The 57671-nt window shown below is 48.1% G+C and carries 61 protein-coding genes, 1 tRNA gene, 1 pseudogene and 1 riboswitch (2 of these 64 running past the window's edge); of the genes and pseudogenes, 3 read left to right on the top strand and 60 right to left on the bottom strand.

The features are described 5' to 3' along the window. The 34 genes from ACFO8Q_RS16415 to mtrB all read right to left on the bottom strand — a co-directional run. Positions 1-130, bottom strand: the 5' end (the start) of a protein-coding gene (locus ACFO8Q_RS16415; RefSeq protein WP_380026902.1) for a DUF2487 family protein. 332 nt of this gene lie to the left of the window's left edge; 130 of the gene's 462 nt are visible here — the first part of the coding sequence; the start codon lies at positions 128-130; its stop codon lies beyond the left edge, outside the window. A 68-nt stretch (positions 131-198) separates the two neighbouring features. After that, on the bottom strand, positions 199-744 hold the full coding sequence (locus ACFO8Q_RS16410) for a ReoY family proteolytic degradation factor (RefSeq protein WP_380026901.1): 546 nt from the start codon (positions 742-744) through the stop codon (positions 199-201). 309 nt (positions 745-1053) lie between these two features. After that, positions 1054-2451: a helicase-associated domain-containing protein gene (locus tag ACFO8Q_RS16405; RefSeq protein ID WP_380026900.1), complete on the bottom strand. Its 1398-nt coding sequence runs from the start codon at positions 2449-2451 to the stop codon at positions 1054-1056. 15 nt (positions 2452-2466) lie between these two features. Beyond that, the gene (locus ACFO8Q_RS16400; RefSeq protein ID WP_380026899.1) at positions 2467-4125 is read right to left on the bottom strand and encodes a DNA repair helicase XPB; all 1659 of its coding nucleotides are present in this window, start codon (positions 4123-4125) and stop codon (positions 2467-2469) included. Between the two features lie 117 nt (positions 4126-4242). Further along, entirely contained in the window at positions 4243-4755 is a 513-nt protein-coding gene (locus tag ACFO8Q_RS16395) for a hypothetical protein (RefSeq protein WP_380026898.1), read from the bottom strand. 295 nt (positions 4756-5050) lie between these two features. After that, the gene (aroA, locus tag ACFO8Q_RS16390; protein ID WP_380026897.1) at positions 5051-6349 is read right to left on the bottom strand and encodes a 3-phosphoshikimate 1-carboxyvinyltransferase; all 1299 of its coding nucleotides are present in this window, start codon (positions 6347-6349) and stop codon (positions 5051-5053) included. Positions 6350-6377: 28 nt separating this feature from the next. Further along, the gene (locus ACFO8Q_RS16385) at positions 6378-7487 is read right to left on the bottom strand and encodes a prephenate dehydrogenase (protein WP_380026896.1); all 1110 of its coding nucleotides are present in this window, start codon (positions 7485-7487) and stop codon (positions 6378-6380) included. Then, positions 7484-8308, bottom strand: a complete 825-nt coding sequence (gene trpA / locus ACFO8Q_RS16380; protein WP_380026895.1) for a tryptophan synthase subunit alpha — start codon at positions 8306-8308, stop codon at positions 7484-7486. Before trpA ends, ACFO8Q_RS16385 begins: the two co-directional genes overlap by 4 nt. Then, the gene (gene trpB / locus ACFO8Q_RS16375) at positions 8305-9489 is read right to left on the bottom strand and encodes a tryptophan synthase subunit beta (protein WP_380026893.1); all 1185 of its coding nucleotides are present in this window, start codon (positions 9487-9489) and stop codon (positions 8305-8307) included. Before trpB ends, trpA begins: the two co-directional genes overlap by 4 nt. Continuing rightward, the gene (locus tag ACFO8Q_RS16370; protein ID WP_380026892.1) at positions 9489-10121 is read right to left on the bottom strand and encodes a phosphoribosylanthranilate isomerase; all 633 of its coding nucleotides are present in this window, start codon (positions 10119-10121) and stop codon (positions 9489-9491) included. The genes trpB and ACFO8Q_RS16370 overlap by 1 nt, the downstream gene beginning before the upstream one ends. After that, complete coding sequence (trpC, locus tag ACFO8Q_RS16365; protein WP_380026891.1) at positions 10118-10909, bottom strand: indole-3-glycerol phosphate synthase TrpC; 792 nt, start codon at positions 10907-10909, stop codon at positions 10118-10120. Before trpC ends, ACFO8Q_RS16370 begins: the two co-directional genes overlap by 4 nt. Further along, the gene (gene trpD / locus ACFO8Q_RS16360; RefSeq protein WP_380026889.1) at positions 10910-11935 is read right to left on the bottom strand and encodes an anthranilate phosphoribosyltransferase; all 1026 of its coding nucleotides are present in this window, start codon (positions 11933-11935) and stop codon (positions 10910-10912) included. A gap of 272 nt (positions 11936-12207) precedes the next feature. Then, the gene (gene aroH / locus ACFO8Q_RS16355) at positions 12208-12576 is read right to left on the bottom strand and encodes a chorismate mutase (RefSeq protein ID WP_380026888.1); all 369 of its coding nucleotides are present in this window, start codon (positions 12574-12576) and stop codon (positions 12208-12210) included. Beyond that, positions 12573-13688: a 3-dehydroquinate synthase gene (gene aroB / locus ACFO8Q_RS16350; RefSeq protein WP_380026886.1), complete on the bottom strand. Its 1116-nt coding sequence runs from the start codon at positions 13686-13688 to the stop codon at positions 12573-12575. Before aroB ends, aroH begins: the two co-directional genes overlap by 4 nt. Continuing rightward, positions 13685-14845, bottom strand: coding sequence for a chorismate synthase (gene aroC, locus ACFO8Q_RS16345; protein WP_380026885.1), 1161 nt, complete (start codon positions 14843-14845; stop codon positions 13685-13687). The genes aroB and aroC overlap by 4 nt, the downstream gene beginning before the upstream one ends. Before the next feature lie 157 nt (positions 14846-15002). Continuing rightward, the gene (locus ACFO8Q_RS16340; protein WP_380026884.1) at positions 15003-15998 is read right to left on the bottom strand and encodes a zinc-binding metallopeptidase family protein; all 996 of its coding nucleotides are present in this window, start codon (positions 15996-15998) and stop codon (positions 15003-15005) included. Then, positions 15995-17023, bottom strand: coding sequence for a M42 family metallopeptidase (locus ACFO8Q_RS16335; RefSeq protein ID WP_380026883.1), 1029 nt, complete (start codon positions 17021-17023; stop codon positions 15995-15997). Before ACFO8Q_RS16335 ends, ACFO8Q_RS16340 begins: the two co-directional genes overlap by 4 nt. Next, complete coding sequence (locus ACFO8Q_RS16330) at positions 17005-18081, bottom strand: M42 family metallopeptidase (RefSeq protein ID WP_380026882.1); 1077 nt, start codon at positions 18079-18081, stop codon at positions 17005-17007. Before ACFO8Q_RS16330 ends, ACFO8Q_RS16335 begins: the two co-directional genes overlap by 19 nt. Further along, positions 18074-18400 carry a hypothetical protein gene (locus ACFO8Q_RS16325; RefSeq protein ID WP_380026881.1) on the bottom strand — a complete coding sequence of 109 codons (327 nt, stop codon included), beginning with the start codon at positions 18398-18400 and terminating at the stop codon, positions 18074-18076. The genes ACFO8Q_RS16330 and ACFO8Q_RS16325 overlap by 8 nt, the downstream gene beginning before the upstream one ends. Before the next feature lie 104 nt (positions 18401-18504). Then, the gene (locus ACFO8Q_RS16320) at positions 18505-19425 is read right to left on the bottom strand and encodes an RluA family pseudouridine synthase (RefSeq protein WP_380026880.1); all 921 of its coding nucleotides are present in this window, start codon (positions 19423-19425) and stop codon (positions 18505-18507) included. Between the two features lie 153 nt (positions 19426-19578). Then, on the bottom strand, positions 19579-20037 hold the full coding sequence (locus tag ACFO8Q_RS16315; RefSeq protein WP_380026879.1) for an OsmC family protein: 459 nt from the start codon (positions 20035-20037) through the stop codon (positions 19579-19581). Continuing rightward, positions 20034-20393, bottom strand: a complete 360-nt coding sequence (locus tag ACFO8Q_RS16310; protein WP_380027042.1) for a hypothetical protein — start codon at positions 20391-20393, stop codon at positions 20034-20036. The genes ACFO8Q_RS16315 and ACFO8Q_RS16310 overlap by 4 nt, the downstream gene beginning before the upstream one ends. A gap of 148 nt (positions 20394-20541) precedes the next feature. Beyond that, positions 20542-23271: a phosphoenolpyruvate carboxylase gene (gene ppc, locus ACFO8Q_RS16305; protein ID WP_380026878.1), complete on the bottom strand. Its 2730-nt coding sequence runs from the start codon at positions 23269-23271 to the stop codon at positions 20542-20544. 120 nt (positions 23272-23391) lie between these two features. Further along, positions 23392-24171 carry a CheR family methyltransferase gene (locus ACFO8Q_RS16300; RefSeq protein ID WP_380026877.1) on the bottom strand — a complete coding sequence of 260 codons (780 nt, stop codon included), beginning with the start codon at positions 24169-24171 and terminating at the stop codon, positions 23392-23394. 152 nt (positions 24172-24323) lie between these two features. Beyond that, entirely contained in the window at positions 24324-24764 is a 441-nt protein-coding gene (gene ndk, locus ACFO8Q_RS16295; protein ID WP_380026876.1) for a nucleoside-diphosphate kinase, read from the bottom strand. A 135-nt stretch (positions 24765-24899) separates the two neighbouring features. Further along, entirely contained in the window at positions 24900-25865 is a 966-nt protein-coding gene (locus ACFO8Q_RS16290; RefSeq protein WP_380026875.1) for a polyprenyl synthetase family protein, read from the bottom strand. A 28-nt stretch (positions 25866-25893) separates the two neighbouring features. Next, entirely contained in the window at positions 25894-26985 is a 1092-nt protein-coding gene (gene mqnC / locus ACFO8Q_RS16285) for a cyclic dehypoxanthinyl futalosine synthase (protein WP_380026873.1), read from the bottom strand. After that, on the bottom strand, positions 26982-27818 hold the full coding sequence (locus ACFO8Q_RS16280; RefSeq protein ID WP_380026872.1) for a menaquinone biosynthetic enzyme MqnA/MqnD family protein: 837 nt from the start codon (positions 27816-27818) through the stop codon (positions 26982-26984). Before ACFO8Q_RS16280 ends, mqnC begins: the two co-directional genes overlap by 4 nt. Beyond that, on the bottom strand, positions 27815-28930 hold the full coding sequence (gene mqnE / locus ACFO8Q_RS16275; RefSeq protein WP_380026870.1) for an aminofutalosine synthase MqnE: 1116 nt from the start codon (positions 28928-28930) through the stop codon (positions 27815-27817). The genes ACFO8Q_RS16280 and mqnE overlap by 4 nt, the downstream gene beginning before the upstream one ends. Before the next feature lie 25 nt (positions 28931-28955). Then, positions 28956-29549: a UbiX family flavin prenyltransferase gene (locus ACFO8Q_RS16270; protein ID WP_380026868.1), complete on the bottom strand. Its 594-nt coding sequence runs from the start codon at positions 29547-29549 to the stop codon at positions 28956-28958. 33 nt (positions 29550-29582) lie between these two features. After that, entirely contained in the window at positions 29583-31040 is a 1458-nt protein-coding gene (locus ACFO8Q_RS16265) for a menaquinone biosynthesis decarboxylase (RefSeq protein WP_380026867.1), read from the bottom strand. 12 nt (positions 31041-31052) lie between these two features. After that, a complete protein-coding gene (locus ACFO8Q_RS16260) occupies positions 31053-31769 on the bottom strand; it encodes a demethylmenaquinone methyltransferase (protein WP_380026866.1) in 717 nt (238 codons plus the stop codon). A 5-nt stretch (positions 31770-31774) separates the two neighbouring features. Then, the gene (locus ACFO8Q_RS16255) at positions 31775-32662 is read right to left on the bottom strand and encodes a heptaprenyl diphosphate synthase component 1 (RefSeq protein ID WP_380026865.1); all 888 of its coding nucleotides are present in this window, start codon (positions 32660-32662) and stop codon (positions 31775-31777) included. 110 nt (positions 32663-32772) lie between these two features. Further along, complete coding sequence (gene mtrB / locus ACFO8Q_RS16250) at positions 32773-33000, bottom strand: trp RNA-binding attenuation protein MtrB (protein WP_380026864.1); 228 nt, start codon at positions 32998-33000, stop codon at positions 32773-32775. Positions 33001-33114: 114 nt separating this feature from the next. Here mtrB and ACFO8Q_RS16245 point away from each other — a divergent pair, with 114 nt between their 5' ends. From ACFO8Q_RS16245 to ACFO8Q_RS16235, 3 genes are read left to right on the top strand one after another with little or no spacing between them, the layout of a single operon-like run. Next, positions 33115-33300: a DUF1540 domain-containing protein gene (locus ACFO8Q_RS16245; RefSeq protein WP_380026863.1), complete on the top strand. Its 186-nt coding sequence runs from the start codon at positions 33115-33117 to the stop codon at positions 33298-33300. A gap of 51 nt (positions 33301-33351) precedes the next feature. After that, complete coding sequence (locus ACFO8Q_RS16240) at positions 33352-33537, top strand: hypothetical protein (protein ID WP_380026862.1); 186 nt, start codon at positions 33352-33354, stop codon at positions 33535-33537. A gap of 34 nt (positions 33538-33571) precedes the next feature. Continuing rightward, complete coding sequence (locus tag ACFO8Q_RS16235) at positions 33572-33784, top strand: hypothetical protein (protein WP_380026861.1); 213 nt, start codon at positions 33572-33574, stop codon at positions 33782-33784. A gap of 838 nt (positions 33785-34622) precedes the next feature. Here ACFO8Q_RS16235 and ACFO8Q_RS16230 read toward each other — a convergent pair. The 26 genes and pseudogenes from ACFO8Q_RS16230 to ACFO8Q_RS16105 all read right to left on the bottom strand — a co-directional run. Next, positions 34623-34832, bottom strand: a complete 210-nt coding sequence (locus ACFO8Q_RS16230; protein ID WP_380026860.1) for a hypothetical protein — start codon at positions 34830-34832, stop codon at positions 34623-34625. 209 nt (positions 34833-35041) lie between these two features. Further along, positions 35042-35118: transfer RNA gene (locus ACFO8Q_RS16225), tRNA-Pro, on the bottom strand. 92 nt (positions 35119-35210) lie between these two features. Further along, on the bottom strand, positions 35211-36530 hold the full coding sequence (locus tag ACFO8Q_RS16220) for a hypothetical protein (protein ID WP_380026859.1): 1320 nt from the start codon (positions 36528-36530) through the stop codon (positions 35211-35213). A 57-nt stretch (positions 36531-36587) separates the two neighbouring features. Beyond that, complete coding sequence (locus ACFO8Q_RS16215; RefSeq protein WP_380026858.1) at positions 36588-38198, bottom strand: acyl-CoA synthetase; 1611 nt, start codon at positions 38196-38198, stop codon at positions 36588-36590. A gap of 97 nt (positions 38199-38295) precedes the next feature. Then, positions 38296-39165 carry an ectoine hydroxylase gene (gene thpD, locus ACFO8Q_RS16210; RefSeq protein WP_380027040.1) on the bottom strand — a complete coding sequence of 290 codons (870 nt, stop codon included), beginning with the start codon at positions 39163-39165 and terminating at the stop codon, positions 38296-38298. Positions 39166-39171: 6 nt separating this feature from the next. Beyond that, positions 39172-39558: pseudogene (locus ACFO8Q_RS16205) on the bottom strand (ectoine synthase); the annotation flags it as partial. A 19-nt stretch (positions 39559-39577) separates the two neighbouring features. Beyond that, the gene (gene ectB, locus ACFO8Q_RS16200; RefSeq protein WP_380026857.1) at positions 39578-40861 is read right to left on the bottom strand and encodes a diaminobutyrate--2-oxoglutarate transaminase; all 1284 of its coding nucleotides are present in this window, start codon (positions 40859-40861) and stop codon (positions 39578-39580) included. Positions 40862-40881: 20 nt separating this feature from the next. After that, on the bottom strand, positions 40882-41391 hold the full coding sequence (ectA, locus tag ACFO8Q_RS16195; protein ID WP_380026856.1) for a diaminobutyrate acetyltransferase: 510 nt from the start codon (positions 41389-41391) through the stop codon (positions 40882-40884). Positions 41392-41407: 16 nt separating this feature from the next. After that, positions 41408-42232 (bottom strand): ectoine/hydroxyectoine ABC transporter ATP-binding protein EhuA, encoded by an 825-nt coding sequence (gene ehuA / locus ACFO8Q_RS16190; RefSeq protein ID WP_380026855.1) that lies wholly within the window; start codon positions 42230-42232, stop codon positions 41408-41410. Continuing rightward, positions 42229-42903 (bottom strand): ectoine/hydroxyectoine ABC transporter permease subunit EhuD, encoded by a 675-nt coding sequence (gene ehuD, locus ACFO8Q_RS16185; RefSeq protein ID WP_380026854.1) that lies wholly within the window; start codon positions 42901-42903, stop codon positions 42229-42231. The genes ehuA and ehuD overlap by 4 nt, the downstream gene beginning before the upstream one ends. A gap of 3 nt (positions 42904-42906) precedes the next feature. Further along, positions 42907-43566 (bottom strand): ectoine/hydroxyectoine ABC transporter permease subunit EhuC, encoded by a 660-nt coding sequence (gene ehuC / locus ACFO8Q_RS16180; protein ID WP_380026853.1) that lies wholly within the window; start codon positions 43564-43566, stop codon positions 42907-42909. A 24-nt stretch (positions 43567-43590) separates the two neighbouring features. Continuing rightward, positions 43591-44469: an ectoine/hydroxyectoine ABC transporter substrate-binding protein EhuB gene (ehuB, locus tag ACFO8Q_RS16175; protein WP_380027038.1), complete on the bottom strand. Its 879-nt coding sequence runs from the start codon at positions 44467-44469 to the stop codon at positions 43591-43593. Between the two features lie 191 nt (positions 44470-44660). After that, positions 44661-44815: riboswitch (cyclic di-AMP (ydaO/yuaA leader) on the bottom strand. 283 nt (positions 44816-45098) lie between these two features. Continuing rightward, complete coding sequence (locus tag ACFO8Q_RS16170; RefSeq protein WP_380026852.1) at positions 45099-45371, bottom strand: HU family DNA-binding protein; 273 nt, start codon at positions 45369-45371, stop codon at positions 45099-45101. A 176-nt stretch (positions 45372-45547) separates the two neighbouring features. Continuing rightward, on the bottom strand, positions 45548-47026 hold the full coding sequence (gene spoIVA, locus ACFO8Q_RS16165) for a stage IV sporulation protein A (RefSeq protein WP_380026851.1): 1479 nt from the start codon (positions 47024-47026) through the stop codon (positions 45548-45550). 243 nt (positions 47027-47269) lie between these two features. Beyond that, positions 47270-48097, bottom strand: a complete 828-nt coding sequence (locus ACFO8Q_RS16160; protein ID WP_380026850.1) for a lipoate--protein ligase family protein — start codon at positions 48095-48097, stop codon at positions 47270-47272. A 14-nt stretch (positions 48098-48111) separates the two neighbouring features. After that, a complete protein-coding gene (gene gcvH / locus ACFO8Q_RS16155; RefSeq protein ID WP_380026849.1) occupies positions 48112-48495 on the bottom strand; it encodes a glycine cleavage system protein GcvH in 384 nt (127 codons plus the stop codon). A 62-nt stretch (positions 48496-48557) separates the two neighbouring features. Further along, entirely contained in the window at positions 48558-49598 is a 1041-nt protein-coding gene (locus ACFO8Q_RS16150; protein ID WP_380026848.1) for an NAD(P)H-dependent glycerol-3-phosphate dehydrogenase, read from the bottom strand. A gap of 20 nt (positions 49599-49618) precedes the next feature. Then, positions 49619-50203 (bottom strand): glycerol-3-phosphate 1-O-acyltransferase PlsY, encoded by a 585-nt coding sequence (gene plsY / locus ACFO8Q_RS16145; protein ID WP_380026847.1) that lies wholly within the window; start codon positions 50201-50203, stop codon positions 49619-49621. 121 nt (positions 50204-50324) lie between these two features. Continuing rightward, complete coding sequence (gene der / locus ACFO8Q_RS16140; protein ID WP_380026846.1) at positions 50325-51644, bottom strand: ribosome biogenesis GTPase Der; 1320 nt, start codon at positions 51642-51644, stop codon at positions 50325-50327. Positions 51645-51686: 42 nt separating this feature from the next. Continuing rightward, positions 51687-53066, bottom strand: a complete 1380-nt coding sequence (locus ACFO8Q_RS16135) for a DUF512 domain-containing protein (RefSeq protein WP_380026845.1) — start codon at positions 53064-53066, stop codon at positions 51687-51689. Between the two features lie 108 nt (positions 53067-53174). Next, positions 53175-53366: a capping complex subunit for YIEGIA gene (locus ACFO8Q_RS16130; protein ID WP_380026844.1), complete on the bottom strand. Its 192-nt coding sequence runs from the start codon at positions 53364-53366 to the stop codon at positions 53175-53177. A 4-nt stretch (positions 53367-53370) separates the two neighbouring features. Beyond that, the gene (locus ACFO8Q_RS16125) at positions 53371-54258 is read right to left on the bottom strand and encodes a YIEGIA family protein (RefSeq protein ID WP_380026843.1); all 888 of its coding nucleotides are present in this window, start codon (positions 54256-54258) and stop codon (positions 53371-53373) included. Beyond that, the gene (locus ACFO8Q_RS16120; RefSeq protein WP_380026842.1) at positions 54255-54890 is read right to left on the bottom strand and encodes a YphA family membrane protein; all 636 of its coding nucleotides are present in this window, start codon (positions 54888-54890) and stop codon (positions 54255-54257) included. Before ACFO8Q_RS16120 ends, ACFO8Q_RS16125 begins: the two co-directional genes overlap by 4 nt. Before the next feature lie 91 nt (positions 54891-54981). Continuing rightward, complete coding sequence (gene fni, locus ACFO8Q_RS16115) at positions 54982-56040, bottom strand: type 2 isopentenyl-diphosphate Delta-isomerase (RefSeq protein ID WP_380026841.1); 1059 nt, start codon at positions 56038-56040, stop codon at positions 54982-54984. An 18-nt stretch (positions 56041-56058) separates the two neighbouring features. Beyond that, complete coding sequence (gene rpsA / locus ACFO8Q_RS16110; RefSeq protein WP_380026840.1) at positions 56059-57210, bottom strand: 30S ribosomal protein S1; 1152 nt, start codon at positions 57208-57210, stop codon at positions 56059-56061. A gap of 144 nt (positions 57211-57354) precedes the next feature. Beyond that, positions 57355-57671: the 3' portion of a lysophospholipid acyltransferase family protein gene (locus ACFO8Q_RS16105; RefSeq protein WP_380026839.1), read on the bottom strand. The gene runs 277 nt beyond the window's last position; only the last 317 of its 594 coding nucleotides appear in the window; its start codon lies beyond the right edge, outside the window; it ends in the stop codon at positions 57355-57357.

Below are 57671 nucleotides of genomic sequence, written 5' to 3'. Positions count from 1 at the left end.
TCAGGATCAAGTCCCCGGCAAAAGATTTTCCTTCCTCCTTCCCGCCAATGCTGCAAACGGGAAGAATCAACGTATCCACGTAAGGCCTTATTTCTTCAAATTTCTCTACTGATAATTCAACTAATCTCATTGGCATGTCCCACCGTTTTTTGTTTTCAGTATAGCAGAAAAGTTTCCTTGCAAAAAAAAAAACCGGGATTAGCCCAGTTCTATCAGCTCTTTCAATTTCGATGTCAATTCCTGAAACCGTTGTCTGTCACCCGCATCCAACGCGTGATCGATTTCTTGATAGATCTTGGAAAGACGATAGTTCTTGACGGCCAGATCCAGAATCATCTCAGCTTGAAGACTCACCAACGCATCCGCGTCCTTTGAGTCTTCTTGCGGATTGGTCTCCAAAACGGCTGCATACTCAGGAGAAACACTTCTATCCTTAAAGAAAAGACCTATATAAATATCTTCATGAGGATTGTTATGAATGTCAAGAAACGCTTTCTCTACGTCAGAGGTAACCCGTCTGTTTTTGTAGAACTTGAACGGCGTCATCTGGACACATTTGGTTGACATCAGGATCGTCTTTGGCAAGTTCTTAAAATTGTCAATAAAATGGACCCTCTCAAGAATGTGATCATTCGAGGCCAAATACTGCAAAAGCCACTCAGCTTCCCTGTTCTGCAGTTCGTATTTTTCTAAGAACCATTTAATAAAATACTTTTTTTCCGCACCGTTGATAACTTCACCCACCGCCGTTCCCTCCTTTGCGATTTATACCTGAGAGAAAAGACAGCAACCAAAAATCCTATCAGATTGTCCGCCGAATTGTGAAGATTCTTTGAAATATTATATTCGGCAAGACACGGATGTTTTCCTTTTTTTCAGGTACAAAATTTTGTTGAATTTTCAATCTTTATGTCGAAAATCGATATTTTTTTGTGCGGTATGATTTTATTCTACTAGATGGACTTTCCCTATGAATAGACGGGAACAAAAGGAAAAAGACGAAACAACCCCAGAACTGTGTCCGGTCTGTTTCGTCTTTCCCAATTTTGCTTCTTACCGATTCAGCAATATTCCACTTGCATTCTGACACCACCGCTCAATCATCCGTTTCACATTCACCGGAAGCAGGGAGCCTGAATGTTGATCCAGAAAACCAATGATCCGTTGATAAGACCATCCCTTTTGCAACCCACGGGAGATACTCGATTTGGTTATCCGATAGACGCGCATCATGTCAGCCCGAATCAAATCCGTAAACTGGCTCAGTTCCCAATCGAGACGACCGGCTTCGGCCGCCGGCAGCAGAAGATCAAAATTAGGCTGAATAATCAACGGCGTAGTTTCCGGCAGGAGAGTTTCCTTTGCCTCATCCGCCGTTTCTTCCAATAACAGTTCGCGTCCGAGATCCGATAACCTCATCACTGCTCGTCCATCGACCAGTTTGCCGTAACAAAGCAATCCGAGGTTGACCATCATTTGATAGATGCGCTTTTCCATCACTTGCACCTGGTTGTCATAGTAATAGTCGCCTACATAGGGTGACAGCAATTGATTCACTGATTCCACAAGCGTCCATTTTTTGCAAACGGCGCGTGCCATGGTGTTAAGAGCAAACGATAGTCGCGGAATAGGACGCCTGTATAACAGCCGCCAAAAGTTCACCAAATCGAGGAGTTTGTTTTTATCGGGTTTTTCTAACCACTCCTCCGTTTTGTCGGTTACTGCAAGAATGCCCGCTTCTTGTTCCTCAATAATTCCGCGACTGTACAAACAGTCATAAAATAAGGCAAACCTGTCCGGATAATCAAAAAATCGGCGGCCATATCCGAACCTCCACCCTCCTGTAACCGGTTCTTCCTTTATTTCAAAACTGTCCAGCAGCTGTAGAAGCTGTCGCTTAAAGATCACTCCGTTTTGCGTTATTTTCACATCATGATTCTTCACAAACGAAATAAACTGCACAGCATCCCGAACGATAGCAAATTGGTCGTCCCTATACACCAGAGGCGGTCCGCTGATCGTTTCCACCTGACTTTGCAATTGAACAGCCAGAAACTCTTTCATCGTTTTCATGACATCTTCCGGCACAAAATAGGCCGTTTTTCCGCCATGACTGCCTAAACGATAGACCCAACCGTCCCGCAGCAAATTCGTGATCAACTGAGTTTCCTGCCCGGATTGATTCCCGATAGCCCGTTTCGCAATCGCAGACAAATCTTCCCGCGAGAAACACTGTCGCTTGTCCATAACGATCTGCATAAGCGCGTCTCTGTACTCTTTGCTTTCCAGCGATAACAGTCTGTCTTGGATAAACTTCCGATTATTGAAATGGGCCATGATTGTCTGCATCAATGAGTTTTTGGAACTGCGGTGACAGTCAAAGTCATACCTTTCGGCGATCTTTCTAAGTGCATCAATATCAGATGAATTTAAGCATTCGCTTAATCTCACCGCTACACACTCCTTCTACTGCAGCATTTCTTCCGCATTCATCAGTTTATATTCATACCCCTGTTCGATCAGGAACAACTGCCGATGAAGTGCTCTTTCCTGTTCGCAGGTTTCTTTGGTGACAAGCGTATAGAATTTTGATCTGCCCCCGTCCGAGTTTGGCCGCAGCAGCCTCCCCAGCCGTTGGGCCTCTTCCTGTCGGGAACCAAAAGCACCCGAAATCTGAATCGCGACATTTGCATCCGGCAGATCAATTGCGATATTTGCCACTTTCGATACAACCAGGACGGAAAGCGTTCCGTTGCGGAACTGAGCGTACAAGGCTTCTCTCTTCCGGGAACTTGTTTGTCCCGTAATCAGAGGTGCATTCAACTCTTTCGCGGTCTGTTTTAATTGCTCCACATATTGTCCGATGATTAATACACGGTCTTTTTCATGCAGCCGCAAGAGGGATCGAATGACATGCAATTTCATGGGGTTTTCAGCAGCCACACGGTACTTTTGCCGATCGGGTGAAGACAGATAACGAACCCGAGTCGGTCCATCAAATGGCACACCAATTTCATAGCAGGCCGTTTCGGCAATCCACCCCTGCCGTTCGAGCTGTTTCCACGGCACGTCATATTTTTTGGGGCCAATCATCGAGAAAACCTCTGTCTCTGCGCCGTCCTCCCGCACTAACGTAGCGGTCAGTCCGAGCCGACGGGTGCTCTGGAGGTCAGCAGTCAGCCGAAACACCGGTGCAGGCAGCAAGTGCACTTCATCGTAGATGATGAGTCCCCACTTCCCCTTATTGAGAATCTTGAAATGCGGAAATGAGCCGTTTTTCGTATAGGTCAGCATTTGATAGGTGGTAATTGTGATCGGCTTTATTTCTTTGCAATCTGACGTGTATTCTCCTACCGAATCTGGAGGAACTTCACACTTTTCAGCAATTTCCCGCTTCCATTGGTGGACTGCCGCCACATTTGGAGCGAGAATCAGGGTGTTTCTCTGTAAAGCGGCCATAACTGCAAGTCCAACCACTGTTTTTCCGGAACCGCAAGGCAGTACGATCACTCCGGATCCCCCCTCATCTCCTCCGGCCAAAAACGACCGTACAGCCTCCTCTTGGTAAGATCTCAACAGTATGCCTTGTGAGTCATGGTTTGCTTGACGCAGTTTAACAGGGAGCGAGCCCCCTCCCACATACCCCGCCAGATCCTTCACCGGGTACCCGAATTTGATCAGAATTCGCTTTATCTCTCCTCGTAATGATTCTTTTAGTGCAAAACCATCGCTTGTCGTTTTCGGCACCAGCCTTTTTATTTCCGGCAATTGACCGATCTCATGCAAAAGATCCTTGTCTCCCCGAAGCACCACTTTTCCTCTTCTTTTTTCAAGAATCAACCGCCCGTATTTACCCGTTTCCTCCACGATAAAAGTTTGTACATGCATCGGAATCGGATACCGGCTGTAAGTGCGCAGAGTGGTGAGAATCCGCTCGGCTGTGATGCCGGACGTTGAGGCATTCCAGAGAGACACTCGACTGATTCGATATGTATGAACATGCTCAGGACTTTTTACCAATTCGGCAAACGGAAGAATGCTGTCCCGAACAGTTTCGAACGCCGGATCATTCACTTCCAAAAGAAGTGTCAAATCGCTTTGCACAATAAGCGGTTTACCAGCCAACCGGACACTCCTCCTTCAAAATTTTGCTAAAAATAGTATTTGTCCCAGATCTGTTTTCATTCGGAACAAAATAGAAAAAGAACCGCGCTTGGCGATTCTTTTTGCAAATCATTTGAGTCAACGACTTTTGATCCGGGTGACCCGAAAGTCCTTGCTCTCGTCAAAATACATCCAAACCCCCGCGAGATAACAGCCGCATAAGAGGATCGTTCCGATCACATCCACCCATTCCCCGTAAAACCCGACCAGGATCATGGGATGCGTGACAATCGACAGCCATCCCGACAAATAAAGCGACCAGTAGGTATCCCAAGCACTGCCAAACATCCATTTATAAATCAAAAACAGAAACAAGGGAGCGTGGATAAAAAACATCGACAAGAGAGCTAACCCTACTCGGGAACTCCCAACCGGATACCGTGCTGCATGCCAATATCCGATCACTCCCATTGTCAAGGCAGCCAGAGTGCCCATTGCAATCACCGACAAATCTCCAATCCGCGCAGCCAACGGTGACGTGCCGAGCAGTTTCCATATCAGATAGGGCAGGAAGAAAATTTTCACAAAGATCCAAAAACAGATCAGAACCTGAGCCAGTACGGCATGCAGGAATACCTTTCGATTGAGCACGTTTTCTCCCTCCCGTTACTTTTCCACACAAGTACAAGTTCTCTCTATATCTTTATGAAGCGGTCTAACCAGAAAGACCGACTAAAAATGTAAGCCCTTTCATAAATAAAAAAAGCCCCGTCCCAATCGGGACAGGAAAATGATAGGAGTGGAGAGAAACCAGAACTCAAGCCTTGCATCTTTATAGTATCGAACGGTCGTTAGGTTGTCAAGATTATATTTATTATAATCTGTGATAAATTTTTCACAAATTAAAAGTTTCGAGCAAAAATAAAACCTGATACAAAGATTTGTATCAGGTCGTTGTAGGGTTGCACATTTTTGTAAATACTTCAAAATAGGTCGGGAATGTCTTGGAGACGCATCCCGGATCCTTGATTTTCACTCCGTTCACTCGCAGTCCCACCAATGCAAATGCCATCGCCATCCGGTGATCGTCATACGTATCAATTTCAGCCGGTCGAATTTGCGAAGCGGGATAAATTCGCATACCATCCTCCCACTCTTCTACCTGAACCCCGAGCTTCCGAAGTTCGGTCACAACCGCATGAATCCGGTCTGTTTCCTTGATTCTGATATGTCCGATATTCCGGATCGTGGTTGGAGTAGACGCAAACGGAGCAACAACTGCAAGTGTCATCGTAGTATCCGACATCTCGTTTAGATCTACGTCGATACCGCGCAGCGTTTGACCGTCCCGCTTTTCGACCTCGATATAATCAGTTCCCCAACGAACTTGACATCCCATTTGCTCCAATAAACCGGCAAAAAGGGCATCCCCCTGCAGGGAATCCCGAGACAGGTTGGTTACCCGTACTCTCCCCCCCGCAATGGCGGGTGCAGCTGCAAAGTAGGAAGCACTGGAAGCGTCCGGTTCGACTATATAATCCCTTGCTTTGTACCGCTGCCCGGCAGCAATGTGAAACACATTGTCCCCATGGGTTTCCACTTGAACTCCAAACTGAGACATCATCCGTATTGTCATGTCAATATAAGGAGCGGATAAAAGTTCACCTGAAACTTTTATTTCCACATCCCGATTTGCGTACGGTGCTGTCAGAAGCAGCGCTGACAGGTATTGGGAGCTTTTGTTCCCGGGTATCGACACTTCGCCTCCCGGAAGCCCATTTGCTTCCACAAGAACCGGCGGGCAACCTGTCCCTAGCTCCGATCGAATCGACACACCCAATGTTTGCAGCGCATCGATCAAATCCTGAATCGGACGTTCCCTCATCCTGGGTATTCCATCGATCCGGTAAGTGCCTACGCCGATTGACACAAACGCAGTCAGGAATCGCGCGGCCGTACCGGCATTGCCGACAAACAGATCGAGGATTCCGTCATGGGAAGGTAGGGTACCCCCAAGTCCTTCTACCACAACCGTCTTAGTATCTTCATCAATTTCCAACTGAAACCCGAGTTTTTGCAGACAGCTCATAAAATAACGGCTGTCGTCACTAAATAACATATTGCGCAGTGTGCTCGTTCCTGTTGCCAAAGCGGCAATGGGCAGAGCACGGTTTGATATGCTTTTTGAGCCTGGAACTTCCACAACCGCATTCAAGGGTTGTTGAACAGGTTGAATTTCAAGCATAGTACGAGCCCCTTTTTCACTGGTTTCCTTACTCTCGGACATATACCTTGTAGCCATGCCCAAGCAGCAGGCGCATTGCCTCTTCTTGATCCCGGAAGGAGGAGAACGAGAGCAGCAGCTGCCCGTTTACCTCTTCCCTATTTTCCAGAATTCCAATGTTTCGCAAGTTGATTTCATGCTGGCCAAGAATGGTAGCCACATTTCCGATAATCCCCGGTTTATCTTCCACGTCAATCGTGAATTCGTAATAATGTGTAGCGGCTCCTTTGGCTTTGGCAGGCAAAGCATCCCGCCAATCTCTCGTTCTCGCAAAGAATGATTCAATTTCCTTCGGATCCGCCTCATTGATCCAATTCACGATATCTTCAATTCGTTTGATCCAATCTTTCAACAAATAGAGGACCGGTTCGCGGTTGGTCAAAATAATATCCCGCCACATGACCGGACTCCCCGATGCGATGCGCGTTACATCCCGAAATCCGCCAGCAGCCAACCTGCTGTACAGCGGGTTGGCTTGCCCCAGATCAGCCACTTGGTCAACAAGCAGCGCCGCCACAACGTGAGGCACGTGGCTCACTGCTGCGACAATCTGGTCGTGTTGGACAGGGTCCATCACAAGTACATGTGCCCGGATCTGTTCAAATGTCTTTCTGACCTTGTCTACTGCTGCAGGATCACAATCCGGGTCAGGTGTGAGGATGTAGGCGGCGTTTTCAAACAATCTTGGGCTGGCGGCCGTTATTCCCGATTTTTCGGATCCTGCCATTGGATGTCCGCCGACGAAGGAGATATCTTTAGGCATATGAGTCCGTGCATATTTGCAGATATCCGATTTTGTACTGGATACATCGGTTATGATGCAGCCTTTTTTGATCGGGAGCTTTGACAAGATTTCAAGTTGACGGATGGTCTGCTGGACAGGCACTGCAAGGATGATCAAATCGACATCACTCACCGTTTCTTCAACACGGGAATAAGCGGCATCAATCACCCCTAAGGAAAGTGCTTTATTCAACCCTTCCGTATCCAAGTCGACTCCGACAATCTCTTTCACCACTCCATGGGAACGGAATGCCAGCGCAAGTGATCCGCCGATCAATCCACACCCGACGATCAAGATTTTATTGTATTGAATCATCCTCGCAACGGCTCCTTCAAAGCGGAGACAAACTGTAAAAGATCTTCATAAGCCTGATTGATCTGAGTTTGATCACCGGCTGCAACCGAGTCAGCCAAAGGCTGAACACGACGAACGATGGCCGATCCGACGATTACTCCATCAGCAAATCCACGAATCTGTTCAGCTTGTTCCGGCGTGCTAACACCGAATCCAACCGCAATCGGAAGCGATGTTGCTGCACGAACACTTCCCACAAACTCGGGCAGCTCCGCTGAAAGTTGATTTCGCATTCCAGTTACTCCAAGTGACGACACACAATAAACGAAGCCGGTTGCGTCTTTTGCAATCCGTTCGATCCGCTGGCGGCTTGTTGGCGCAATCAGTGGAATCAGATCCACTTCATATTTTGCCGCAGCCAAACGGGCCTCCTCACTCTCTTCGTACGGTAAATCGGGTATGATCACCCCGTCTGCCCCCACTTCTTTTGCGCTGGCAAAGAAGTTATCAACTCCCCACTGAATAACGGGATTGACGTACGTGAACAAAATCAAAGGCACCTGTACTCCCGATTGACGCAAATTTCGAACCAACTCGAATGCATCCGTGATCTTGGTACCTTGATTGAGAGAACGCAAAGCAGCCTCCTGAATCACAGGACCGTCGGCAAGCGGATCCGAATAGGGAATCCCGAGCTCTATAATATCAGCTCCTGCTTTTTCCAAATCGCTGACGATTCGTTCGGTCCATTCCAGATTGGGGTCTCCTACTGTGATAAAAGGGATGAATGCCGTTTCCCCTTTCGCTTTTAAACGTTCAAAAACCGATTCGATCCGGCTCATGATTCCACCCCCAGGTATCCCATGACACTTTGCATATCCTTATCGCCGCGGCCTGACAAACAGACCACAATCGCGTATTCTTTCGGTAACTTTGGAGCTATTTTTAGCACGTGTGCAATCGCATGTGCGCTTTCCAGTGCGGGAATAATGCCTTCGATCCGGGTAAGAGCCTGTAATCCGTCAAGCGCTTCCTGATCGGTGATCGAAACATACTTCGCCCGTCCGCTGTCTGCCAAATGGGCGTGTTCCGGTCCGATTCCCGGATAATCAAGTCCTGCTGAGATCGAATGAGCGGGCAATACCTGGCCGTATTCATCCTGTAACAGCATGGTCAAGGAACCGTGGATCACACCCGGTCGTCCTTTGCTGATCGTTGCAGCGTGACGCTCGGTATCCGTTCCTTCACCTGCCGCTTCCACACCTGTGAGCTGAACGGGATCATTGACGAACGGGTAAAAAATACCCATCGCATTCGAGCCGCCCCCTACACAGGCAACAATCTCATCTGGCAGACGTCCCTCTTTCTCCAAAAACTGCCGGCGGGTTTCATCCCCGATGATGCGCTGGAAGTCACGAACCATCATTGGGTACGGATGTGGTCCCACAACCGAGCCAATGATATAGAATGTATCTTCCACATGTTCCACCCAGTGACGGATCGCTTCGTTTGTAGCATCCTTTAGAGTGCGCGTTCCTGATTTTGCCGGAACGACTTCCGCTCCCAGAAGCTTCATCCGGAACACGTTCAATTCCTGGCGTCGAATGTCTTCTTCTCCCATAAATACAGTACATTCAAGTCCGAGAAGAGCCGCTACCGTAGCGGTTGCCACCCCGTGCTGACCGGCACCGGTTTCTGCGATCACTCTTTTTTTCCCGGTGAATTTGGCAAGCAGCCCTTGTCCCAATGTGTTATTGATTTTATGGGCCCCGGTATGATTCAAATCCTCCCGCTTTAGATAGATCTTTGCGCCGCCCAGTTCATTCGTTAAATGCCGCGCGAAATAAAGCGGGGTAGGTCGACCCGAATATTCGGTTAACAACTCCGATAATTCCTGTTGGAACTGAGGATCCTGGCGCAGCCGGTAATAGTCCTGCTCAAGTTGTTCCAACGCGTTCATTAACGTTTCAGGGACAAATTTCCCCCCGAATTTCCCAAAACGCCCTTTCTGATCCGGATACATCAGTCTCTCTCCCTCACTTTTTGAATAAACAGTCTCATTTTGTCTGCATCTTTCACGCCGTTTGTTTCTACACCGGACGAAACATCCACTCCGTCCGGCCGATACCCTGCAAGGAGATCCGCCACATTATCAGCTGAGAGACCGCCTGCTACGAACAGCGGAACGTTCGGAACCAATTCTCGAAACCGTACGATTCCCTGCCATGGGAAAGTCTTGCCCGTACCCCCGGGCAACCCCGGATCATAAGAATCGAGGAGAATTGCATCCACTGTTTCCCCGTACTCCTGAATCTGGTGATCGGATGGATCAAGCCGTACCTGCCAAGCTTTCCACACAAGCTTTCCGCTTTGTTCTTTCAAACTTCTGCAAAGCTCGGGCGATTCGGACCCATGAAGCTGGAAACCGTCTAACCCGGCAGATTCCCCAACCGAAAGCAAAGAGTCCAGCGTCTCGTTGACGAACACTCCGATTCGCTTGGGCGTCTGCAATTCCGCCGTCAGTTTCCGGACTTCTTCCGGTGTAATCTGCCGCTTGCTCTTTGCGAAAACAAAACCTATATAGTCGATTCCTGATTCAGAAACCACTTCCAAAGCCTCTCGCGTTTTCAATCCGCAGATTTTAATCTGAGTCATGCTTCGATCTTCCTGCCCAGTAAGCGATCGATCGCAGAGGCTATATCTTCAGATCGCATCAGCGATTCCCCTACCAGAATCGCTTTGGCACCCGCTTGTTTTACGGTTTCTACATCTTCATATGTGAAAATACCGCTTTCGGAAACAAGAAAACTGTTCGGAGAAAGATACGAAGCGACCTCGGCAGTTGTTTGCAAATCCACGTCAAACGTCCTCAGATCCCGGTTGTTCACGCCAATCAGGCGGGCTTCCGATTCCAACGCTTTTTTCAATTCCTCGGTGTCATGCACTTCCACCAGTGCATCCAAGCCGAGATCCCCGGCCAGTTCCCGATAACGACGAAGTTGTTCCGTAGTAAGGATCCCAGCAATCAATAGAATCGCATCTGCGCCAATTAACCTTGCTTCATAGATCTGGTATTCATCAATAATAAAGTCTTTGCGAAGCAGCGGAAGAGCTGCTTCTTTCCGAATCTCGGTCAAATAGGACGGATGCCCCTGAAAAAATTGGACATCAGTCAGCACCGAGATTGCGCCGGCACCCGCTGCCTCATACTGTTTGGCGATTTGAACCGGATCGAAGTCCGGCCGGATTACACCTTTTGAAGGTGAGGCCTTCTTCACTTCCGCAATCAATGCAACCGTATCGTCAGATGCACGAAGCGATTTCTCGAACCCAAGGGTGGAAGGCATGTTCGCAATGGCCGATTCCGCTTGCCGGAGATTGAGCTCCATTTTCAATTGGGCTACTTCCTGTTGTTTAACCGCAACGATACGGTCAAGAATCATTTACGCCAACTCCCTTACAAACCGATTCGACACTTCAATCAATCGCTGTAAAGTCCCCAGAGCAAGACGAGAATCGATTAAATTCTGAGCCATCACCACTCCATCCCGAATGGAGTCTGCTTTCCCTGCCACGTAAAGACTTGCTGCAGAATTCAGCACAACGATATCGCGGGCGGCCCCTTTTTCACCTTGCAAGACCCGACGGATAATGTCGGCATTCTTGTCCGGAGTCCCCCCAATAAGATCTTCCGGATGATAAACTTGCAGCCCGAAATCTTCGGGGTGAATTTCGTATACATCCAATTGGCCGCCGCGTAATTCAGCCACTTGCGTGGGCCCCGTTACGGTGATTTCATCCAAACCGTCCGAACCATGAACGACCATAACGTGCTCCGCACCCAACGCTTGCAGTACACGGGCAATTTTTTCAAGAAGCGCTGCAGAGAATACACCGATTACTTGTCGTTTCGCACCCGCCGGGTTTGTCAACGGACCCAAAATATTGAACACGGTCTTGAACCCTAATTCCCGTCTGGGGCCGACCGCATGTTTCATCGATTGATGGTACAGGGGAGCAAACATAAAACATATGCCTGCGTTCTCCAAACAATCTTTTGCCTGTTCTGCAGTCAATTCAATGTTTACGTTTAATGCCTGGAGCACATCGGCGCTGCCCGACTTCCCTGACATAGCCCGGTTACCGTGTTTCGCAATCGGAACACCTGCAGACGCCGTAACAAACGCAGAGGCAGTTGAAATGTTGAATTTCGATATTCCGCTTCCCCCTGTACCGCACGTATCAAGAATTCCCTCGACGCCCGACACTACTGGAGTTGCATGCTTTCGCATACTCCGGACCAATCCCGTGATTTCTTCGACTGTTTCCCCTTTTACGCGCATTGCGGTTAAGAAACTGGCGATTTGAGCGGGAGTAGCCTCTCCACCCATAATCTGATCCATTACATGCTCAGCTTCCGCATCCGTCAAATGCTCTCCCACAATCAACTTTTCAAGAATTTCTTTCATGCCTCCGCTCTCCTCTCTCAAACTGTGCTCCACTTTAATTAAACGAAAAGGCCAGAGCTAAGCTCTGACCTAAATAAGAGACGATAATAGACACGGTCAGGTGATCCTAAATCCCCCTCCGTTGCTCCCCTCTGCTCTCCAGTCTCGGCTCTGCTCATCTCAAGCTAATCTCAAAATACACTCACTCGTCTAATTGCTGCTCTGCTGCTACTCGCATATACACTGTAAAACCTTAGGAATAGTGTACATGGAGGAGGCAGGATCGTCAAGAATTACTTATTATGGGTCAGATCAGGACGCAGACTCGCCGCACGACCTAGATATACGTGTTTGATATCTTTTTGTGGGGTGTTTGTATTGACATGAAGCATCACCCGGATACATTTTGTGACACTGCCGGGAACCGGAATCTCTCTGGCGCACATCATGGGCACCAATTCCCAGCCTGGAATGGATCGAATCGCCATTGCCGGGAAAGCGGCGTCCAAATCTTCTGTCACCGTTGCAATAACGGAGGCAATATCCTCGGCCTGGAACTGGTTGACAGAAATGATTTCGTTTAAGAGTTCTCTTGTGGCTTGAAAAATTGCCGCTTCCGTATTCTCTTCAACTGTAGTGGCTCCCCGGATTCCACGGATCATTGTTCGTTCCTCCCCAAACGACGAAGCAGTTCAAGAACGGTCGCTTCGTCCGCATCTTTCACAACATCAACGTGTCCGATGGCAGACATTAACACGAATGTGAGCTTGCCGCCGGTCGCTTTCTTGTCTTGTCGCATTAAATTCAACAGTTCAACAGGATCCAAATCGGACGGAATCTCTGTCGGAAGTCCGGTCCGGATGAACAGGTTGCGGATTCGTTCGACTGTATCACGGTCAATCCGCCCGTACTGTAGAGAAAGTTCGGCGGCAAAGACCATTCCTATAGCAATCGCTTCGCCGTGAGTATAGGTACCGTAACTGGACAATGACTCTATTGCATGGCCCAGAGTATGTCCAAAGTTTAGAATCGCCCGTAAATTGTCTTCCTTTTCGTCCTTTTCAACAACGGCCGCCTTTACTGAACAGGAACGCGCGAGCAGGTCGGCAAGAATCTCAGGATCCAGTGAACAAACCTTTTCAATGGACGCTTCCATCCAGGTGAAGAAATCGGCATCCCAAATCAAACCGTGCTTGATAACTTCCGCGACACCGGAACGAATCTCACGGGCGGGCAACGTGCCAAGGGTGGAAATATCGTAAACTACCAATTTCGGTTGGTGGAAAGCTCCGATTACGTTCTTCCCTTTCGGGTGGTTCACTGCCACCTTTCCACCAACGGAACTGTCATGTGCAAGAACGGTCGTTGGCACCTGCACAAATGCAATCCCCCGCATATAAGTAGCAGCGATAAAACCGGCCAGGTCACCGACTACTCCTCCCCCGATGGCAAATATTGCCGATCGGCGATCCAACCCGGCCTCAAATGCTTTATCGTAGAGTACGGACGCTTGAGACAAACTTTTTGACTCTTCCCCCGGAGGGATCACCGCTTCAGAAGCTTTGTAGCCTGCTTTCTGCAGAGAGGCCAGCGCTTTCTCCAAGTGACCCGCGCCGGCGACATTTGCATCAGTCACAACAAGACAGGAAGATGTTGTCGGAATGCCGACTTCTTTCGCCAGATCCCCAAGACGATCGAGAAGTTCAAGACCGATCACAATGTCGTAACTGCGATCGCCAAGTTCAACATGAACCCTTCTCTCTTCGATCTTCATCGCTCAGACACCATCTTCATGAAGTTGTTGTAGTTCGCACGGATTTCCTCCAATGAATCCCAACCAAACTTTTCAAGGAACGACAATGCGATTACCCAGGCCACAATCGCTTCTCCAACAACCGCCGCTGCCGGAGCAGCACATACGTCCGAACGCTCGATACTCGCTTCATACGCTTCTTTGGTTTCCATATCGACGCTTCGTAATGGTTTGTAGAGGGTTGGAATCGGCTTCATGGCAGCCCGAACCACGATCGGCTGTCCATTTGAGATCCCGCCTTCAATTCCGCCCGCTCCATTTGTTTCACGATAGTATCCCTGTTCTTGCGAGTAAAAAATTTCATCGTGCACTTCCGACCCTGGCCTTCTTGCGGCATCAAAGCCGAGTCCGATTTCCACGCCTTTGATCGCTTGAATTCCCATGAGGGCTCCTGCCAGACGGCTGTCCAATTTCCGGTCAGGCATCGAGTAAGAACCTAAACCGTATGGGACTCCGGTAACAACCACTTCAAAGATCCCGCCGAGGGAATTGCCTTCTTTCCGAACTTTTTTGATCAACTCGATGATTTCTTCTTCCTTCTCGGGGTTGGCAACGCGAACCTGCGACTGCTCCGCCCGTGCCGCGATCTCCTCAATGGCCCCCTCAACAGGACCCACTTTGATTGGACCCAGTTCTACAATGTGGCTGTAAACATGGATGTTGAACTCTTCCAGAAGCTGGCGTGCGACTGAACCGATGGCCACAAGGGTAGCCGTGTTGCGCGCGCTTGCACGTTCCAGAACATTTCGAATATCCTGCTGATTGTATTTCAGGGATCCGGCCAAATCCGCATGACCGGGGCGAGGCTTCGTCACGACCTCCAAGTCAGCCGGTGGTTCACCTTCGATCGCCATTCGCTGCTGCCAATTTTTCCAGTCGCGGTTGTCCACAACCAGGGTAACAGGAGTTCCTAATGTTTTCCCGAATCGTACGCCGCTCCCAATTTGCACCTGATCCGTTTCAATGCGCATACGACCGCCGCGGCCAAACCCTTGTTGTCTTCTCCACAGCTGGTGATTTATCTTTTCGACCGATACCGGCATGTTTGCCGGCAGACCTTCGATAATGGCTGTCAGTTGGGGGCCGTGTGATTCGCCTGCAGTAAGGTAACGCAGCATCTCTGTTTCCTCTCCTTATCCCTATCCGTCACAACGCAGTTTGTGTATTTACTTTCACGCTGTACAGTGTTATATATTTTAAACATTATAAAGCAGATAGCGGAACAAAACAATAAAAACGCCCAAATCGGCTATTTTTCATTTGGGCGTCCATTGATTATCGGTAAGTGCGCATGATTTCAAGAACGAGGAGAGACGCTCGCTCCATATCCCGCACATCGACGATCTGTGAAGGAGTCTGCACATATCTCACCGGAATAGACACGGCACCTGTCGGGATGCCGTCACGAGTCAACAGGATCTGTCCCGCATCTGAAGTCGTATCCGGCGAGACTTCCAATTGGTAGTCAATCTTGCAGCGCTCCGCCGTATCCACAAATAATTGCTTGATTTGTGGTGGAACTACAATCTCCCGGTCCATCACTTTAATAGCAGGACCTTTTCCAAGACGCAGCTCGCTTCGCTCCGCCTTTGGCGTATCTCCTGCCCGAGCCGCACCGACAACAATTGCGATATCGGCTTCCGTCTTGAATGCCGCAGTTTTAATTCCGCGTGAACCGACCTCTTTTTGCACTGCAAACACAACAACCACATCATGCTGCAGCGTTCCCATCTTTGAGATTGCGTCAATCAGTACGGCACACGCCGCCCGATTCCCAAGGGATTTACCGGCAATTTTGGTTTCTCCGAGCTCAAAAGCACCTTTGTCGATCACGCCAGCCGTTCCAATTGCCAGCAGTTTTTCAGCCGCCTCCTGCGAATCCGCTCCGATATCTACAAACAGGTCGGCGAAGGTGATGTCCTTTAAGGGCTTATCGCCCTCCACACCGACTACTCCCCAGGTTCGATTCGTAAAACGGATGCGTTCCCCAATCAGGTGAACCGGTTTGACTCCGCCAACAGGGACGATCCGCACAAACCCTTTTTCTTCAATATGGATCGCCATGACGCCCGGCTCGTCCATGTTCGCTTCCAACAGGATTGTTTTTGGAGTGTCCGAAGTGCCTTTTTTATATGCGATAAGATTGCCTATTACGTCAACGGTCAGCTTATCGACATGCGGCTGCAGAAGTTCCGATAAGATTTCCCGAATATGTTTTTCTGCACCCGACGGTCCGGATACTCCGGCCAATTTGATGAGTAATTCTTTCATTGCGAACACAAGCCTCCTCTTTCCACACTCCGCAGAAACGCTTCCACCAGACGAACAGTGTTTTCATAATCATCCAGGCTGATCATCTGGGAGGGGGCATGGATATATCTTGTTGGTACCGAAACCGCACCGGTCAGGATACCGCCGCGAGCATTGTGGATCCGTCCCGCGTCATTGCCTCCCCCACTAACCCGTCTCAGCTGATACGGAATAGACGAGGATTCAGCAACCTGAATCATATGGTCGAGAAAATCCCGGTTGGCAATCGTGGAGGAATCGATCACCGACAAAGCCGGTCCCTTCCCCATGACAGTTCCCATTCCGTGTCCCGGGGCCCCAACGACATCGAAACAAATGGTGCCTTCCAGAATCAGTGCCAGATCGGGATTCACCCGGAAGGCTACCGGTCCCGCTCCACGAAGTCCGATTTCTTCCTGCACAGTGAACGCAAAAACCACCGGGATCTCAAATGTCTTTTTCAAAGTTTCAATCAATACCGCACAGCCAACCCGATCGTCGAAAGATTTCGATTTCGCACGCCGGTCGCCAATCTCCTGGTATTCGGTCGCAAACACCGCACAGTCTCCCGGTTTTACAGCTTTTTCAGCCCCTTCCCTGTTCTTCGCCCCAATGTCGATGTACATCTGATCCATCGAGATCGGTTTCTCGCGTTCCGATTGTGTTTGCAGATGGACAGCTTTTGAGCCAATCACACCGAAAATTTTATTCTCCCCAATACGAACCGGTTTCGCCACCAGAACCCGCGGATCCACTCCCCCGATCGGGCGGAATTTCAGCAATCCGTTGTCTTCAATATGTACAACCATCAAACTCACTTCGTCCATATGAGCGCATAAGAGCACTTTTGGCCCTGGCTTGGAGCCGTTTTTTTCAACGAGTAAATTCCCGAGGCTGTCTGTAAAGATACGATCCGCATAAGCGCGCACTTCCTCGTAGATGACCTGACGAATCTCATCTTCATAACCGGACGGCCCCATCGCTTCTGTCAGCTTTTTAAGTAACAAGACAATCCCTCCACGAACGGCCGATCCACCGATTTCAGAAAATGGGCCAGCAGCTTTCCGGTACGTTTTACATCCTGATAACAAAGTGTTTCCACCGAAGTGTGCATGTACCTTAAAGGAATCGCCAGAACTCCCGTTGCGATCCCCTCACGGGTAATCTGAATTGCTCTGCCGTCGGTCTGGGTCGGGGTTTGCATCAGTCGAACCTGATACGGAATATTTTGATCTTTTGCCACCTGCGTGAGCCGGGCAAACAGATTTCGATGAATGTTCGGGCCTTTATGAAACACGACTCCCCCATCCATCTTCATGCCGAAATCAGCCGGAACCCCCGGCATGCTCGCATGGGTCACATCAATTGCAATTCCGATATCCGGATTGATTCCATATGTACTCGTGATCGCTCCGCGAACACCGACTTCTTCCTGGACTGTTGCCACGGCATAGACATCCACCTCCACCCGAAGGTGTTTCATTTCCTCCAAACATTCCAGCAGTGCGGTAATTGAAGCTCGGTTGTCCAATGACTTGCCGGCAACAAAATCGTTCTGAAGTTCCATGCTTGTGCGGACGATTGTAATCACATCGCCGATTTGAACCTGTTCACGGACCCTTTCTTCCGACATTCCAATGTCTATAAACAAATCGTGCATCGGGATCGCTTTTTCCCGTTCTTCCGCGGTGGTCAGATGAGGAGGTTTCGATCCAATAATTCCGTGACATTGTGTCCTGCCGTGCACCAAGACTTCTTGTCCAATCAAGGTTCTGGGATCAAAACCGCCCAGTTGTGAGAAACGGATAAACCCGCCTGCTTCAATTTTTGTGACAATCAGTCCGATCTCATCCATATGGGTGGCAATCATGATTCGCGGCCGCGGTTCCGAACCCGCACCTTGAATGTGCGCGATCAGATTTCCCATCTTGTCTATTCGCACGTCCGATGTATATCTGCGAAAATAGGATTCAACCTTTTGTGCGATGTTCTGTTCATAACCGGGGACGCCTGGAGTCTCCATCAGTTCCAATAATACCCTCTTGAAATCAACTGACTCACTCATTCGCTCGTCCCTCCTTCTTGCGGAGCTGTTGTAACATGCGCAACGTAATGGACAAATTCCGAGCATAAAAAAATTCACCCAACCAGATTCCTGCAGCTGTGGGGAATATGCTTTTCGCAACCACTGACCATCCGTCAATCAAGGGAAACAAAAAGGTGAAGCTTACATACAGGGCCAGCGTACAGCCGGACGCCAAGAACATGAAATACGAAGCCCGATCCAGAATCCTGCTTTTGATGATTCGTGATCGAATCAATTGTCTGGTTCCCAACCGGTGCATCAAATACATACAGCCAACCACTACTAAAAAATTCAGCATCAAACCCGCTCCTTGGAATGAAAAAGGTGTCGCACCCGGCAACACCTTTCGCGCTACAGATATTCTACCCCAGACAATTTTGCAGCGTCAATGCAAGTTTCACTTTATTCAGTTCCGGTTTGCAGCTTTTGCAGAAGTGTACTCATATCTTCAGGCAATTCCACTTTCCATTCCATCCAATGCCCGGAACGGGGATGATTGAAACCAAGTATTTCCGCGTGTAAAGCTTGTCTTTCCATACCGTCCGGTACTCCAATTCCGTACAGGTCGTCTCCAAACAAGGGCAATCGGACATACTTCATATGTACCCGGATTTGATGAGTCCTCCCCGTTTCCAGGCGCAGGCGAACGAGAGCGGCATCCCGAAACCTTTTCTCCACTGTTACATGAGTAATGGCAGACCGGCCTTCCGGAGTTACAATTCGTTCTCTGGGGTCGTCTTCTCTTTTTAAAATCGGCGCATCAATGGTAAACGAATCTTCCTCCGGATTCCCGTGTACAATCGCCAGATATTCCCGGCGAAATCCTCGCTTTGCCAGCTGCTTCCACAGGCCTTGATGCGCATAGTGGTTTTTGCTGACCACCAGCAGGCCGCTTGTATTCATGTCGAGACGATGGACAGGGCGAAACCGGGCAGTCTCCCCTTTTTGCTGCCAATAGTGGACAATTCCATTGGCTAATGTGCCCGTGTAACGGCCCGAAGTAGGGTGAACGACAAGACCTGCTTGTTTATTCACGACCAAGATGTCTTCATCTTCATGGACGATCACAAATGGAATATCTTCGGGCAGTATGTCCTCTGATGATTCGGGCAGGGCCAGCAATTGGACAAAATCACCCTCGCACAAACGGGAAGTTATGTAGACTGGCCGACCGTTTACCAGAACACCTTGCCCACCCACTATTTTTCGCAACAAGGGCCTCGAGATTTCGAACAGATTTCGGATCAGTTCCTTGACCATTTTCCCGTGATATTCGGACGGAACATGGAAGGAAACGATCTCGTCGAAAGAATTGCCTACCATACTTTCCTCGGGGCAGAGCCTTTCTTCACAATGTTGGGTGCATCAGAGTGCTGAACCTCGAAATATTCTCTCGTTTGATCTTTCCGGGCATCTTCCAAGAGTCTGCCGCAGCGGGCACAGCGCTCATTGGAAAAATTGTTTTCTTCGTAACAATCATTGCAGCGGATCTTCATTCTCCCCCACCCTTTCTCTCATTTCATAGGTGACACCGTTCAATTCAAAAGAAGCATGAATTCTCGCATTGAAGGAGGCGGATGCCGAACAGTATTTCTCTTCGGAGAGGCGAATGGCCCGTTCCACCTTATCCCGGGTCAAGTCCGGCCCCTTCAGTACATATTTCATATGTATTTCGGTGAATTTTTGCGGGAGTTCTTCACGCCGTGTGCCATCAATTTCAATCGACAATTCCTCTACCGTCAGACGCATTTTTTCCAAGATCATGACGACATCAATTCCGGTGCAGCCGCCAAGCCCCATTAAAAGCAGCTCCATAGGACGCGCTCCTTGATTTTCGCCCCCGATGTCAGGTTTTGCATCCATCACAACAGGATGATTGGAGTCGCCTTTTGCTTCAAAGCGTCTTTTTCCATGCCAGTTCACATTCACTTTCACGGTGAATCCCTCCCCTGATTCCTTTCTTTTTGCCGAATTGCCAAATCCACCAGATAAATACAGCAGGCTGTGCTTCCTTTCAATCGAAAATGATAGGTCAACGCCCAGACAATCACGATCACGGAAAGCACCATCACTACAATCCACAAAAAATTATGACTGGGCAAATATTTGGAAACATGACCGCCAAAGATTAAAAAAACCAGCGGAACAGTCGACGCCATAAGCGGAATATTTCCCAGCATTCCCTGTTCGCATGAATATTGAGCCCTCAGCAAATAAAGCTCATGCAGCGAAAGGTTTGCAAGTTGGTTCCACAATGATTCGATTTGTGGAGATACAGGTTTCAACTTCATGAAATCAGCCTCCAGACACCGCACCCAACGGACCCGCCTTGACAACCCGGCTCACTGGATGTGATTGGAGTTCAATGGCAGATCCCTACTGGACGCGTTACTGTATCTGAAGGCTTAGTATGCGTAAAATGGGTTCACTTAACAAGCATCAGCCCGTATTCCGCAACCCTGAAGCAATCCCGTTAATGGTCAGCAATACATCTTGAAGATCCTCGTTGAAATCCTGATTTTCCGCTTTTCGGATTCGCAATTCCTTCAGCAGCAGCACTTGGAAATACGACAACGGATCGACATACGGATTGCGTAATCGGATCGACTCCCGGATGACAGGACTGTTCGCAAGAATTTCGTTCTCTTGGGTGATCAGCAGCACCATATTTTTGGTTCGTTCATATTCGTCCAGAACCCTTGAAAATACCCGGTTAGCCAGATCCTTTTCTCCGACCAGGTTGGCATATTCTACAGCGATCAGCATGTCCGCTTTGGATAAAGCCATCTGGATGTTGTCAATCAACGTTTTAAAAAACGGCCATTTCCGGTACATCCGGTTGAACTCCGAGCGGGACTCCGGGTTTGACTTGATATAATTCTCAATTGAGGTTCCGAACCCAAACCATGCGGGCAGCAGATGACGGTTCTGCGTCCAGGAGAATACCCAAGGAATCGCCCGTAAATCTTGAATACGCGGGGAATTCTTGCGTTTTGCCGGACGGGATCCGATATTTAACTCCGCCAGCTCATCGATCGGTGTCGCCTGATGGAAGTAAGGCAGAAAATCTTCGTTCTTGTAAATAAACTCCTGATAAGTTGCAAATGAATCCTGCGACAACCGCTCGAGGATTTCCGACCATTTCCGTTCCGTATCTTTCATGTGCTCGGTCTGCACATTCATGGAGCCGACAAGAACGGCAGAAACCGCCGATTCCAACGATCGTTTTGCAATTTCGGGGTGACTGTACCGTTGGGAAATGACCTCGCCCTGCTCGGTAATTTTCACTTTGCCATGCAGCGCTTCAGGCGGTTGTGCCAGAATGCTTCGTTCGACCGGACCGCCCCCGCGGCCAAGTGCCCCGCCGCGGCCATGGAAGAATTTGAGCCGGACTTCGTGTTTGCTTGCCACTTCAAAGATTGCTTTTTGTGACTTATACAGCTCCCAGTTTGCAGTCAGATAGCCCCCGTCCTTGTTGCTGTCCGAATATCCAAGCATAATTTCCTGGAGATTTCCGCGTTCCTGCAAATGCTTTCGATACACAGGGTTGGCAAATAATTGATCCACGATTGCAGGTGCGGCACGAAGATCTCCGATCGTTTCAAATAACGGTACAATATTGAGCCGGCTGGTAGCCGATCCATCCGCCTCCCACGCAAACAACCCGGCTTCTTTGGACAGAAGAAGCACTTCCAGCAGATCGCTGACCCCTTGTGACAGAGAGATCAAATAGTTTTGAATGCAATCTTCTCCAAACAGTGTTTGCCCTTTGCGAATGGTGTGAAACACATTTAATGTTTCCTGTGAGCTCTCCGAAAGTTTCACAAACGGACTGACAAGCGGTCTCGGATCCTGCAGCAAATCGGTCAGAAGTTTGATTTTCTCTTCTTCACCAAGCGACTTGTAGGGACCGATCTTTGCCAGAGCAAGCAGCTCATCAATTGTATTTTCATGAACCTCACTGTGCTGACGGATGTCGAGTGTCGCCATGTGGAAACCGAACAGCTCAATTTGGCGAATTAAAGGTCGAACCTTAACCTCCGCAATTTCTCCCGCTTTATTTTCGATCAGCGACTTTTCAATTAATCGAATATCCGCCAGGAACTCTTTCGGTCCATTATAATAGGTTTCGGTGGTCTCGGAACCGTGGTACCGTTCCCTTGTTCCCTCCAACCGCTTTTGAATCTGCTTGATCTTTTCTCTGTAAGGCTCATCCGGAATGAGATCAACCTGCAGAGAATTGATCAAATCGCGGCTTGCTCCAGTGACTCCGTAAGACTGACTCAGATCGACACCAAGACTTTGGATGCGCTCCTGATACTTACGCAAAGCCAGATCAAAATGAAGCAGCAGCGTTTGGAACGTCAAATCAGCCGTAACATTTGGATTCCCGTCACGGTCGCCTCCCATCCAGGAACCGAACCGCAAAAAGCTTGGAACCTCCCAGTTTCTTTCCGGGTACACGACTTTTAACTGTTCCTCCATTTCAAGGTGAATCACCGGCAGTACGTCAAACAGGATTTCATCAAGAAAATACAACCCGTTGCGAACCTCATCCAACACGGTGATTCGTTCCTTGCGAACAGGGCTGGTTTGCCACAATCCCATGATTTCAGCTTTCAGTTTCCGCTCAAGCTGTTGAATTTCACGATCACTCAGCAGAGGATCATCAAATTTCTCAAGGATGGCGGCTATATGATTATGCTTATCAAGAACCGTTCGGCGCAGCGCTTCCGTCGGATGAGCTGTCAAAAACAGCTCCACACCGAGTTCGTGCATCAGATTTTGCATCTCGTCCGCTTGAACTCCATGTTCCTTCATTTGCAAGACAGCACTCCGCAAAGATCCTCTCTGCGGAGCAGAACCTGAGGAACGCTCATATTCCCGCTTTCTCCGGATTCTATGATTTTGTTCCGCAATATTTACCAATTGAAAATAAAGTGCAAAAGCTTTAATCACATGAGTCCGGTGTTCTTTTGGGATCTGTCTGATTTTTTCCAAAAACATTTTCCGGCTTTCCACTGTACCGTCTGCACGCAATTCTTTGGCGGCCGCCCGGATCTCCTCGACCGATTGAAAAACCTCTTCTCCACACTGAGAGATAAGAACATTTCCCAATAGATCGCCAAGAATCCGGACATCTCTCCGCAAAGCCCCCTCGCTGTTCATCCCTCTCACTCCTTATTGCTCTTTTTGTTCTCTTTTTCTTTCTTATGCTTTTTATTAAGAATACACAAATACTCAACTTTTACAAGAGTTTGATAGTAGGAATTATTTTGATAGTCTCACCTACATTTTTTGGTAAAAAAAAGTATCGTACGGGTGAAAACTGTAACTTTGCGGATTAAAGATCTGTTCTGTCGAACCGACAAACAAGATCCCGCCCTTTCGAAGGGCGGACGAAAACTTGTGATAGAGATGATTCTTCGCTTCTTCCGTAAAGTAGATAATTACATTCCGGCAAGCGATCAGATCAAACTCTTTCTCAAAAGGATCCTGCAGCAAATTTTGTTTTTTAAACTTCACGCAGCGCTTGATCTCATTCGAGATCTGATACATGCCGGTGCCGGTTGACGTAAAGTGCTTTTGCCGCAAATCTTTCGGAACAGCCTCTAAAGACCTCGCGTGGTACACTCCTTGTTTTGCCCGATCGATTGCGTTTTGGTCGATATCCGTTGCCAGCACCTCGATCTCGGACATCGGCAGATATTTGGAGAGAATCAGCGCCATCGTATAAGGCTCCTCACCCGTTGAACAAGCAGCCGACCAGATTTTCAGCTTGGTTCTGCTTTTTAATAATTCGGGAATGATTCGATTCATGACGACTTGCCAACGATTCGCATTTCGAAAGAACTCGGACACGTTGATCGTCATCCGATCCAAAAACTCATCATACAAATCCTGGTTGGCATCAATCGCTTGAAAGTAGGCAAGAAAGTCTTTATAGCCGTGCTTGTCCCGCAAAGCGGTCAAACGTCGTTCCATTTGTGGACGTTTATATTTCGTGAGATCGATTCCTGTTTTCTTGAATACCTTGTCCATAAACAAGTCAAAGTCATGAACTGCCATTCGGGCACCTCACTATTCCTGCAAGTTTCTACGTCTTTCTACAATATTCGATCAAAAGAGAATAATTCCTTCGTTTTTCCATGAAAACGCAGCATGGTGCGCTGCCAAGCGCACATGAAAAGACCCTGCCTGGTTGCAGGGTCTTTATGTATTTACAGCCACTTTGCAATTGTTTTATCGTATGAAATCGCTTCTCCGTTAAACCACAAGTCGATTTCACGCTGTGCATTTTCCGGAGAGTCCGAACCGTGAATCACGTTCATGCCTACCGAAACTGCGAAGTCTGCACGAATGGTTCCAGGAGCTGCATCTGCCGGGTTGGTCTTGCCCATCATCGCACGAGCAACGCTGATCACGTTGTTGCCTTCCCAAATCATTGCAAAGACCGGACCGGAAGTAATGAAGTCTACCAGTTCACCAAAGAACGGCTTTTCCTTCAATTCGTCGTAATGTTTTTCAGCCAGTTCACGGGACACGGTCATCAACTTGGCGTTCACCAGTTTGAAACCTTTTTTTTCAAAACGGGTCATGATTTGACCGATAAGCCCACGTTGAACTCCATCCGGTTTAATCATCAGAAAAGTACGTTCCATCTACACACACTCCCAAAAAGTTGTACCCACCAGAGTAACGTAATGCTTTGCGGCAAATTCCGAATACTTCGGCGGAGGCGCATATAAAAGCAACCTTGATAATTTTACCTAATAAGCCAGTATGTCTGCAAGCGTTTAATATTCACGAGCAGTTGTAAACAAGGCAATCGCTTCCAACGAGTCACGCGCTCGTCCCTTAGGCAGAAGAGACAATTGATGCAAACACTTTCCCAAATAGAGATCCGCGATCTTCTTTGCATATTCAAGCCCCCCGGAAGCTTTCACAAGGGAAATCGCTTCGTCAGCTTCGGTTCGGGACATGTTTGGATGGATAAGTCGCCGCAAAGTTTCTCCCGCCGGGGTACAGTGAAGCGCATACAAAACAGGAAGGGTGATATTCCCCTGCATTAAGTCCGCACCAACCGGTTTTCCGAGTTTTTCTTCGGTTGAGGTGAAATCCAAAATGTCGTCGACAATCTGAAAGGCCATCCCCAAAAAGTGACCAAATCTGCCTAAAGCCCTGACATGAAGCGGGTCCGATTGCGATGTAAGCGCTCCCAACTTGCAGGATACCTCAATCAGAATCGCTGTCTTCCGTTCAATTCTTCGCAAATAATTTCGAAAGGTTTGGTTTAGACGGAAAAAATCGCGGATCTGTTCAATTTCCCCTTCACACAATCGAACGATGGACTTGGATAAAAGTTGATGGATTTTCGCATTCGGTATCTCGGACAATAACATCAGTGCCCGGGCAAAAATAAAATCCCCCGTGTACATGGCCATACGATTCCCGTACTCGGAACGAACCGTGGGAATTCCACGGCGTGTAGTCGCTTCATCAATCACATCGTCGTGTACCAGTGAGGCCATATGAATCAATTCGAGAGAGACGGCAACCCGGGCCAATTTTTCCCGGTCATAATCGCCAAATTGGCCGCTGAGCAGCACGAAAACGGGGCGCATCCGCTTCCCGCCCGCTTTCAACAGATGTGATGCAGCATTCTGCAAGTCTTTTTGTTTTGACCGCACCTCTTTATCCAACCATTTCTCAACATAATCGAGATCGGATTTGAGATGAAAATAGATGTCCATCAACTTCATTTAGGCTCCACCTTATCCTGTCACACAATCAATAAGTTTCGAGAATCTTGTAGTATGTGTTGCGGCGAGCGGGAGTACGCCCGGCATCGCGAATCAAACGGATTAACTCCTGCTTGTTCATCATATGAGTGGCCCCGGCTGCACTCACCACATTTTCCTCAATCATGGTCGAGCCCATGTCGTTGCACCCGAATTCGAGAGCGGCTTGACCGATCTTGGGGCCCATCGTTACCCACGATGATTGGAAGTTTTTAACATTGTCAATCATTAAACGGGAAATCGCCACGTTTTTCAAATATTCCACCGCGGTTGCACGGGTTCCTTTCAGAGCCGTATTATCCGGTTGGTACGTCCATGAAATAAACGCGGTAAACCCGCCTGTTTTATCTTGTTGATCACGAACTCGGAGCATATGCAAAATCCGCTCTTCATGGCTTTCGCCAAATCCGATCACCATGGTGGCCGTGGTGTTCATTCCCAGCCGGTGAGCAGTATCATGGACTTCCATCCATTTCACCCAGGATTCTTTTAGCCTGGAGATTTTCATGCGAGTTCGGTCATCCAGAATCTCCGCCCCACCACCGGGGATTGAATCAAGTCCCGCTTCTTTCAGCTGCCGGATCACTTCTTCCAGGGACAGCCCGGATACTTCAACCATCTTCCAGATCTCGGCCGCCGAGAAAGAATGCATGATTACGTTATAACGAGATTTAATTTTGCGCAAAAGATCGGTGTAATAGGAAAACGGCAGTCCGGGATGAGTCCCGCCCTGCATCAGAATCTCCGATTCATCTCCGCCGATCTCCACTGTTTCCCGGATCTTTTCGAGAATCACTTCATCAGGCAGAACGTAAGCTTCCGGATGCCCTTCCGGACGGTAAAACGCGCAAAAACGGCAGTACGTATCGCAAACATTTGTGTAGTTTACGTTTCGGTTTACCGTAAATGTCACAATGTTTTCCGGATGGAACCGCTGCATAACCTGCTTGGCTGCCGACCCCAATTTGATCAAATCATTCGATTCGTACAACACAAGCCCGTCTTCCAGTGTCAATCGTTCTCCAGATAACGCTTTATCAAGGACTGAATCCACTTTTCTATTGGTGTTTGCAATACTCATTGTTCGCCACCCCACAGTTCTACCTTGACCGGTCGTGGTAGAAGTCCTAGTTGATAGGCTTCTTGAAAATATGTTTCAGCACCTTCCACTAGTTCCCCTTCAAAGTCATGAATTAATTTATCAAAATAAGATTTCCAAAAACCGTAATCCTGCCCGTTTAAACGAATCGCTTCCGAAATCACTGCATTCATATTGGAGAGGCCTTTTTGCTTGCTTTCCAAAAGCAAACGGTGCAGCCGTCTTGCTTGATCGGGCGCTTGCCGGACAAAATCCCGTCTGACAGCCCAAATTGCGAATGTCATGGAACATCCTGTCCGCCGATGCCACTCCGCCCCGAGATCATATACATGATACGGATGATCCTGCAAAGACCAGTAAAGGGCATCATCCCCGATCAAAAGAGCGGCTTCCGCCTCCTCCATCATCTCGTCCAGATGCGGCGGGCGTGTTAAATAGATTGGATTGGACTTGCAATAGGTGTGAAGAAGAATTTTCAACAAATTGACCGAAGTCGCTGACGTTGATGTCAAAGCCACTTTATGGCCATCCAAATCGTCCATCGGCCGTTTTGAAAATAAGAAAATGGATCCGACCGGGCCGCGGGAGGAAACGGACAAATCATGCAGTGCGTAATATTCGTCTGCATGTTCCGCGTATGAGAAAGCGGAAATGGGTCCTGCCACAACCTCTCCCTTGGCCAGCATGCGGTTTAACTCAGCCGGAACTGCAGGTACAAACTCGATACCGTTTGACTCCGCTGTTGCATCAATAAAGTGGTATACGGGAAGAACATTGCTGTAAATGATCCGACCGACACGCAGCTTGTTCATCATGCAATTGCAAACTCCGTGTTGACGATATTATAAAGTGTATCCCGCTCTACAGGGATTCGGCCCGCTTCCCGAATCAACCGAATCAGTTCGGATTTCGCCATTTCCTGTTCCGTTTCCGCACCCGCTGCGTGATAAATTTTTTCTTCCACTACGGTTCCGTCCAGGTCATCCGCTCCGAACCAAAGAGCCGTCTGTGCCATCTTGGTTCCAACTTGAATCCAATAGGTTTTGATATGATCAATGTTGTCAAGCATGAGGCGGGCCACCGCAAGGACTTTCAAATCCAAAAATCCGGTCGACCAGTTAAGATCCGGATACTGTTTGATCAATTCGGTATTCTCCGGATGCCAGGAAAGCGGAATGAAGGTTTGGAAACCTCCTGTTCGATCCTGCAAGTCGCGCAAACCGATCAGGTGATCGATTCGATCTTCTTCCGTTTCAATATGGTTGTATAGCATTGTGCAGTTCGACCGGAGTCCCATCTTATGTGCGATCTCATGGATCTCAAGCCACCGTTCGCCTGATGTCTTATGGTCGGCAATAATCGATCGGGGCTGCTCGGCAAAAATCTCCGCACCGCCACCCGGCATTGAATCCAGCCCGGCATCGATTAACCGGCGGAGAATTTCGTCTACCGGCATTTTGTTGACGCGGGAGAAATGATCCAATTCGACTGCAGTAAAAGCTTTTAAGTGAACATGCGGCAATTTCTTTTTCAACCGCCGCAGCAGTTCTTCATAATAGTCAATTTTCAACTGTGGATTGTTCCCGCCGACAATATGAATCTCTGTGACTCCGGAGGGAACCATGTCTGCCCGGTGCTCAATCTCTTCCATGGACATCGTGTAGGCTTTCGGATCTTTCATCCGAACACCGAATGCACAAAAAGCGCAAAGCGTTTGACATATATTAGTGGGGTTGATATGACGATTCGTGTTAAAAAACACATAGTGGCCGTGTTTTTTCTCCCGGACGTAATTTGCCATATGTCCCAGCGCAATAATATCGTTCGACTTCATTAAACGCAATCCGTCTTCTTTAGTCAGACGAATTCCCGCTTGCACCTTTTTCCAAATATCGGCAAAAGGATGGTTTTTCCCGATAACCTCCATACGGTCGTCCTCCCAATTAAATTTGTTATTCACCCCAGCGACGGAATAATTGATGTTCTACCTGCAGAGCGTCCAACGCTTTTCCCACAACAAAATGAATCAGATCATCCATAGTTCGCGGCAAATGGTAGAATCCCGGCATCGCCGGAAGAATTCGTGCACCCGCTTCGGCTAAAGCTAGCATGTTCCGAAGATGAATCACGTTTAGTGGGGTTTCCCGAGGAACAATAATTAACGGGCGTCCCTCTTTCAGAGTGGTATCCGCAGCCCGTTCCAACAGGTTATCCGAGGCACCGTGAGCGATCGCGGATAAAGTCCCCATCGAGCATGGAATGATTATCATCCCGTCCGTACGGTGAGAACCGCTGGCGACCGGTGCGCGATAATCATGCATATCATGGACTTTTAACCGATCGGAGGCAACTTCAAACCGGCTTGGGATGGAGGCTCTGTCACCTGTTTCAATTTCCCACCCGAGTTCTTCCTGAAATACCTGCCAGGAAGCATTCGTCAGCAGAAGATGAACCAGGTGTCCCCCCTTGATCAGTTCTTGCACAAGCCGTATTCCATAGATGCCTCCGCTTGCGCCCGTTATCCCCACTACAAACTCTTTGGCCATACCGTTCGGATTCCCCTTACGTTGAGATCTGTATTAAAGTTTGATGCCATATTTGCTCCATTTGCGATCCACAAGATCTTTTGTTTCTTGGTTCATCCAAATCTCATCCGGCCACACGCGTGTGTACCCTTCTTCCTTCCACTTCCTGGTGCCATCAATTCCAATTTTGGACCCCAGATTCGGCAAGGGAGAGGCGTGGTCGAGCGAATCAACAGGCCCTTCAACAATCATGATGTCCCGTTTTGCGTCGACATTACCAAAGACACGCCAGGCTACATAGGAATGATTCTGTACATCTACGTCATCATCAACCACGATGATGCACTTGGTCCAGGTCATTTGCCCCATTCCCCAGAGAGCGCTCATCACCTTCTTCGCATGACCCGGGAAACGCTTTTTAATCGAGACAATCGCACAATTGTGGAAGACACCCTCCCACGGCAAACTCATATCAACAACCTCGGGAACCACCATTTTTAACAGAGGGAGAAAGACGCGTTCGGTCAATTTTCCCAAATAGCAGTCTTCCATCGGAGGTTTCCCGACGATTGTGGTTGCATAAATTGGATTCTTGCGGTGTGTAATCGCTGTAATATGAAACACAGGATATGGTTCGACGGGTGTGTAATAACCGTTGTGATCCCCAAATGGTCCCTCATCGCGCAATTCTCCCGGCAATACATACCCTTCCAGGACAATCTCGGCGTTTGCCGGAACCTCCACATCAACAGTCTTACACTTCACCATCTCAACCGCATCTTTGCGCAAAAATCCGGCCAAAATCATCTCATCAATTTCCGGTGGAACCGGAGCGATTGCAGAATAAATAACCGCCGGATCGGAACCGATCGCCACGGCTACTTCCAGCTTTTCAAGATTCATTTCCCGCGAGCGGCGGTGATGCTCGGCACCGACTTTGTGCAACTGCCAATGCATACCGGTGGTTCGTTTATCATATACCTGCATCCGGTACATCCCGCAATTTCTTTTTCCCGTAATCGGATCCTTTGTAAACACCAGCGGAAGAGTGATAAATCGTCCCCCGTCTTCAGGCCAGCAGGTCAGGATCGGGAATTTATCCAGATCCACTTCATCACCAGTCAAGACCACTTCCTGACACGGCGCTTTTGTTACCGTTTTCGGCAGAAAGGAGCCCAATTCAGCGAGCTTCGGAAGCTGCTTTAATTTGCCTAAAAGCGAGCTGGAGCCTGTCGGCATTTCCATGAAACGCATGATTTCTTTGCCGATGTCATCAAAATCATTCACTTCAAAAGCCAGATTGGTTCTTTCATAGGAACCGAATGCATTAATCAAAACCGGAACGGTGGAGCCCTTTACATTTTCAAATAGCAGAGCGGGCCCTTCCGCCTTGGAAACCCGATCGGTGATTTCGGTTATCTCGAGATGCGGATCCACTTCCTCTTTCACTCGAACCAGCATGCCTTTTGTTTCAAGAACATCTATAAAATGACGCAAGTCTCTGTATCCCATATCTGCTGCTCCTTATTCAGCCTTATAACCAAGGTGCATAGCCGCTATGCCCCCGGTAAGAGGCTTTGACTCCACTTTCACAAGCCCGGTTTTTTTAAAAATTTCTTCCAACCCATTACGATCCGGAAATGTCTTAAGCGATTCGGGCAGCCAACTGTAGGAAACCTCATCTTTTGCGGCCAGCTTTCCGATTTGCGGGAGAATCTTTTCGAAATAAAAATAATACAGTGCCCGAAACGGCGGCCATTCCGGCTTGGACAGTTCGAGTGAAACAACCATTCCACCCGGCTTGACTACACGTGCCATTTCCCTTATCACATGTTCTACACTCGGAACGTTGCGAAGTGCAAACCCGATTGTTGCGTAATCAAACGTATTGTCTTCAAACGGAAGTTCCATTGCATTGCCGTGAATCATTTGCACACAATTGGCCAGACCCTCTTGAACGATTTTCTGATTGCCGACTTCAAGCATGGGCTCGCAAAAATCGAGCCCAACTACCCGGCCGTGTTCACCCACTGACCTGGCCAGGGAAATCGCCCAATCCCCCGTTCCTGTGCAAACGTCGAGTGCGGACTGCCCTGGCTGTACGTTCATTCGTTTCATTGTAGTCGAACGCCAAGCCCTATGCCGCCGAAAACTGAGAACAGTGTTCATCAAGTCGTACCGCTTGGCAATTCGCGAGAAGATATAATGGACTTTTTCTTCTTTCGTTTCAAAGTGAGCCATGGATCTCACCTTTCTTCCACAATTCGTTGTGTCTCCATGTAAGATTCCTTCAGGAAGGCACAAATTCGGTTAAAACGTTCTGCAGCAATTGGAGAATCCGGAACGGAAAGCAGCGACTGAACGGTCACCAACCCGGTTTGCAATTGTTCAAACAGGTAAGATGATGTTCCATATTTCACATGAATGGTCATGATTTTAGAATCCTGCAGATAAGAATGTTTCGAAGCAAGAAGGCGGATTTCTTCTTCCGTTGCCTGTTCTTTAATAAATAAATAGGATAAATTTGCATACCAATGACCGGACAAAAACTGATTGTATTCAATCCCGAAAATGTGGGCTTTCACAAGCAGGCGGACAAGATCAAAAGTGACGGATTCAGCGCGAAGATATCTGGAACAAAGAGCGTAGAGCAGCTCCCCATGAATACGTTCCGTTAAAAGGAGATATTTATCGGTATTTGATTGATCAAGCCGCAAAAGAGCGGCACGCTCCGCTTTGGCTTCATTGATTTTGGCAACCGCTTCGGCGAACAGGCCGATAAGTTCAATCTGACCCTGGGATGCAAGTAAGTAGTAATATTTGCTGGAGTAATAATCGCCCGCCAAAACCTTTAGCTGACGAAAATTCCCCTCAATTTGATTTTCATCGATGTTTTCGTGAACCGATAGTCCGTGGTATATCAACAACAGAACGGATGTTATCAGCTCTGTTTCTTTTTTTGAGCATCCGGCCGTTTCAAGAATGGCAATTGCCGTTTTCAGTTGGAATTGTTCAAGATTTGGCAAACCTATTCGATTGGTCAGATAGGTATGATTCATTTCGGACAGAACTTGTCCGCGCATACGAAGGGACACGTTTTCCCGGTCCGTTTGTTCGATTATCAGTGTCTCCAACTCCCTTCGCAACAGCACAACGCTATTTTTCAGTATACCATATCATGTACCGTTTCGGTCTCAAAAAATATTTAATAATAAAAAGCGGGAAGGACTCGCTTTCCCGCTGCTCAATCATCTTCCGAATATGTATCCACACGACCAAATTTTGTCCAAATAACTGCTCTCCCACGTACTTTTATGGCAGAAGTATGTTCCGTGAACTGGGCGATCATGATCTCGCCTTTATCAAGCTTTTCCGTATGATGAAAGCGGGTATCTGCACCGCGGGTAAGGCCGATTACGTGAACCCCGTTTTCCTTCGCTTTGACAAGAAAATATTCCTGTCCAACTTCCATTTAAAGCACCCTCCTTTCGTTAGTCCGAGCGTATTTGATTATACCATCGACAGGCAGGAACAGGCAAAATATTTAGGACGACCGAAGGAAAAAGTATTAGCAGGAGGTGATCAAATGCCAAACGGAGTCAAATGCGGCGTTGAAGAATGTATTTACAACGATCACAACCGAAATTGTACGGCTGATGCGATTCAAGTGATGTCAAACGGAAACGAGATTGTGGGAACAACGAAAGGAACCCGTTGTGCCACGTTCGAATTTGAACGGCACGAAAACGATTATGGCGAAATTGTGAGATAACCCGAAGCCGCGCAAATCCAATTGCGCGGCCGGATACATAAGGAGACGCGTATGGACCAACACAAAAATTTTGAAATAATGCCGGAAAGTCTGGAGCAATTGGCGCAAAAACAATTAGAAGAAATGGACGAAACACTGAGCCAACGGTTCGGAGATCAAGAACAGCCGGATACAGTCGGCCTGCCGCAGAACCGCAAGACTGCCGCCGACCTTTTTTCCGATTTTCCGACTGAATGATCTAAGGACAACACTCGAATTGGGAGGTGATTAAATGCCTGAAGAGAGACCAAAAGAACAATATCCAGCCGCAATGCTTAATTTTGGAATTCCGGCGGAAATGAGTCCTATTGAAGATATAACCAATGTAACGGATGCTCCACCTATGTTGGAAATCAGTCGCCCCTTGAACGTAGGTGAACCCTGGGAAATCAGTAAACCTATAGCAATGGATGAGATTGCGGAAGAAAGACAAGACCTGCTATAGAAATTCTCGTAGCGCCGGGGGCCTTCTTGGCCTCTTTTTTTCATGCCTTTCGAAACTGCCGCGTCACCAGCCAGTAAGACAGGCATCAGATGCTATTTGTCTATTTTGCTAGATTGGAAGAAAAATCAACCCGAGCGGAAAACTTCAATAGTTCAAATTTCGTAGAATGATAGTGAATTTAGAAAAGGTGGGATTTGAAATGGCAGTTAGCTTTACAGAGGCGGGACAATATCTTGGGCAGCCGGTCTGTGTACAATGTAATGAAGGCAAGTACTATGGAGTTGTACGAAAGGTCACACCGGATGGATTATGGTTCGAACCACTTTCAGATGGAATCCCCGGGAGAAGAAATAAAGGGAAAAGAAATTTCAAAACGGCAGACAAACCCAAATCCCTAAAGGGGAAAAACGCCTCCTTTTTCTTTGGATTTACCCCGTTTTTTATTCCTTTCCTCTCTGTGTTTGTAATCTTCCCGATCTTCTGGTGGTAATCGATTCGAGGCAAAAAAAAAAGGAGGGTCGCTTCAAAGAACGCCCTCAAAACGAAAGGGGGTTGTCATGAAAAAGACAACTTTTATACCTATACGCGTTAAAGCACTAAAATACCTTCCTGAAATATAAAAATTTTTGTGAACTTTATGTGGACGCCGCAATATTTCGATTTGCAACCGAGTATGAGGCGTCTTTCGTCCGTAACATGTAATTTTTTACATAGTATTCGGAAGTTCGTTGAATACTAACATCACCATCAATGATTGTGTTGATCCGAATCGGTTTCATGCTTTAACCGTTCCATCCGTTCCACGTTTTCAAAAATCCGGTGCAATTGAATTAAGGATTCAACGCTTTTCTTGTCTTTCAAGTCCCTCAATAGTACCGCCGCCCTTTCCTGCAAAGTCGTTATAACGACCATAACAAACAAGGTCGCAAAAATCGTCGTGAAGTGTCTTCGCGCCTTCTTGCACCGTATTCGGGTGCGTTTCGTCAAACAGACTCGCGACGGGTTTTAATTGGGGCCGGAGCAGAGTCAACACCAACAACCGCACCATACGCGAGAATCCCCGTAACAAAAGCAACTAACCCACCCACGATATACACAAACTTCATATTAAATTCCATCTTCATTTGAACGTGTAAACCCTCCCAAAGATTGTTACACTTTAAGTTTAGTGTAAAAGATTGGAAGGCTTCAAGAACGAAAAAACGCCCCTTATCCGATTTTTTTAAAATCGAATAACGAGCGTTTTCCGTTACGTTATGGTCGGGATAGCGGGATTCGAACCCACGACCTCTACCACCCCAAGGTAGCGCGCTACCAAGCTGCGCCATATCCCGAAGAACGAACTCTCAATGACGAAACTGATTATACATGATTCTTCGGGCAGAACGCAAGGTGTTTCCATGTCCACAGCTGACAAATAGGTAAATTAGCTGGCAAGATTAAAGAGAATCTCCAGGAATCGCGAAATCACTTCCACGATAAGAGTGATTCCCCGAAGCAGTACGTCTTGCCATCCGGATAACTCAAACAGGTTAGGTGCAGCTTCATTCACTTCGACCGCTTGCGAGTCTACCTGTTGGCTTGGCTGAACGGTTTGCTCGGTGATTGTGACTTTAGTAGGTTGATTCATATCGAGCATTAAAATCGGCGAGGATACTACAAAACCTGCTTCATTCTGGGCATATACACGAAAATGACGTATTCCGGCAGCATTAGGATCTCGATAGGTCAGAATCGAAGTGGGAGTTCTCACCACCATCGTACCGTATCGGGCCTCTAAAGGCTCTCCCGCTTTACGGGTTACGACCGGCTCGGGCAAAGAGTCGTTTTCACCGTATGCCACCAGAGTATAATACGTTTTGGACGAATTCTTCCCGCCGGTCCATTCAAACCGGATCTGGTACCCGGCCTGCCCCTCTTTTATGACTTCTCTTATCTTCAGGGACGGATCTTCCGGAAATAAAGGCTGTCCCGCAACACCCAAATGTTGTGCCAACCACTGATATAATTTCGGTACTTTGGAAGCCAAAGGCAGTTCCATATTTTCTTGAGGTGCCACATTATACATCGAAGCATCCCAACGTAAAGGTCCAATTTCTTGCTTTTTCTGCAGCAATTCGTAACGGGAAGGGAAGACATGAACTTTCTTCGCGGTTGGAGAGCCAAATAATTGAACATAATCTTCTGCCGCTATTTCGGCTAACTGCCAGCGATGCTCATCCGATTGATTGATACGGGGATCATTGGCCAGCCCGCGAATTTTGGCGTACGTAGTTTGCCTCCATCGCTGCTTGTCGGTTATCGAAAAACCGTCTTGTTTAATTGAGTAATAGTGCGTCACGTGATGACCGTATTCATGTGAAAGTGTTTTTGCGATCGACTCAATGGTGGTCCGTTCTCCGCCACCGTATAAATCAATACTACCGGGGAGCATCTTTTGCCGCCCCAGCAGGTCGACCGATGTCTTAAACTGGTATTCTCCCGCAACCGACTTTCCCTTCGGATAGCCGTCGTGGATCCGAACCTCAGCCAGCAGCTTGAACTCTTCCCCGTGAGTGTTTTTTAAGAGTTCGGCATAGACTTGCTTCAACCGTTCTTCCGAATTCCAGGCAGAAGATTGACTGCTAAACTGAATTCCTTCCGGAGATGTAAAAACGGCCGCACTCGCCTTATGTGACCAAACCAACGCAATGATGAGCGCAGCAACAGACACCATTCCATTTTTTAAAAAACGTCCGGAACTCATACACAGCACCTCCCTGGAAAAGCGAGAGGGATGTCCTCAGACACCCCTGATCTCCCGTTATGACAAGACTTCTTTTTCCTTCATTCGAAGTTCGATTCGACGGATTTTGCCGGATGTGGTTTTCGGCAGATCCTCAACGAACTCAATCTTCCTCGGATATTTGTAAGGAGCGGTCAAAGCTTTCGTGTGTTCCTGCAATTCCTTGACCAGTCCATCAGAAGGCTCAAATCCCTTTTTTAACACGATAAATGCTTTCACAACATGGCCCCGGTCGGGATCGGGACTTGCTACGGCCGCACATTCGGCCACTGCAGGGTGTTTCACCAGTGCATCCTCGACTTCGAACGGCCCGATGGTATAGCCTGCCGAGATAATTATATCATCCGAGCGACCTTCAAACCAAATATATCCGTCTTCATCCAAACGGCCCTGGTCGCCCGTTACGTACCAGTCGCCCCGGAATGCCTTTGCGGTACGCTCCTCGTCATTCAAATACCCTTTAAACAAAGCTACCATATTGCGGTCGATCGCAATATCTCCCACTTGCCCTACCGGCAATTCCCGGCCTTCTTCATCGATGATCGCGACCTTGACCACCGGAGAGGGGCGTCCCATGGAACCCGGCTTCGGTTCCATACCGACAAAAGTTCCGACGAGGAGTGTGTTTTCCGTTTGGCCGTATCCGTCCCGAACCGTAATGCCAAACACCCTTCTGAATGTGTCGATGACTTCGCGGTTGAGAGGTTCACCGGCAGAGCAGGCGGAACGAAGCGCCCTTAATTTATAATTCTCTATATCAGATACTTTCGCCATCAGTCTGTATTCTGTGGGGGTGGCACAGAGAACGGATATTGGATATTGCTCCAATAGTTTCAAGTACGCCTCGGGCGAGAATTTTCCCTGATACACAAAAGCGGTTGCCCCTTTTCCCAATGCGGAAACAAACGGACTCCATACCCATTTCGCCCATCCCGGACCAGCCGTCGCCCAAACCAGATCGTTCTCACGGGCATCCAGCCAGTAGGTGGCAGCGACTGCAAGATGAGCATATGGCCAGCCATGGACATGCATAACTCCCTTAGGTCCGCCGGTGGTTCCGGACGTATAGGAAAGAAACGCCAATTCATCGGATTTTGTCGCAACAGCATCTAAATTCTCTGGTGCATTGGATACTAATTCTTCAAACGAAATCCATCCCGGTTGGGTTTCCCCAAGTTTTATATAGTGCTGAATTGTGGGACAGTTCGAGCGTACCTCATCCACTTCTTTGATGCTTCCCGCAAATGAAATCAACGCTTTCGCTCCCGCATGGTTCGCCCTGTACTCAATGTCTTTTCCACGGAGCAATTCCGAACATGGCATGATCACGGCGCCTATTTTATTTAACCCGAGATAAATGCCATACGCTTCAATTCCTCTGGGAACCAGAACGATTACCCTATCACCCCGGGAAATTCCCAAAGAACGCAATCCGTTCCCGATGCGATTTGTCAAGTTCACCAACTCATGATAAGTGACCGATTGTGCTTCACCCGTTTCACTCACCGCAAGAAGTGCGGGTTTATGCGGATTGTTTTCCGCATACGAACTGACTTGACCCGCAAAATTAAAATACTCGGGAACTTCCAACGAAAACCCAGTTTTGTTTGTGTCCTCTCCGCCTGCCATGCAGCGTCCCCCCAATCGATGATTTGGTCTTTCCAACGCTACATATTCTCCGTCATTTTTGAATTTTCCTCCCGACCGGTTGGTCAACTCGGAAACCCTATCCGAAGTTTCGGGTTGCGATATGCTCGGGCCGCGGCTTTTGTCCTGAGAATGGCTGTACCAATCGGTTCTCCACACTGTTGTAAACAAAAAACACGTTGCTACGCGGCAAAGGTGTAATATTCCCATTTGATCCATGCATGAGATTGCAATCGAACAGCGTAACGGATCCGGCAGGGCCTGTCGATGTGGAAATTCCATGTTTTTCAACCAGCCACGTCAAGCTGTCATGATCCGGAACTCCATATTGCTGTCTGCGCAAGGATTGTTCATAATGGTCTTCCGGTGTCTCTCCTACACAAGATATGAAATACTGATGGGAACCCGGAATCACCATTAAAGGCCCGTTAAAGTGATAATTATCCTCCAGGGAAATGGAACAGCTCAACGCTCTCATAGCCGGCATTCCATCCTCAACATGCCAGGTCTCAAAGTCCGAGTGCCAATAGAACTCTTTTCCCGAAAAACCCTGCTTGTAATTAATGCGGGACTGGTGAATGTACACTTCGCTGCCCAAAATCTGCTGGACAATATCCAACAACCGCTGATTTCTGGACAGCTGCCGAAACAATTCATAATCCCGGTGAACCGCGAATACGGATCGGATTTCCCGGCTTTCCGGCTCCCGAATGATCTCTTTTGCATCCGAGTGCTTGTTTGTTTCCCAGATTCTCCTGAGTTCATCACGCAATACCTGGACCTCTTCCCCGGAAAAGAAGCGTTCAAAGAACAGGTAGCCATTTTTTTCATAAAAAGACAGTTGTTCTTCGTCAAGTGGACCTCTCATGGAGTTATTCCTATGAACCACCGGATCTTTGCGCTCCATAATGCTTGGTTTATCACTGACCCGCGAAGGGTAGAGGTCCACCTCCGGTTCGTCTTCGATCAGCGGATAGACACCCTCTTCATCATGTACCTCCCGTCCGGTTAACGGCGGATTAAAGACACAAACCATACGCATGTCAGTCGTTGCTCGTAAGTAATGCTTCTCATGTCCGTCAAGAGCATACAGGGTGCCCGGTCCAATCGGGTACGTCTTTCCCTCTTGAATGACCTCGATTTCACCTTCCCCTTCAATGCAGTACACTGCTTCGACGTGGTTCTTGTACCAGATCATCGTCTCGGTACCTGCCTTGATGATCGTATCGTGCATGGAGAACCCCATTCCGTCTTTTTTGAGAAGCAGCCGACGGCTGTTCCAGGTTTCGGTATCTATGTCGTTTTCAGTGCCTACTCTCTCTCTCAAATCTCTCACAATCATAAGTAATTTCCGTCTCCTTTCAATGACCTTTTTTACACCACTTGATACTGTCCTCCAGGATCTGCAGTCCTTTGTTGAGCCCTGCTTCATCGATTGTCAGCGGCGGCAGCAGTTTTACCACTTCACTGTTTGCACCGGACGTTTCCATGATCAGCCCCCGTTCAAATGCGGCTGCACAGATTTTCTCGGCAAGCCCGTCTTTTCCTACTGCAATGCCCTGGATGAGGCCTCTTCCCCGCACTTCCCCTTCCATCTCAGGGTGTTGACGAACGAGCTTCTCCAAGAACACCCTGACCCTCTCTCCCTTTGCCTTGATCTCTTCGCTAAACGACTCGTTCTCCCAGTAACTTAGCGCTTGAGCGGCAGCCACAAAGCCTAAATTATTTCCGCGGAACGTCCCGTTATGCTCGCCTGGTTCCCAAACATCGAATTCCGGCTTGATCAGGGTCAAAGCCATTGGCAGACCATACCCCCCAATCGATTTCGACAAACAGACAATATCCGGTTGAATCCCCGCCGGCTCAAAGCTGAAAAATGGGCCGGTCCGCCCGCACCCCATCTGGACATCGTCGACGATCAGCAGGATATTCCAGCGGCGGCAAATTTCCTCTATTCGTTGGAGCCACTGAAAACTTGCAGCATTGATGCCGCCTTCGGCCTGGACGGTCTCAAGGATAATGGCGGCAGGGAGAGATACGCCGCTGCCATTATCTTCGAGAAACCGCTCGATATAGTTCACCGTGTCTGCCTCATCGCCCAGATAGTTGTCAAATGGCATGGAGATACTGTTATTCAGAGGTATTCCCGCACCTTTTCGTTTGAATTTATTTCCGGTAACCGCCAGAGATCCTAACGTCATGCCGTGAAACGCATTGGTAAAACTGATAACCGTGTCCCGGCCGGTTACTTTACGGGCCAGTTTCAGGGCACTTTCCACCGAGTTGGTACCTGTCGGCCCCGGAAACATGACCTTGTAGTGCAAGCCCCTCGGCTTAAGTATCACATGGTAAAATCGTTTCAGAAAATTCTCTTTCGCAGCAGTAGCCATATCGAGGCTGTGCGTAACCCCATCATTCATCAGGTATTCAATCAGCTTTTCTTTGATCTTTGGATTATTGTGCCCATAGTTTAACGCACCGGCACCGGCAAAAAAGTCAATATATTCCCTTCCCTCTGCATCCCAAAGTTTATAGTCCCTGGCGTGTGTAAAAACGGTTGGGAAACTCCGGCAATAACTGCGGACCTCAGATTCCAACTTTTCAAATACCCTCAACGGCGATCGCAATTGTTCTACTGCTTTCATGAAATCCTCCTTTTAAGTCTTTATTTTTTAAAGGGTCCAACCCGAAATGTCATCTCAGCCTGATGGTTTCGTCCCGGAAACAAATGGGCGGGGAAACACTCCACTACCTCACAATCGGTCGCAAATTCCCTTGACAGGCTGCGAAAGAGCGACTGGGACGGAAGATTCGACGGCGATACTGTCGCTTCAAGATATCGGATCCCTGCACAAGCGTCTCGCGAGATCAGTTCTTTTAAAAGCGCCATCCCTAATCCACTTCCCCGGTGGGATTCACTGACCCCAATCTGCCACACAAAAATAGTGTCATCACTCGTTGGAGGCCGGAAAGCAGACACGAATCCGACTATTTGATTCCGTTCCTCGGCAACGACACAAGTGCTGGAAAAAAACTTGCACAACATCAGATAGGCATACGGGGAATTTAGATCCAATACTCCAGTTTCTCTCACCAATTCCCAGATTTGCCCACCGTCTTCTTTCCTTGGTTCCCGCATCCGAACTCTGTGCACCGCGCCATTTTTTATAGTCATCACCCCCTTTCATAAGCTATCTTCCGGTTCGAAAACGGGTCAGGAACGATTTGAGACGAGGGCTATCCGGCGCTCCGAAGATCTCTTTCGGAGGGCCTTGTTCAACAATTCTCCCCCCATCGGTAAATACAACCCGATCCGCCACATCACGGGCAAAGTCCATTTCATGGGTGATGAGAAGCATTGCCGTATCCCCTGCGGCAGCAATTTCCTTGATCACCGCAAGCACCTCGCCCACAAGCTCAGGGTCCAGAGCGGATGTAGGCTCATCGAAAATCATGATCTTGGGTCGCATCACCAAAGCCCGGGCAATCGCCACACGCTGCTTTTGCCCCCCGGAAAGCTGTGACGGGTAGGCATTCAGTTTATCGGCTAATCCCACTTTCTCAAGCATTGTAATGGCCCGTTCGACAGCCTCATCGCGCGATAACCCCAACACATGGATTGGCGCCTCTGTGACATTGCGCAAAATGTTCATATGGGGAAACAGATTGAAATGTTGAAAGACCATTCCGATGCTGCCGCGAATCCTGTGAAGATGTTTCTCATCTGCCCACACAAGCTTTCCTTTTACTTTTTTGTGCCACAAGAGTTCACCATCCACCTCAACGATCCCGGAAGTCGGTTCCTCCAAAGTCATCAGAATACGGGCGAGCGTGGTCTTACCCGAGCCGCTCGGTCCAATCACAGCCACCTTTTCACCCGGAGCAATCTCCAGATCAATCTCTCGCAAAATTTCCTGATCGTCAAATGACTTGCTTACTTTTTGAAATCGGACAATCGGACGATTGACGCCATTTTGGTTCTGATCGGAGAATTCTGTTTCAAGCTGTACACTCACATTCCCACACCCTTTCTTTGAACTTGACGGTTCAACCGGATTTCCAATCTGCGAAACAGTAGGGATGACGGGTAACTTAACAACAAGAACAGCAATCCGACGATTGTGAATGCCTCCAGGTAACGGAACGATTGCGAACCAATGATTTTTGCGGTTTGCATCAGTTCCACCACGGTGATTGTGGAAAGTAAAGGAGTTTCTTTAAACATGACAATCAGATAATTCCCAAGCATGGGAGTGACGGGACGAATCGCCTGCGGAAGGACAATTCTCATCCAAGTTTGAATCTTCGAGAAATTGAGTGCCGTAGCCGCCTCCCACTGCCCGCGGGGAACATCGTTGATTCCCGCCCGGTAGACTTCGGACAAATACGTGCTGTAATGAACGCCCAAGCCCAACACACCAATTGTGAATGCAGATAACTCGATTCCGTAAAACGGGAGTGCAAAGTACAAAAAATACAATTGAATCAACAGGGGAGTGCTGCGTATAAACTCCACTATTCCAGCTGTAGCCAAGGAAAGTGCCTTAAATCTTGACCTCCGCCCAAAAGCGAACAGCAATCCCAAAATTGCAGCCATAACGAACCCCAGCAGTGTGGCGGAAATCGTGATTCCAATCACATCAAACAATTTCGGCAAAATCGACAGAGCAAAATCCCAATTCCACATGGTTTACACCCTCCCTGCGGTGACTTTCCGTTCAATCCAACGGACTGCCAGTGTCAGGGAATATGCCAGCACAAAGTAGATTCCAAGCATGCAAGCAAAGATCTCGGGCGTTCTTGAAATATCAAAGGTCCGAAGCATCATCCCTTTAAAAGTCAGGTCGGTAAGTGTAATCAATGAGACGAGGGACGTGCCTTTAAGCAGCTCTATCAACAGATTGCCGAAAGCAGGCAGCATTATCATAAACGCTTGCGGAAGAATAATACGTCTCATTCGTTGCACTGGTGTCATATTCAACGCAATTGCCCCCTCGGTCTGCCCCTTTGGCACTGCAAGGATGGAACTGCGAACCACTTCTGACCCGTAGGCTCCATAATTCAGGGCCAATGCCACTACGCCAGCCGCCATAGGCGACAACTCGATCCCGAGCATCGGTAATGCAAAGAATAGCCAAAACAACTGGACGAGCAGAGAAGTACCGCGAAAAACTTCAACATAAAAAGCCGTTATGATCCGGACTGGCGAATACTTTGAAAGCCGACCGAATCCCGCAACAAAAGCCAAAACGAGTGCGACGCCGGCTGATAGACCGGTAATCTGAATTGTTACGGCAGCTCCTTCCAGAAGAGGCGGCAGCAGATCTAAAGTTGAAATAATCGATGCCACTCCTTTCGTTCAAAACGTAAAACTTTATGGTTTGGAAAGCTGTTCTGCAGTTACATCCCCAGGAAGTTCCTGTTCAGTGAATCCGAATGGCTTAAGAATTTTAAGCAGTTCACCGGACTCCTTCAACTTGGCCAGCTCCCGGTTAAATGCCTCGCGGAAATCGGCATCTTCTTTTCGAAAAGCGGCAGCTCCATACCCTCGTACACTTTTGCCGTCTATCACCGGTTGTTTGAAATCCATAACCCTTTCAATATTGGAATCTTTAGCCGATTCCATTACGGCTTGCAAAGACGGCCCCGTCATTGTAATGGCGTCAACACGACCCGCTTGCAGAGCTGCAATCGCAGAAGCTTGATCCGACACAATCACGATACGATCTTCCGGAACACCCGATTTTTTCAGGTACTCCAATTCAATTGCTCCTCCCATCACCCCCACTTTTGCCTTCGAGTTGGAAGCAATGTCCTGATAACTGTGCAAACTGAGCGGGTTCCCCTGCTTAACAGCCAACGCTTCCCCGATGCTGTATTCCGGATTGGCAAAGTCGACCTCCTTTGCGCGTTCCGGTGTAATGTACATCCCTGCTGTGATAATATCGAAGCGTTTTGCTTTGAGCCCCGGAATCAGCGAACCAAATTCGGTCAGGACAGGTCTCATTTCATTGATTCCCAAATTTTTCAGTACAGCACGAGCCACTTCAACCGCTTCACCTGTCAGTTTCCCGTCTGGGGTCGCATATGCGTACGGCTTTTCGTTAGCAAACCCTACTGTTACATATCCCTCTTTCTTTGCACGTTCTAGCGCAGACTCCCCGGATGAATTTCCCCCGCCGGTTTTTACAGAGATGCCGCAGCCTGCGAGCAGCAGCCCCGCTGACAGAATCCCGGTAAGCAGTACTGTCATTCCTGTTCTTTTCAAGAGATTTCTACCCCTTTCAACTGATATTTTTGTGAAAAAAAAGACCAATACAAACTTTCTCCCGGAACCGAAGTTCCAAGGAAAAAGTCTGTATTGGTCCACCTAAAACACAATTTCCAGGCAGTCGAGGAATAAGTGAACGAATCCAGACATGACCTGCCGGTAGCAGATCCCTTGGATCTTCCCTGCTTAGCCGACGAGGTTAGCTGACGGGTAGGATGGCAGAGAAGTTCTTCCCACATCCCTCCTGGATTCGAGTCCAGGATTAACCCCCAAAAAAACCTTGGTTCCCCCGCTTCCTTTTTTCAAAGAAATTAGGCTTGGTATTTACTTAATCCATAAGCAAAACAAATGAAAAGTGATTCACGTTATTCGCTTTTTTTATAGTACCATAGTTATCACTATCACTCACCCTTGATAAATTCTGAATATATCGCCAGATCCCCACTCACATTGGATGAGGGAAAATTAACAGCCAGATCCCTATCTTTCCTCCCATATCGTTCCATATCCTAGGCTGTCCTACCCGAAGACAACGTTGACCAAAACAAAAAGACGCCCGAAGTATCGGACGTTTTTGTTGAACGACAATCTCCCTTGATTGATAGCAACTCTTACTTGATCGCTTCACGAAGTGATTTGCCCGGTTTAAAAGTAGGCACCTTCGTTGCTGCAATATCGATTTCTTCGCCGGTCTGAGGATTGCGGCCCTTACGAGCTGCACGCTCCCTGGTTTCAAAGTTTCCAAAACCGATCAGTTGTACCCTGTCACCCTTCACCAGTGCTTCCATAATGCTTTCAAATACGGCATCTACTGCCCGTGCCGCATCTTTCTTCGTAAGTTCGGATTTCTCTGCTACTGAGTTCACAAGATCTGCTTTATTCATGATCCTACACCCCCTCTCCTGGGTTCTCTATTTAAGCAGTATTACTTGTGTATCCAATTTTGATGCAAATATACATAAACAGGATGAAAAATATAGAAATTCCGTATTTCCCTCTCCATTAAAAAAAGAAAGGCTCAAGCCAGCCCTTCTTTTTTCGCACAGACAGTACTGTTTTCTTAAAGGATAATCGCAATCAATCCGCCGCTTCCTTCATTGATGATTCGCTCCAGCGTTTCCTTCAATTTGTACTGGGCGTTTTCGGGCATCATGGCCAATTTGGCAGAGATCCCCTCACGCACAATGGCCGACAAAGATTTTCCAAAGATATCCGAATCCCAAATCTTGAGAGGATCTTCTTCAAAATCCTGCATCAGATAACGAACCAATTCTTCGCTTTGCTTCTCAGTTCCTACGATCGGCGCAAATTCCGATTCCACATCCACACGAATCATATGAATGGAAGGAGCCGTTGCCCGTAAGCGAACACCAAAACGTGAACCCTGGCGGATCAGTTCCGGTTCATCCAACGCCATTTCTTCCAGTACCGGCGGTGCAATGCCGTATCCGGTCAATTTCACCATCCGAAGCGCATCTGCCACCTTGTCATACTCGCGTTTGGCAGTCGTAAAGTCTTTCATCAACTGGAGCAGGTGGTCTTTTCCGCGAATTTCAACACCCACTACCTCTGTCAACACCCGGTCGTACAGTTCGTCCGGAGCGGTCAAATCAATATCGGCAATCCCTTGCCCCATATCCATACGGGCCAAGGCAGCCCGTGAAATGAATTCATAGTCGCTGAATACGCCGACCACACGGTCGATGTCCCGCAGTCTCCGGATGTCCTGAACCGTATTGCGAACACAATCTTCAAAATTCGAACGCAGCCAGTGATCGTTATCCAGCACCATAACCCAGGAGGGCAGGTTCACATTCACTTCGTGCACCGGAAATTCGTATAGTGCTTCCCGCAGAACGACCATAATATCGTCCTGGTTCATGGTCGCAACCGACAAAGCCACAACGGGGATATCGTATTTCTCGACCAACTCTGAACGCAGGGCCTCTGTTTCCTGGTGATGCGGATGAGTGGAGTTGATCACCATCACAAAAGGCTTGCCGAGTTCTTTCAGCTCGGAAATCACCCGTTCTTCAGCTTCCAGATAAGATTCCCGGGGGATTTCGGCGATACTTCCGTCTGTTGTGATTACAAGTCCGATGGTTGAATGATCGGCAATCACTTTGCGAGTCCCTACTTCAGCAGCTTCCTGAAACGGGATGGGCTCGTCAAACCATGGAGTGGAAACCATGCGAGGACCGTTTTCATCCTCATAACCGCGAGCTCCTTCCACCGCATAACCAACGCAATCCACCACTCTTACGTTGATATCCAGGCCTTCTTTTACATTGATCTCCACTGCCTGATTCGGTATAAATTTAGGCTCTGTAGTCATAATGGTACGACCGGCTGCACTTTGCGGCAGCTCATCGGTCGCACGCACCCGATCCGCTTCATCCGAAATATTCGGAAGTACAATCAGTTCCATGAATTTTTTGATAAAAGTGGATTTACCGGTACGAACAGGGCCCACTACGCCGAGATAGATATCTCCACCTGTTCGCTCCGCAATGTCTTTAAAAATATCAAACTTCTCCACGCTTTTCCCTCCCTACTTAATGTCGGCGTAGAAGTTACCGCAACCCCCTCGATCATCCCTCCCCAGATGCTCTTGGATGTTTGTACATGTATATTGAACCGCCAAGAGTTTTATTCCGAGGTGGCTTTTTTTAAGGGGCTTTTCGAGTTTTCATCTCTATGGATATGCGGAACAAAGGAGTTTAGAACAAGCCCAAACAAAAAGCACTCGGAAAACCGCTTCCGAGTGCTATGTATATGCGGGCTATCTTTTTTCATTCCATTCCGGAGCACCATATTTGGTGCGGACAAGCTCCTCCAATAGATGCCGCTCTCTTTCCGTAAGCTCACCGGGGACCAGTTCAATTCCTAACCCCTTCTCAAATCCGGTCCGGAAAGCGGCTTCCGCCACTTCAAACGAGATTTCCCGTCCGGTTAACTGTTTGATCGAGACCGCTTTTTCTCTAAAACCTGCCTTTAGCCTCTCACGAAGCTTGTCGGATGAAAAATAAAGAACCGAAAATAAAAGATCTTCATCCAAATCCAATAAAATGGAGCCATGCTGCAAAATTGCGCCTCGCTGACGAGTTTGGGCACTCCCCGTCACTTTGCGTCCTTCCACCACCAATTCATACCAGGAAGGGGAGTCAAAACAAGCGGATGACCCAAGCGATGCGTATTTTTGTTTTTCCTCTTCCGTGGCTAAAGACACCATACTCGCTTGCAAGCCGAGATTTCGAAAGCCTTCCACCAGCCCCATTGACAATACCCGGTAGGATTCGTTTACCGACTTGGGCATATTCGGGTAGGCTTCGGAAACCACAATCGAATAGGTTACTTCGCGGTCATGGAGAACTGCCCGCCCGCCGGTAGGCCGTCGGACAAATCCGAGACCTTTGGCCCGCAGTACAGGGAAATCGATTTCGGCTTGCTTCTGAAAGTAGCCAATTGATACAGTGGCAGGATTCCATCCGTAAAATCGCACTGTAGGAGGCACAAGACCTTCACTGTGAGCGATCAATACAGCTTCATCCAAGGCCATATTCTCCGCGGGGGAAAACAAGCCGGTCGGTAATAAACGCCAAGCTTCCAAATCTGCAGCCTCTGTTACCCTTTAATGACTTCCGCGTACTGATCAGCACTTAACAGATTGTCAAGTTCTCCAGCATCCTTCAGCTCAACAACAATCATCCAACCGTCACCGTACGGAGACTCGTTGACTTTTTCCGGCGAATCTGCCAGAGATTCGTTTACTTCAACAATCTCCCCGCTGACTGGTGAATAGAGATCGGAAACCGTTTTTACGGATTCGACCGTGCCAAAGGTAGAGTTTTGAACAACCTCATCCCCAACTTCAGGCAGCTCAACAAACACAATATCTCCAAGTTCGGATTGTGCAAAATCGGTGATTCCTATGTATGCCTTGTTTCCTTCTACACGAACCCACTCATGCTCTTTCGAATACTTTAACTCTTGCGGTAAATTACTCATGATCCAGCCTCCTGATATCAAATTGTCACAAGCTAAATTGTAACAAATTTTGCCTCGATGTGCTAGGATTCCCAACTCATCGAGATTCGGGCCACTTCTTCCATCTCATGTGTTTTTCCTCTGCCCATCAGATCTTCCACTCCAGCCCGAGGGCTCCTGCCTTCAAATAACACACTATGGATAGCTGTTGTGATCGGCATCTCAACTTGATGTCTTTCTGCCAGTTGAAAAGCGGCTTTTGTGGCATAAATTCCTTCCACAACCATGTTCATGGATGACAGTACTTCATCGATCGTTTTACCCTGTCCCAATTGATAACCGGCCCGCCAGTTGCGGCTGTGTTTTGATGTACAGGTTACAATCAAATCCCCTATACCGGCTAAACCGGCAAATGTCATTTGGGCAGCCCCCAGTTGAAGTCCCAAACGGGAGATTTCCATAAGACCCCGTGTCATCAAAGCGGCTTTCGCATTGTCACCGAAACCAAGGCCATCCGAGATCCCGGCACCCAATGCGATGATATTTTTCAAGGCTCCTCCGAGCTCCGCTCCAACAACATCAGGGTTCGTGTAGACCCGAAAGTACGAATTCATAAAGAGATCTTGAAATGTTTCGGCCGTAACACGATTCTGACTCGCCACAACCACTGTTGTGGGTGACCGGCGGGACACTTCCTCCGCATGGCTGGGACCCGTCAACACAGCCAGATTTACCGGTTTTAATTGCGGAACTTCTTCCAGCATCACTTGACTCAAACGAATCAAATTGTCTTTATCCAGTCCTTTGGTTGCATGAATCACCTTTACATCGGATGAAAGGAAAGCCGATAATTCCCTCATCGTATTTCGAAATCCTACAGACGGCACTGCAACCAGAACATAATGATGACCCTTTATCGCATGTTGAAGGTCAGCAGTAGGATAAATGGTTTCCGGCAATCGTATTCCCGGCAGGTACTTCGAGTTGCTTCGCTCCGACAGAATTTCATCCACAACTTCCTGCCTTCTTGCCCACATCGATACTTTACAACCATTATCCGCCAGGACCATTGCCAGAGCTGTTCCCCAACTGCCTGCCCCGATAACCGCAACAGAACTTTGCATAATCTCCTCCTACGAAAGCTTTATCTTCCGATCTGATTTTCCTTTCCCTGTAGAAGCCTTACTATATTTGTCCGGTGCCGCCAGTAAGACAGGATGGCCATCACAATCGACATCCAGAAATAAACTGCGGGAAGGTCCGACAATAAGACCGTAACAGGTAAAAATGTGAGAAAGACCAGAGAAGCGAGGGAGACAATACGAGTAACAAGCAACAGCATAATGGCGACAATTCCGGCAAATAAAGCCGGCAAAAAAGCGACTGAAACAATTACGCCGATTGTCGTGGCAACGCCCTTGCCGCCCCGAAAATTAAAGAACACAGGCCAGTTATGGCCAATGATTGCAGCCAGACCGCCGACCGCCATCCCCGTATCGGAGCCGGTCAACAGATAACTTGTGAACACGGCTGCGACACCTTTTAACGCATCTGCAAGAAACACAATCGCTGCCGCTTTTTTTCCAAGCACCCGCAATGTATTCGTCGCACCGGCATTTCCTGAACCGTGCTGCCGGATATCAATACCCGCTTTATAACGACCGATCAAATAGCTAAACGATATGGATCCCAGTAAGTATCCGATGATGGCCGAAAAGAAGATTTGCACCCATATCTCCCCTATAATCCACCCATCAAAGTGAAGTTAAGCTCTGGAGCTTAATCCGAGTACTTTGATGGGGACCCGAATAAAAATTCATTCATTAAAAGCACCGGTTTATTTTGGATTGTCAATCTCTTGATTTCTTGCGAATGAACAAACGAATCGGTGTACCTTCAAATCCGAATGAATCCCGTAACCGGTTTTCCAAAAACCGCTCATAAGAAAAATGCATCAATTCCGGATCGTTCACAAATATGGCGAACGAAGGAGGCTTAACGGCGACTTGAGTCGAGTAGTTAATCCGCAGCTTCCGCCCTTTATCCGTAGGCGGAGGGGTCATCATGACAGCATCCTCAATGACCGAGTTCACAGTCGATGTCGGAATCCTTAAAGCATGATTTTCGGCAGCTTTCACCACTGCGTCGATAATCTTGGGAACGCGCTGTTTGGTTTTTGCCGAGACAAATAATACAGGTGCCCAGGGCATAAACGGAAATTCCTTTCGAATCTGCTGCTCGAAACGATGGGCAGTCTTATCGTCTTTCTCCACAGCATCCCATTTGTTTACAACGATCAGCATCGCCCGTCCTTCATCTAACGCATAACCCGCGATCCGTTTGTCCTGTTCGATGATTCCTTCTTCTCCGTTGATCACCAATACGGCGACGTCAGATCGTTCGATCGCACGCAAAGCGCGAAGAACCGAATACTTTTCCGTTGTCTCATATACCTTGCCCCGCTTGCGCATCCCCGCGGTGTCGATGATGACAAACTCCTGTCCGTCCCGTGAAAATGGTGTATCAATAGCATCACGGGTTGTTCCGGCGACTTCGGAAACAAGCACACGATCTTCACCGAGAATCGCGTTCACCAGGGATGACTTGCCTACGTTCGGTCTTCCGATCATCGCAAATTTAATCGTATCGGGACTGTAGTCTTCATCCTCAATCGGCGGAAAATGCTTCGCCACTTCATCCAGCAAATCGCCAATTCCGATCCCGTGTCCTGCAGCGATTGGAACCGGGTCTCCCAGACCCAATTCATAAAATTCAAAACGATTGTTTAACATATGCGGATTATCAAGCTTGTTCACCGCTAGAACAATCGGTTTTTTCGAACGAAACAGGATCTCGGCCACCTCTTTGTCAGTGGGAGTCAGACCTGCTTGTCCGTCCACAAGAAAAACAATCACGTGCGCCTCATTGATCGCAAGTTCCGCCTGTTCCCGAATCCGGAGCAGGATTTCGTCGTCTCCGCCAACCTCTATTCCGCCCGTGTCGATAATGTGAAACTTGTGATCCAGCCATTCGGAGCTTGAATAGATTCTGTCACGGGTTATTCCTGGCTTGTCTTCGACAATCGCAATCCGTTCTCCTGCCAAACGGTTGAAAAGTGTTGATTTTCCTACATTTGGTCGTCCGACGATTGCCACAACCGGTTTTGGCATTTCATGGATACCGCCTTTCGTAAAAAAATTGGCCTGCAGGTGTTAAAAACCACCTGCACAGCCGAGCATTCCTGCATTTGCTAATGTAGCTTCGTAACGTCTGCGCGGAGGGAGATGTTCTGTTACTCCCAAGGCGCCTTTTATCAATCCTGTTGCGTTTGCCGGCAGTACCAGCACCGGCTTTCCCAATTCGGCCGAAACTCGTTCAACCGTATAGTCATCAAGGAAAATGTCTGCATCATCTTTCAGCATAATGTCCGGAATCATGATGATTTCCGCCGTACAAGAGTCTTTCAATTGGGCCACAATATCAGATCCGGTGGTCAATCCGGTGACCGTCACCATATGCCCGTAAAAATCGTTTCGGATCACATGCAGATCCACCTTGAGATTCTCCACTTTCTCCAGGAGCTTGATGCCCCGTTGAATAGTGCCTGCCGGCGAAACTCCCGTCACTACCGCCACATGCCGGCGTGCTTGAATGGATGCGGGAATCTGTTCTTTGAGATCCTCAAGCTCATCCAGAAAATTCCGGATCAGCCCCACTCCGTTTTCCGTTTGGGCAAATTCATCATATCGCTCTGCCGGAGGAACTTCGCGCCCCGCCAAAACATAAAATTCATCGGCCGCATGCACGAAAGCAGTCCCATTTTTCTTCAGGAATTGTTCCTGCCAGGCCTCAATCTGGTCGATCACCTTGGCCGCTTCATCCGGCGTAACACTGCGCATTTCCGCAAGCCCTCTGCGGTGTTTGGTCAACCCGACCGGAACCACTGAAAGTGTCCGAACGTGCGGCCAGAAAACTGCCAGTTCCCGAATGGTTCGATCCAATTCTTCGCCGTCGTTCATTTCAGGGCAAAGGACAATTTGGGTGTTCATCTCGATCTCATGCTCCGCCAGATAAGCGATCTGATTCAGAATTTCGCCGGCTTTCTTATGTCCCACCATAAAGTTTCGGAGTTCGGGGTTGGTGGTATGCACAGAAATGTTTAACGGAGACATCTTTAATTTCGCGATCCGTTCCAGATCTGCCTGTTTTAAGTTTGTCAGTGTGACAAAGTTTCCATGCAGGAAAGAGAGACGATAATCGTCGTCCCGCATGTTGAGTGTTTGCCGCATATTGCCGGGAATTTGATCCACAAAGCAAAATACGCACTTGTTATGACAAAGTTTAATTCGGTCGACAGTAGGATGTTCCCAGTCAACACCCAACGATTCATCGTAGCCCTTCTCCACATCAATGAGCCACTCTTCGCCGTCCGCTTTGATTACTTCCAACTCAATTGCTTCGTCAGTAATCGCAAATTGATAATCTACAATATCCTTAATCGGTTGTCCGTTGATCGATTTAATTTCGTCACCCGGCTGCAATTCCAGTTCTTCTGCCAGTGAACCCGGTCGAACCGCCTGAATCTTTGGCATGTTGTTTCACCCGCTTTCTGTTGAGCCTAAAAATATCATTCTCTAGTCTCAATTGATTATTATCTTATAAAAACAGCCTTGCAGTCAACTTTTTTGCTCGCATTTTCTTTAATGCCGCACCACGATCATGATGTCCGGTTTCACTTCATGAGCGATACCATCGAGGATTTTCTCCAGTGTAAATGCAATAAACTGCAGTTCCTCCGCATCCTTTGCAAAGAAAATCGGACTGCTGCCGGCTACTTTTTCCGGTGAGGTCGTAATCACCGCCAAGATTGTTTTTTCCAGTGTAGTTCCCATAATATCACCTTGAACGCCTTAAAGCTTTGGATTGAAGCGGTTTTCGAATCGAATTTTCCAGAACGGGTGACCTGGCGATGATCGATTTGGCCAACCCGACATCCTTTTCAATCGGCAAAAGGAAGAAAGCCAGACGACCGGACGCCAGATCCCTTTTGGATAAAGGAACGAATGATGGGGTGCCGCTGTCCCGGTAGATCCCCAAAATTGTAGATACATCATGAATGATCGCCTGCCGTTGCCCCAAATGGGCAAGTGTCGTTTTCGCATTGACGTTTTTTGGAATCAAAATGATGCCAAGTCCATGCTCCAGAATCTGTTTTTTTGAATCTTCCAAACCAATATTCATAATGTGAATATCATCGACATAGAGGTTGGGACCGTCAAAACGCAGGTGTCCCTCCTGAATATGAGCGATATCTTTCACCATGTTCCCCGACATAAAGCGGGTCGAAAAAACAATTGCAAGAATCCCGCCAACCACTCCCCCATACCAGTTATAAAAATAGGTGGTCAATGAGGAGATAAACGCCGTTAAAATCACCAGATAGTTCCTTCCCTCAAAAACCATCGCAATTCCTTCTATGTAAGTAACTCCTCTTGGGACTAGTTCGTTTTGGTCGACATTTGAAAGCATCTGTCGTTCCATATTGCGAACATCCCGAAATTGTTGTGCCGCCAGTGCCAGGAAAGTCACTGCGGTATAATTCTGTTCAAAAAGGGACGGTACTGCCACCGCCCCCAAACCTGAAGCTATGATTCCCAGCGCAATATGAATGACCCGACCGTGCGGGTAAGTAGGATACTGGCGATAATCTGTCCGCAGCATATAGAAGCGGGCCGCTACTCCCAAAAGAGTACCGACCAGGATCATTGTGGTATACTTGCTCATGTTGGATCCCCTTCCAAATTCCCTTCCTGTCCCCTATTGAGTTTTGTGAGTAGATAACCGGTTGCCCAAACAAACTGGTCAAACAGAAAAGAGATAAGCACGACCGTAGTTATGAGATCCATTAATTCCGAGCTTCCAAAGTGTATGACCCCGGTAGCGCCAGATAAGCGGTTTTCATGCACAAGGCCGGCCAACAGCATTCCCGCAGAAGAAGCAGTTAGACAAAACAGGGGTTCCCTGGAAAACAAATAAACTGTTACGACCGATACAAGCGGATACAAGTAGCTTTCATCCAGCAAGTAGAACGCCGGGTCGTGCGGCACCATCGTCATAAAAACAAAACAACAGGCCCCGGCGGTTATCGCCGCTGACAAGAAATGGATTTTTCCACCTGTCTTCTTGACAGTGCCCATGTAGATTCCCATTGCAACAGCGATCAATAAGGAAGCCAAATTGAACGAGATGTTTTCCAGCTCCACCTCCATAGTGCTTAAGAAACCGATTGCAAGAAGCAGAGCAATGACAGGTGTGACCTTGAATGGATTCTCCTTCGTGTATCTGGCACCCCAACCTGTTGCAAACAGAATCGCGATTACCAACAACCACATGAAAGAAAAAACACCAGGATTCATGAGATTCCCTCCCTAAAATTCCAGTTTCTCCTGGTGCTCCATACTCTATACTAAAATAAAAAAAAGCCCCCGAAGAGGCTGGAAACAATTTTCATCGACCTTTATACCGCACTGCCAATTGTCTGATATCGATTCCGCGAAGTTCACACCATTCTTTGGTTCTGCCCATGATTACGACCGGTACCTTTTTAAGCTCCGCAAGCGATTGTGCGCCCAAAAGCGTCATGACCGCACGCAATTGCTCATGCCAGCTTTCGATGACCTGAACGGCTCCCTCAATCCCTTGTTCGGAAAAGATTCGCAGAATCGGTCCCGCAACACCGACACCTTTAGCGCCAAGCGCCAAACATTTTGCGACATCCAAAGAATTTCTAACACCTCCGGATGCAATGAATTCCAGATCCGAAAAACCGTCTGCCTCCAGCAAAGAAATAGCTGTGGACTGTCCCCACCCTGACAAATGGGAGTACTCCTGCCGGCTGCGCCGCTGATTTTCAATTGAGATAAAATTGGTTCCCCCTCGTCCGCCCACATCCACAATTTTAACTCCGATACTTTTCAATTGCTCGTAGGTTTCCCGACACATGCCGAACCCGACTTCCTTTACGATAACAGGTACAGGCGCCTCATCGGCGACCCGTTGAATAGCCTCAAGGATTCCTTTAAAGTCACGATCCCCTTCCGGCATAACCACTTCCTGGGGCACGTTTAAATGCAATTGCAGCAGATCAGCCTCAATCATTTCGACAGCCTGTTTTGCGTCTTCGACGGATGCCCCTGCACCCAGATTGGCTATGACAACCCCTTTGGGATTTATCTGTCTTACGATCCGGTATGTATCGATTAACTCGGGATTCGCCAGTGCAGCTCTTTGCGATCCCACCGCCATTGCCACTCCTGTCTCGCGAGCAACTTCAGCAAGCCCTTGATTGATGTCTTTTGTCGAAATGGCTCCGCCTGTCATCGCATTAATAAAGATCGGCGAACTGAGAACCAGCTCGCCGATCTGTGTGTCCAGGCGAATATCTTCCAAACCAACCTCAGGCAAAGATTGATGAACAAAATGCAAATCGTCGAAATCGGAGATTTGAACCGCTTCAGATGAGAGTGCCAATCTTACGTGATCGAGCTTGCGATTTTCTCTGGACACTGTTGGATCGCCGCTTTCTTACTGTTTTTTAAATAAATCTCCGAACATATCCCCCAAAGTAACGCCGGTTCCTTGAGTTGTGTGTTGGTTTTCCACGTATTTTTCAACTTCTTTGCGTCTTGTATCTCCTTCCACTTCACGAATCGATAAGGAGATACGTTTTTCCCGCTCATTGACGTCAAGGATTTTAACTTTCACTTCTTGACCGACTTCCAATACCTCTTGAGGGGTAGCGATATGTCTGTTTGCAATTTGCGAGATATGAACCAGACCCTCCACTCCAGGTTGAAGCTCAACAAAAGCTCCAAACGACACGAGACGTCTCACGGTACCTGTCACAATATTCCCGGGGCGATATTTGGCTTCGACTCCAGACCACGGTCCGGCTTGAGCTTCCTTAATCGATAAGGAAATGCGGCCCTTATCAGGATCCAATTTTAAGACTTTGACCTTAACCTTGTCTCCTTCTTTCACAACCTCAGCAGGAGTCTCTACACGGTGCCATGCCATTTCGGAAATGTGAACCAGTCCGTCAATTCCGCCCAAATCAACAAATGCACCGAAATCGGTCAGGCGGCGAACCGTACCTTCTCGAATTTCACCCGGTTTGATGTTCTCCAAAAGGTTTTGTTTTTGCTGGTTGAATTCCTCGTCCAAAACAGCTCTTTGAGACAGAATCACTTTATTTTCATCCCGATTGAATTCAACGACTTTAACACGTAAGGTTTTCCCCTTGTAATCGCTGAAATCCTCAACAAAGTGCCTCTCAACCAAAGATGCGGGTATGAAGGCCCTGACTCCGATATCTGCTACCAGACCGCCCTTTACAACATCTGCCACTTTCACTTTAAAAATTTCCCCGGATTCAAACCGTTTCTCAATCGTATCCCAAGCTTTGGCCGCATCGACCGCTTTCTTTGACAGGATAATTTTTCCTTCTTCATCGTTGATTCTCAGTACCTTGACTTCTACTTGATCCCCAACCGAAACCGCATCGGAAATACTTTCAATACGAAGCGGTGACAGCTCGCCAATCGGAATCACACCATCATATTTATACCCAATGTCGACAATTGCGTGGCCGTCCTCGATTTTCGTGACTTGGCCTTTTACAATGTCACCTTTATTAATGGTTGCTACGTCAGTCATTTCTTTCATTTCCTCTACCATGAACCATACCTCCCTAACCGTGTCCTAACGAACAACTAATTAAAAATATTATTGGCAAGGATGAAGGCGTTACTTATTGCTTTCATTCCCGTTCCAATCGAGAGAAGATGTTCTGTGCTGTTTATAAGTAGTATGTAAATTGCTCTATCGTTCGATACTGACATTCGCCAATCTTCGGATGTGTTCCATAATCAAATTGCTGACTTCCTCCATGATCGCCGCATTGGCTTTCTGATCCCGGTAGGCGCTTAAATCAACCGGCGGGCCATAAACGATTCGCGTTTTCCTGAACAAACGGTACGGACCCAGGATAGCGGCAGGTATTACGGTGGCCCCGCTGCGAAGAGCAAAAAAGGCGGCTCCTTTTTTTCCTTCCTCAATGATTCCCGACTTGATTCGGGTTCCTTCCGGAAAAATCGCAACCATTCCACCCTGCTTTAATACTTCAAGTGTTTTGGTGA

This window comes from Effusibacillus consociatus (assembly GCF_042652925.1).
Taxonomy (GTDB): domain Bacteria; phylum Bacillota; class Bacilli; order Tumebacillales; family Effusibacillaceae; genus Effusibacillus; species Effusibacillus consociatus.
The sequence above is the reverse complement of the archived record's forward strand: the minus strand, read 5'-3'. Positions and strand labels throughout refer to the sequence as shown.

Excerpts from the sequence above, each read along its gene's own strand:
- aroA (WP_380026897.1), bottom strand. The coding sequence starts at position 6,349 with ATGCTTGAAATTCAACCTGTTCAACAACCCTTGAATGCGGTTGTGGAA.
- ACFO8Q_RS16385 (WP_380026896.1), bottom strand. The coding sequence starts at position 7,487 with ATGATTCAATACAATAAAATCTTGATCGTCGGGTGTGGATTGATCGGC.
- trpA (WP_380026895.1), bottom strand. The coding sequence starts at position 8,308 with ATGAGCCGGATCGAATCGGTTTTTGAACGTTTAAAAGCGAAAGGGGAA.
- trpB (WP_380026893.1), bottom strand. The coding sequence starts at position 9,489 with ATGTATCCGGATCAGAAAGGGCGTTTTGGGAAATTCGGGGGGAAATTT.
- ACFO8Q_RS16370 (WP_380026892.1), bottom strand. The coding sequence starts at position 10,121 with ATGACTCAGATTAAAATCTGCGGATTGAAAACGCGAGAGGCTTTGGAA.
- trpC (WP_380026891.1), bottom strand. The coding sequence starts at position 10,909 with ATGATTCTTGACCGTATCGTTGCGGTTAAACAACAGGAAGTAGCCCAA.
- trpD (WP_380026889.1), bottom strand. The coding sequence starts at position 11,935 with ATGAAAGAAATTCTTGAAAAGTTGATTGTGGGAGAGCATTTGACGGAT.
- aroH (WP_380026888.1), bottom strand. The coding sequence starts at position 12,576 with ATGATCCGTGGAATCCGGGGAGCCACTACAGTTGAAGAGAATACGGAA.
- aroB (WP_380026886.1), bottom strand. The coding sequence starts at position 13,688 with ATGAAGATCGAAGAGAGAAGGGTTCATGTTGAACTTGGCGATCGCAGT.
- aroC (WP_380026885.1), bottom strand. The coding sequence starts at position 14,845 with ATGCTGCGTTACCTTACTGCAGGCGAATCACACGGCCCCCAACTGACA.
- ACFO8Q_RS16340 (WP_380026884.1), bottom strand. The coding sequence starts at position 15,998 with ATGAAAGAATTACTCATCAAATTGGCCGGAGTATCCGGACCGTCGGGT.
- ACFO8Q_RS16330 (WP_380026882.1), bottom strand. The coding sequence starts at position 18,081 with ATGAGTGAGTCAGTTGATTTCAAGAGGGTATTATTGGAACTGATGGAG.
- ACFO8Q_RS16325 (WP_380026881.1), bottom strand. The coding sequence starts at position 18,400 with ATGCTGAATTTTTTAGTAGTGGTTGGCTGTATGTATTTGATGCACCGG.
- ACFO8Q_RS16320 (WP_380026880.1), bottom strand. The coding sequence starts at position 19,425 with ATGGTAGGCAATTCTTTCGACGAGATCGTTTCCTTCCATGTTCCGTCC.
- ACFO8Q_RS16310 (WP_380027042.1), bottom strand. The coding sequence starts at position 20,393 with ATGAAGTTGAAACCTGTATCTCCACAAATCGAATCATTGTGGAACCAA.
- ppc (WP_380026878.1), bottom strand. The coding sequence starts at position 23,271 with ATGAACAGCGAGGGGGCTTTGCGGAGAGATGTCCGGATTCTTGGCGAT.
- ACFO8Q_RS16300 (WP_380026877.1), bottom strand. The coding sequence starts at position 24,171 with ATGGCAGTTCATGACTTTGACTTGTTTATGGACAAGGTATTCAAGAAA.
- ndk (WP_380026876.1), bottom strand. The coding sequence starts at position 24,764 with ATGGAACGTACTTTTCTGATGATTAAACCGGATGGAGTTCAACGTGGG.
- ACFO8Q_RS16290 (WP_380026875.1), bottom strand. The coding sequence starts at position 25,865 with ATGAAGTTGATGGACATCTATTTTCATCTCAAATCCGATCTCGATTAT.
- mqnC (WP_380026873.1), bottom strand. The coding sequence starts at position 26,985 with ATGAGTATTGCAAACACCAATAGAAAAGTGGATTCAGTCCTTGATAAA.
- ACFO8Q_RS16280 (WP_380026872.1), bottom strand. The coding sequence starts at position 27,818 with ATGATGAACAAGCTGCGTGTCGGTCGGATCATTTACAGCAATGTTCTT.
- mqnE (WP_380026870.1), bottom strand. The coding sequence starts at position 28,930 with ATGGAGGTTATCGGGAAAAACCATCCTTTTGCCGATATTTGGAAAAAG.
- ACFO8Q_RS16270 (WP_380026868.1), bottom strand. The coding sequence starts at position 29,549 with ATGGCCAAAGAGTTTGTAGTGGGGATAACGGGCGCAAGCGGAGGCATC.
- ACFO8Q_RS16265 (WP_380026867.1), bottom strand. The coding sequence starts at position 31,040 with ATGGGATACAGAGACTTGCGTCATTTTATAGATGTTCTTGAAACAAAA.
- ACFO8Q_RS16260 (WP_380026866.1), bottom strand. The coding sequence starts at position 31,769 with ATGGCTCACTTTGAAACGAAAGAAGAAAAAGTCCATTATATCTTCTCG.
- mtrB (WP_380026864.1), bottom strand. The coding sequence starts at position 33,000 with ATGGAAGTTGGACAGGAATATTTTCTTGTCAAAGCGAAGGAAAACGGG.
- ACFO8Q_RS16245 (WP_380026863.1), top strand. The coding sequence starts at position 33,115 with ATGCCAAACGGAGTCAAATGCGGCGTTGAAGAATGTATTTACAACGAT.
- ACFO8Q_RS16240 (WP_380026862.1), top strand. The coding sequence starts at position 33,352 with ATGGACCAACACAAAAATTTTGAAATAATGCCGGAAAGTCTGGAGCAA.
- ACFO8Q_RS16235 (WP_380026861.1), top strand. The coding sequence starts at position 33,572 with ATGCCTGAAGAGAGACCAAAAGAACAATATCCAGCCGCAATGCTTAAT.
- ACFO8Q_RS16230 (WP_380026860.1), bottom strand. The coding sequence starts at position 34,832 with ATGGTGCGGTTGTTGGTGTTGACTCTGCTCCGGCCCCAATTAAAACCC.
- ACFO8Q_RS16220 (WP_380026859.1), bottom strand. The coding sequence starts at position 36,530 with ATGAGTTCCGGACGTTTTTTAAAAAATGGAATGGTGTCTGTTGCTGCG.
- ACFO8Q_RS16215 (WP_380026858.1), bottom strand. The coding sequence starts at position 38,198 with ATGGCAGGCGGAGAGGACACAAACAAAACTGGGTTTTCGTTGGAAGTT.
- ectB (WP_380026857.1), bottom strand. The coding sequence starts at position 40,861 with ATGAAAGCAGTAGAACAATTGCGATCGCCGTTGAGGGTATTTGAAAAG.
- ectA (WP_380026856.1), bottom strand. The coding sequence starts at position 41,391 with ATGACTATAAAAAATGGCGCGGTGCACAGAGTTCGGATGCGGGAACCA.
- ehuD (WP_380026854.1), bottom strand. The coding sequence starts at position 42,903 with ATGTGGAATTGGGATTTTGCTCTGTCGATTTTGCCGAAATTGTTTGAT.
- ehuB (WP_380027038.1), bottom strand. The coding sequence starts at position 44,469 with ATGACAGTACTGCTTACCGGGATTCTGTCAGCGGGGCTGCTGCTCGCA.
- ACFO8Q_RS16170 (WP_380026852.1), bottom strand. The coding sequence starts at position 45,371 with ATGAATAAAGCAGATCTTGTGAACTCAGTAGCAGAGAAATCCGAACTT.
- gcvH (WP_380026849.1), bottom strand. The coding sequence starts at position 48,495 with ATGAGTAATTTACCGCAAGAGTTAAAGTATTCGAAAGAGCATGAGTGG.
- ACFO8Q_RS16150 (WP_380026848.1), bottom strand. The coding sequence starts at position 49,598 with ATGCAAAGTTCTGTTGCGGTTATCGGGGCAGGCAGTTGGGGAACAGCT.
- der (WP_380026846.1), bottom strand. The coding sequence starts at position 51,644 with ATGCCAAAACCGGTTGTGGCAATCGTCGGACGACCAAATGTAGGAAAA.
- ACFO8Q_RS16135 (WP_380026845.1), bottom strand. The coding sequence starts at position 53,066 with ATGCCAAAGATTCAGGCGGTTCGACCGGGTTCACTGGCAGAAGAACTG.
- ACFO8Q_RS16130 (WP_380026844.1), bottom strand. The coding sequence starts at position 53,366 with ATGGGAACTACACTGGAAAAAACAATCTTGGCGGTGATTACGACCTCA.
- ACFO8Q_RS16125 (WP_380026843.1), bottom strand. The coding sequence starts at position 54,258 with ATGAGCAAGTATACCACAATGATCCTGGTCGGTACTCTTTTGGGAGTA.
- ACFO8Q_RS16120 (WP_380026842.1), bottom strand. The coding sequence starts at position 54,890 with ATGAATCCTGGTGTTTTTTCTTTCATGTGGTTGTTGGTAATCGCGATT.
- rpsA (WP_380026840.1), bottom strand. The coding sequence starts at position 57,210 with ATGGTAGAGGAAATGAAAGAAATGACTGACGTAGCAACCATTAATAAA.